At 71.8% G+C, this 43,290-nt stretch carries 37 protein-coding genes and 2 pseudogenes; 28 read left to right on the plus strand and 11 right to left on the minus strand.

From position 1 onward, the window contains the following. From B042_RS23380 to B042_RS27100, 3 genes and pseudogenes are all read right to left on the minus strand, one after another. Positions 1 to 228, minus strand: a 228-nt coding sequence (locus B042_RS23380) for a helix-turn-helix domain-containing protein (protein WP_155988858.1), incomplete at its 3' end; no start/stop codon positions are given. Between the two features lie 107 nt (positions 229 to 335). Continuing rightward, positions 336 to 611, minus strand: a pseudogene (locus B042_RS27095) (DUF5753 domain-containing protein); the annotation flags it as partial. After that, positions 577 to 1,050 carry a Scr1 family TA system antitoxin-like transcriptional regulator gene (locus B042_RS27100; protein WP_081748810.1) on the minus strand — a complete coding sequence of 158 codons (474 nt, stop codon included), beginning with the start codon at positions 1,048 to 1,050 and terminating at the stop codon, positions 577 to 579. The gene B042_RS27100 and the pseudogene B042_RS27095, both read right to left, overlap by 35 nt. 235 nt (positions 1,051 to 1,285) lie before the next feature. Here B042_RS27100 and B042_RS0115345 point away from each other — a divergent pair, with 235 nt between their 5' ends. The 3 genes from B042_RS0115345 to thiE all read left to right on the plus strand — a co-directional run bounded on the left by B042_RS0115345 (position 1,286) and on the right by thiE (position 3,158). Beyond that, the gene (locus tag B042_RS0115345; protein ID WP_028649056.1) at positions 1,286 to 1,732 is read left to right on the plus strand and encodes an ATP-binding protein; all 447 of its coding nucleotides are present in this window, start codon (positions 1,286 to 1,288) and stop codon (positions 1,730 to 1,732) included. 119 nt (positions 1,733 to 1,851) lie between these two features. After that, positions 1,852 to 2,499, plus strand: coding sequence for a helix-turn-helix transcriptional regulator (locus B042_RS24425; RefSeq protein WP_051415730.1), 648 nt, complete (start codon positions 1,852 to 1,854; stop codon positions 2,497 to 2,499). Further along, positions 2,496 to 3,158, plus strand: coding sequence for a thiamine phosphate synthase (gene thiE, locus B042_RS0115355; RefSeq protein ID WP_028649057.1), 663 nt, complete (start codon positions 2,496 to 2,498; stop codon positions 3,156 to 3,158). Before B042_RS24425 ends, thiE begins: the two co-directional genes overlap by 4 nt. A gap of 6 nt (positions 3,159 to 3,164) precedes the next feature. On the opposite strand, the gene B042_RS0115360 is transcribed toward thiE, so the two are convergent. From B042_RS0115360 to B042_RS0115370, 3 genes are all read right to left on the minus strand, one after another. Further along, positions 3,165 to 4,058, minus strand: a complete 894-nt coding sequence (locus B042_RS0115360) for an SDR family oxidoreductase (RefSeq protein WP_028649058.1) — start codon at positions 4,056 to 4,058, stop codon at positions 3,165 to 3,167. Positions 4,059 to 4,113: 55 nt separating this feature from the next. Further along, complete coding sequence (locus B042_RS23390; RefSeq protein ID WP_036555234.1) at positions 4,114 to 5,370, minus strand: DUF418 domain-containing protein; 1,257 nt, start codon at positions 5,368 to 5,370, stop codon at positions 4,114 to 4,116. A gap of 118 nt (positions 5,371 to 5,488) precedes the next feature. Continuing rightward, positions 5,489 to 6,565: a polyprenyl synthetase family protein gene (locus tag B042_RS0115370; protein WP_028649059.1), complete on the minus strand. Its 1,077-nt coding sequence runs from the start codon at positions 6,563 to 6,565 to the stop codon at positions 5,489 to 5,491. A gap of 247 nt (positions 6,566 to 6,812) precedes the next feature. Here B042_RS0115370 and metF point away from each other — a divergent pair, with 247 nt between their 5' ends. Beyond that, positions 6,813 to 7,676 (plus strand): methylenetetrahydrofolate reductase [NAD(P)H], encoded by an 864-nt coding sequence (gene metF, locus B042_RS0115375; RefSeq protein WP_028649060.1) that lies wholly within the window; start codon positions 6,813 to 6,815, stop codon positions 7,674 to 7,676. Here metF and B042_RS25145 read toward each other — a convergent pair. Both B042_RS25145 and B042_RS0115385 read right to left on the minus strand, forming a co-directional pair. After that, positions 7,594 to 8,202 (minus strand): GNAT family N-acetyltransferase, encoded by a 609-nt coding sequence (locus B042_RS25145; RefSeq protein WP_197024331.1) that lies wholly within the window; start codon positions 8,200 to 8,202, stop codon positions 7,594 to 7,596. The genes metF and B042_RS25145 overlap by 83 nt on opposite strands. Before the next feature lie 233 nt (positions 8,203 to 8,435). Further along, entirely contained in the window at positions 8,436 to 8,930 is a 495-nt protein-coding gene (locus tag B042_RS0115385; protein ID WP_028649061.1) for a transcriptional regulator, read from the minus strand. A 497-nt stretch (positions 8,931 to 9,427) separates the two neighbouring features. On the opposite strand from B042_RS0115385, the gene pyrR reads away from it, so the two are divergent. The 14 genes from pyrR (at position 9,428) to B042_RS0115455 (ending at position 25,533) form a co-directional block, all read left to right on the plus strand. Then, entirely contained in the window at positions 9,428 to 10,075 is a 648-nt protein-coding gene (gene pyrR / locus B042_RS23400) for a bifunctional pyr operon transcriptional regulator/uracil phosphoribosyltransferase PyrR (RefSeq protein WP_036555236.1), read from the plus strand. After that, on the plus strand, positions 10,075 to 10,983 hold the full coding sequence (locus B042_RS0115395) for an aspartate carbamoyltransferase catalytic subunit (RefSeq protein ID WP_028649062.1): 909 nt from the start codon (positions 10,075 to 10,077) through the stop codon (positions 10,981 to 10,983). Before pyrR ends, B042_RS0115395 begins: the two co-directional genes overlap by 1 nt. A gap of 56 nt (positions 10,984 to 11,039) precedes the next feature. Then, entirely contained in the window at positions 11,040 to 12,341 is a 1,302-nt protein-coding gene (locus B042_RS0115400; protein WP_028649063.1) for a dihydroorotase, read from the plus strand. A 50-nt stretch (positions 12,342 to 12,391) separates the two neighbouring features. Beyond that, on the plus strand, positions 12,392 to 13,540 hold the full coding sequence (gene carA / locus B042_RS0115405; protein WP_028649064.1) for a glutamine-hydrolyzing carbamoyl-phosphate synthase small subunit: 1,149 nt from the start codon (positions 12,392 to 12,394) through the stop codon (positions 13,538 to 13,540). Between the two features lie 9 nt (positions 13,541 to 13,549). After that, a complete protein-coding gene (gene carB / locus B042_RS0115410; RefSeq protein ID WP_028649065.1) occupies positions 13,550 to 16,852 on the plus strand; it encodes a carbamoyl-phosphate synthase large subunit in 3,303 nt (1,100 codons plus the stop codon). 154 nt (positions 16,853 to 17,006) lie between these two features. After that, positions 17,007 to 17,906 (plus strand): dihydroorotate dehydrogenase electron transfer subunit, encoded by a 900-nt coding sequence (locus B042_RS0115415; protein ID WP_028649066.1) that lies wholly within the window; start codon positions 17,007 to 17,009, stop codon positions 17,904 to 17,906. A 36-nt stretch (positions 17,907 to 17,942) separates the two neighbouring features. Next, positions 17,943 to 18,884: a dihydroorotate dehydrogenase gene (locus tag B042_RS0115420; protein WP_155989122.1), complete on the plus strand. Its 942-nt coding sequence runs from the start codon at positions 17,943 to 17,945 to the stop codon at positions 18,882 to 18,884. A 303-nt stretch (positions 18,885 to 19,187) separates the two neighbouring features. After that, the gene (gene pyrF, locus B042_RS0115425; RefSeq protein ID WP_028649068.1) at positions 19,188 to 19,922 is read left to right on the plus strand and encodes an orotidine-5'-phosphate decarboxylase; all 735 of its coding nucleotides are present in this window, start codon (positions 19,188 to 19,190) and stop codon (positions 19,920 to 19,922) included. A gap of 326 nt (positions 19,923 to 20,248) precedes the next feature. Beyond that, positions 20,249 to 20,572 carry an integration host factor, actinobacterial type gene (gene mihF / locus B042_RS0115430; protein WP_028649069.1) on the plus strand — a complete coding sequence of 108 codons (324 nt, stop codon included), beginning with the start codon at positions 20,249 to 20,251 and terminating at the stop codon, positions 20,570 to 20,572. Between the two features lie 287 nt (positions 20,573 to 20,859). Next, the gene (gene gmk, locus B042_RS0115435; RefSeq protein ID WP_028649070.1) at positions 20,860 to 21,450 is read left to right on the plus strand and encodes a guanylate kinase; all 591 of its coding nucleotides are present in this window, start codon (positions 20,860 to 20,862) and stop codon (positions 21,448 to 21,450) included. Positions 21,451 to 21,546: 96 nt separating this feature from the next. Beyond that, positions 21,547 to 21,813: a DNA-directed RNA polymerase subunit omega gene (rpoZ, locus tag B042_RS0115440; protein WP_028649071.1), complete on the plus strand. Its 267-nt coding sequence runs from the start codon at positions 21,547 to 21,549 to the stop codon at positions 21,811 to 21,813. 232 nt (positions 21,814 to 22,045) lie between these two features. Continuing rightward, positions 22,046 to 23,314 (plus strand): bifunctional phosphopantothenoylcysteine decarboxylase/phosphopantothenate--cysteine ligase CoaBC, encoded by a 1,269-nt coding sequence (coaBC, locus tag B042_RS23405; protein ID WP_051415733.1) that lies wholly within the window; start codon positions 22,046 to 22,048, stop codon positions 23,312 to 23,314. A gap of 216 nt (positions 23,315 to 23,530) precedes the next feature. After that, a complete protein-coding gene (metK, locus tag B042_RS0115450; protein ID WP_028649072.1) occupies positions 23,531 to 24,724 on the plus strand; it encodes a methionine adenosyltransferase in 1,194 nt (397 codons plus the stop codon). Positions 24,725 to 24,864: 140 nt separating this feature from the next. Continuing rightward, the gene (locus B042_RS0115455; RefSeq protein ID WP_028649073.1) at positions 24,865 to 25,533 is read left to right on the plus strand and encodes a DUF11 domain-containing protein; all 669 of its coding nucleotides are present in this window, start codon (positions 24,865 to 24,867) and stop codon (positions 25,531 to 25,533) included. Between the two features lie 51 nt (positions 25,534 to 25,584). Here B042_RS0115455 and B042_RS0115460 read toward each other — a convergent pair whose 3' ends face one another. Then, positions 25,585 to 26,817 (minus strand): DUF349 domain-containing protein, encoded by a 1,233-nt coding sequence (locus B042_RS0115460; protein WP_028649074.1) that lies wholly within the window; start codon positions 26,815 to 26,817, stop codon positions 25,585 to 25,587. A gap of 753 nt (positions 26,818 to 27,570) precedes the next feature. On the opposite strand from B042_RS0115460, the gene B042_RS0115465 reads away from it, so the two are divergent. Further along, positions 27,571 to 28,251 carry an MBL fold metallo-hydrolase gene (locus B042_RS0115465; RefSeq protein ID WP_028649075.1) on the plus strand — a complete coding sequence of 227 codons (681 nt, stop codon included), beginning with the start codon at positions 27,571 to 27,573 and terminating at the stop codon, positions 28,249 to 28,251. 168 nt (positions 28,252 to 28,419) lie between these two features. Beyond that, positions 28,420 to 30,189: an aspartate--tRNA ligase gene (gene aspS / locus B042_RS0115470; RefSeq protein WP_081748812.1), complete on the plus strand. Its 1,770-nt coding sequence runs from the start codon at positions 28,420 to 28,422 to the stop codon at positions 30,187 to 30,189. 118 nt (positions 30,190 to 30,307) lie between these two features. On the opposite strand, the gene B042_RS23410 is transcribed toward aspS, so the two are convergent. Further along, positions 30,308 to 31,291 carry an IS30 family transposase gene (locus tag B042_RS23410; protein WP_081748813.1) on the minus strand — a complete coding sequence of 328 codons (984 nt, stop codon included), beginning with the start codon at positions 31,289 to 31,291 and terminating at the stop codon, positions 30,308 to 30,310. 758 nt (positions 31,292 to 32,049) lie between these two features. Between B042_RS23410 and B042_RS0115480 the strand changes: the two genes are divergently transcribed. Next, on the plus strand, positions 32,050 to 34,029 hold the full coding sequence (locus tag B042_RS0115480) for a SpoIIE family protein phosphatase (protein ID WP_028649077.1): 1,980 nt from the start codon (positions 32,050 to 32,052) through the stop codon (positions 34,027 to 34,029). Positions 34,030 to 34,073: 44 nt separating this feature from the next. After that, on the plus strand, positions 34,074 to 35,411 hold the full coding sequence (locus B042_RS0115485; RefSeq protein WP_028649078.1) for a replication-associated recombination protein A: 1,338 nt from the start codon (positions 34,074 to 34,076) through the stop codon (positions 35,409 to 35,411). On the opposite strand, the gene B042_RS0115490 is transcribed toward B042_RS0115485, so the two are convergent. Further along, the gene (locus B042_RS0115490; protein ID WP_028649079.1) at positions 35,401 to 36,948 is read right to left on the minus strand and encodes a serine/threonine-protein kinase; all 1,548 of its coding nucleotides are present in this window, start codon (positions 36,946 to 36,948) and stop codon (positions 35,401 to 35,403) included. The two genes, B042_RS0115485 and B042_RS0115490, sit on opposite strands and share 11 nt — an antisense overlap. 284 nt (positions 36,949 to 37,232) lie before the next feature. Here B042_RS0115490 and B042_RS0115495 point away from each other — a divergent pair, with 284 nt between their 5' ends. The 6 genes and pseudogenes from B042_RS0115495 to B042_RS0115520 all read left to right on the plus strand — a co-directional run. Then, positions 37,233 to 37,625, plus strand: coding sequence for a DUF948 domain-containing protein (locus B042_RS0115495; RefSeq protein ID WP_028649080.1), 393 nt, complete (start codon positions 37,233 to 37,235; stop codon positions 37,623 to 37,625). Beyond that, entirely contained in the window at positions 37,622 to 37,894 is a 273-nt protein-coding gene (locus B042_RS0115500) for a hypothetical protein (RefSeq protein WP_028649081.1), read from the plus strand. The genes B042_RS0115495 and B042_RS0115500 overlap by 4 nt, the downstream gene beginning before the upstream one ends. 109 nt (positions 37,895 to 38,003) lie before the next feature. Next, entirely contained in the window at positions 38,004 to 38,597 is a 594-nt protein-coding gene (locus tag B042_RS0115505; RefSeq protein ID WP_028649082.1) for a hypothetical protein, read from the plus strand. 625 nt (positions 38,598 to 39,222) lie between these two features. Next, positions 39,223 to 41,895, plus strand: a complete 2,673-nt coding sequence (gene alaS, locus B042_RS0115510) for an alanine--tRNA ligase (RefSeq protein WP_028649083.1) — start codon at positions 39,223 to 39,225, stop codon at positions 41,893 to 41,895. A 434-nt stretch (positions 41,896 to 42,329) separates the two neighbouring features. Further along, complete coding sequence (gene ruvX / locus B042_RS0115515; protein ID WP_028649084.1) at positions 42,330 to 42,818, plus strand: Holliday junction resolvase RuvX; 489 nt, start codon at positions 42,330 to 42,332, stop codon at positions 42,816 to 42,818. After that, positions 42,815 to 43,290 (plus strand): annotated as a pseudogene (locus B042_RS0115520) (hypothetical protein); the annotation flags it as partial. The gene ruvX and the pseudogene B042_RS0115520, both read left to right, overlap by 4 nt.

The following is a 43,290-nucleotide window of genomic DNA, read 5'->3' on the forward strand; positions in this document are numbered from 1 at the left end:
GTCGGTGTCCATCAAGCGCTGTTGGGGGCGGGCCCGGCGGGCCTTGGCGCGTTGGTGGGCGGTGGTGGCCCGGTAGCCGCGCTTGCTGGTGTTGCGGGCCAGCTCGCGGCTGATCACCGACTGGTCCCGGCCGACCAGCCGGGCGATGGCTCGTACGCCTTCTCCTCGCGCGTTGGCGAGCGCGATCTCCTCGCGTTCAGCGAGGGTGAGCATCCGTCGTTCTGGCATGAGCAACCCCTGTGACCTGTGATGTTGCTACGACGGTATGACACCACCATCACCTGGCCTGACCCTGGCGTCTCCGCGTACACAAGAGACTCCGCATGAGTCATGGTCAGTAGCACCAGCGATCCTTCCATCGCCGCGTGAGCACCACGGTCGAACGGCAGTACCTGGATCTGCACGAACGGCCATTCAGCCGCCTCGATGAGGGCCTTGTACTGCTCCCTCATCACGGACTTTCCGCCTGCGGTCCTTCGCAGAGCTCCTTCGTCCACCACGAAGAGCGCGAGCGGTGGGCGGTCGCGCCTCAAGATCTTCTGTCGGTCCAGGCGAGCCTTCAGGAGATCTTCGATACTACGAGGTGATCGGGGAGGGAAGGCCGCCCCCATCACGGCTTTCGCGTAGCCCTTCAGTTTGAAGAAGCCCAGGGACTGCCTGGGACTGAAACTCGTTGATGACCTGGGCTTTCGCTTCGAGTTCAACGAACTTCTCCAGCCACCACGGTTGGGCTTGCTTCGCTCCGGGCCACAGGTTCAGTAGCGCGTTGTGGGCTTCCGGGGCCTTATCGGCCAACTCGGCGAACTGTTTGGAGTGCCTTCGATCGCCTCGCTCGATGGCGCCGACCTGCTGCTTGGATGTGCCTGTCGCTAGACCTAGGTCTTTTTGCGACATATCGGACAAATTTCTTAGTCGTCGGAGTTCATTTCCAAACTGGGCGATAGCTGCGCTCTCGGGTAGGGAAGTGCGGCTTGGCATGACTCCAGCAAGCCACAAAGGGCCACAATTGGATGCGCCTTGGCGAACCTGTAATTCAGAATCCGGCCACATGTAGAGAAGGTATTTGCTGTTCAGGCAGGGTGGACTCCAGGAACCAGGAGAACAAGAATCCCGGGTCTCTGAGTGGCGCAACCGCCCTTGTCTGTTGCCTTTGGTCGGGCAGCCGCTCGTCAGCACAAAGAAGTAGGGCTGGGACGGCCTCCGGCAAGAAAAACGCCCCGAACCCGAGGGCACCGGGTTTCAGGGCGTGTAAGTCCCACCCGTAACCAGGTTGAGGTGAGACCACATGCAGTGTACTTCCCCACCCTCCGCTCTGCCGCGCCGACTGCGTGGAACCCCCACCACATCGGGCCTCCTGCTCGGCCCCGACCTCAGCCACATCGCCATCGCGCGGCGCTGGGCGGCCCAGGCCACCCGCACCCGCCCCGGCCTGGCCGAACCCCTCGCCCTGGCCGTCTCCGAACTCACGACGAACGCGATGCGCCACACCGCCTCCGGCCTGCCCGGCGGCACCGTCCGCGTCGAGATCGACCGCACCGGCCACCTGGAACTGCGCGTCACCGACGACGGACCCCGCCCCGACACGGCCACCACACCCCCGGCGATCCCCGCTCTGGACCCCTTCCGGGTGGGCGGCAACGGGCTGCGCCTGGTCGAGGCCGTGTGCGCCTACTGGGACTGGACACGAAACCCCGATGGCGGGACCGCCGTCCGCGCCCTCTTCCCCCGATGACCACCTGACTCCCGCGCCGTGCCCCTGCCCCCGGTGCGGCGCGGGATCCCGGGGGCGGCGGACGCCCCTGCCGCCGCCCCCTTCAGCACCACACCGCCGAACGAGAAGGGACACCGAAAGTGACGGTCCTGTTGTGCGGACACTGCGGCAGCCCCCGCCACGGCGGAGCCCCGGCCTACCGCTGCGCCTGCATCCCCGCCCAGGTGTGGCAGGCCCCCGACCTGGCCCGCGCCGTCCGCGCCCTGGACCTGTCCAAGGTCATCCGGTACCTGCGCCGCCACCCCGCCACCCAGCACCACTCCCAGGCGGCCCTGGCCAGCATGTGTGGCCTGTCGCAGACGACTCTCTCCCGCCTGGAGGGCGGCAGGGGCGCCACCCGCATCGACCGCGCCGTCACCGCCCTGGCCGGACTCGGAGCGCCCCAGGTCCCCGGCGAGGTGAACAACCCGTACCCGGACGAGGACCCGCCGCCCCCGCCCGGCCCGAACGGCGGCCCTCCCGGCGAGGTCGCCCTCACCGTGGGAGCGGACGGCCCCCGTCGGCTCCTGGACCACGGCACCGCCTGGGGCGTCACCAACACCCCCCGAGGAGCGACCGACTGGTTCGCCCTGCCCACACCGGCCAACCACGCACTCCCCAGGTCGCCGCATCCGAAGGGGAACACCGGTCCGGCCGTTCCTGATGGGGCGGCCCCGCCTGGCACCGGACCGACGGGGCGCGGCGGTCCTTGGGCGGGCGGGGGACAGGGCCTAGGGTGGTCCGGGTGAGGACCAGCCACGGAGACAGCCTGCGCAAGCACCTGGACGCATCCCTCCTGTACCTGTGTACGGGGGCCCGGAGGGAGCAGGGCGACCTCGCCGAGTTCGCCGACGCCGCCCTCGCGGGGGGTGTGGACATCATCCAGCTGCGCGACAAGGGCCTGGAGGCGCGTGAGGAGCTCGTCGCACTGGAGGTGCTCAGGGACGCCTGCGAGCGGCACGGCGCCCTGCTCGCGGTCAACGACCGCGCCGACATCGCCCGTGCGGTGCGAGCCGACGTCCTGCACCTGGGCCAGCGCGACCTGCCCGTCCCCATGGCCCGCGACATCGTCGGCTCGGACCCGATCATCGGGCGCTCCAACAACGACATCGAGGCCGCCGCCGCCTCGGCGAGCGAACCCGGCAGCGACTACTTCTGTGTCGGCCCGGTGTGGGCGACCCCCACCAAGCCGGGACGCGCCGCGGCCGGACTGGAACTGGTGGAGCGCGCCGCGGCCCTGGACACCGGCCGGCCCTGGTTCGCCATCGGCGGGATCGACCTGTCCACCATCGACCGGGTCCTGGACGCCGGGGCACGCAGGGTCGTGGTCGTCAGGGCGATCACCGAGGCCGAGGACCCGCGGGCGGCCGCGGCCGCGCTGCGCGCACGCCTGACCGCCCGGGACTAGGACACCTCACACGGCCACGTGGGAGAGCGCGCTCGGGTGGCGGCGCAGGAAGCCCTCGATGGACTGGGCCGGGTGGCCGGTCAGCTTGGGCACGGTGGGCGCGACCACGTCCAACTCCCCGGTGGCGATCGCCGCGTACGACGACGCCCAGCCCTCGACCGCCCACTCGGGTGCCCCGGTCCACCGGCGCGACTCCAGCGCCTCCTCCCACGTCTCGGGCACGTAGCGGATGGTGCGCCCGGTGAGCGAGGACAGCTTGTCCACCGTCGCGCCCAGGGTCAGCGCCTCCGGCCCGGTGATGTCGTAGGCGGCGCCCCCGGACACCGCCGTCACCGCCGGATCGGTGAGCACCGCGGTCGCCACGTCCGCCACGTCGTCGCGCGAGACCCAGGCGACCCGCCCGTCGCCGGCCGGACCGCGCACCACGCCCCGGCCGTCCGTCCACGTGGGAAGCAGGTCCAGGTACAGGCCGGGTCTGAGGAACGTGAACTCCGCCCCGCTCATCCGGATGTGGGCCTCGGTGAAGAAGTGCGTGCGGGCGAAGGTGAAGGTGGACGCCGGCCCGGCGTTCAGGAAGGACAGGTAGACGATCCGCGACACCCCCGCGGCGACCGCCGCGTCCACCGCGCCCACGTGCGTCTCGACCCGCTTCTCGGACTCGGTGGCCGACACCAGGAACAGCGTGTCCACCCCCCGGCAGGCCCGCTCGAAGCTCCGGGTGTCCTCGTAGGCCGCCATCGACGCGCTGCTGCCGGGAAACTCGGGGGCCCGGTTGATGTCGCGGACGATGAGTCGCTGCGCCAGCCCCAGCCGGGCGATCCGGGCGGCGACCCGCCCGCCCACCGCGCCGGTCGCTCCGGTCACGCCTATGGTGTGGTTTGTCATGTGATCGTCGCCCATGACACCCCATCCTGAGGGATCGGACCGCAGCGACCGGCCAGCGGCACGCGCGTTTTTACCGGTTCCGGTCGACGGGTGGCGCGCTCTTGGCCTCACCCGCGCCGCGGTAGGCCAGGCGCCGCAGCAGGACCTCCGCGGGGCCGCGCCGCCCGGCGCGCTCCAGCAGCGCGGCGGCCACGACCGTCACCAGCCACACCCCGACGGCGAACAGCAGCATGCTCCACGACGTCAGGTGCGCTCCCAGTCCCAGCCCCCACGCGGCCAGGACCGGTGCGCACAGGACCGACTGCGCCAGGTAGGCCGACATCGAGCGCTTGCCGGTCGCCGCGAGGGCACCCGCCACCGGTCCCGTGCCCCGACCGCGCTCGATCCGGTGCGCGATCAGGGCGATCGCGGCGACGTAGCCCAGACCGCCGGCCAGGCCGGTGACCATGTGCGGCAGGGACAGGAGCAGCCCCTGGCCCTCCGACAGGTCCCAGAAGCCGGTCTGGGCCAGGGCGAGGGGCAGGCCGCCGATCCATCCCGTCGCGAGGCCGCCGACGGCCACGGCGCGCAGCAGGCCCACGTTCCGCCCCGGCTCCTCCAGGACCCGGCGCCGCGCGGCCCAGAAGCCGAGCAGGATCGCGGCGGGCACGGCCATGCCCAGCAGGCCCTGCCCCAGGGTGACGACGGGCCAGTAGGTGAGGCGCTCCACGACCGAGGCGAGGTAGGAGGGGTCGGAGATGCTGGCCGCCATGTCCTCCTGCCCGAACGACTGGCCCGCCATCTCCTCGGGGGGCACGAAGGCCAGACTCAGCAGCGACAGCGCGGCCAGGGCCGCCATCAGGGCGGTGAGGAGTCCGGCCCACACCAGCAGGGTCGCGTTCCGGCGCCGCAGGAACAGCCAGGCCAGCACCAGCCCGGCCAGTCCGTAGGCCCCCAGGATGTCGCCCACCCACAGCAGCAGGGCGTGCACCAGGCCGAACACCAGCAGCCACAGGTTGCGGCGGCGCAGCACCGCGTCCGCCTCGCGGGGCGAGACCCCCGCGGCCTCCTGTCTGCGGGTCAGTTGCACCATGCCGTACCCGAACAGGAACGCGAACATCGGATAGCTGCGCATGTCGATCGCGGCCGTGGTGACGAACTGCGCGATGCCGTCCGCGGGGCCCTCCGGCGCGGGGTGTGCGCTCGCCCCGCTCATCGGCAGGGCCCACAGGTACCAGGTGGCGTTGGCGATCGCGATGAAGGCCAGCATGGACCCGCGTGCCAGGTCTGGCGCCAGTGAGCGCTCCCCGGTTTCGGTCGGGCCGCGTGAGGCGGTGTGTGTGGACATGGGCATCCCTCCGGTGTCGCGATATGTCGTGTTTGCGATTCAACCGGAGCGTCGGGATGGTTACAAGACGCCCACGACGGTCGGGGACCCGGGGAAACCCCCTAAGGAGATCCCCGGGTCAGTGCGTGCGCGAGGTGGCGGCGTCCACCAACCACCGCAGGGGCTCGCGCGCCGACCCGTCCAGCTCGGGACTCTCCAGAGCCGACAGCGCCTGCTCGGAGTACTCCTCGATGAGCCGTTCACACGCCTTGAGCGCCCCTGAGTCCTCGATGAGCGCGCACATCCACTCCACCGAGGCCTCCGACAGGTCCGGTGTGCCCAGCAGGGAGCGGAAGCGGTCGGCCGCACCGGAGTCGGCGCGCTCCAGGGTCTCGGCCACGACCAGGGTCCGCTTCCCCTCGCGCAGGTCGTCGCCGGCGGGCTTGCCGGTGGTACCGGGGTCGCCGAAGACCCCGAGCACGTCGTCGCGCAGTTGGAAGGCCACGCCCAGCGGCATCCCGTAGCCGGTGTAGACACCGCCCAAGGCGTCCAGGCGCCCGGCCAGGGCCGCGCCCAGGTGCAGCGGCCGCTCGATCGTGTACTTGGCCGCCTTGTAGCGCATCACCCGCAGCGCCGCCTCGCGGCTCTCCGTGCCCCGGACCTGTTCGAGCGTGTCCAGGTACTGCCCTGCCATCACCTCGGTGCGCATGGCGTCGAAGGGCGCCCGCCCGCCCTGGAGCACCTCCGGTGCGAACCCGCTGGCCTGGTACATCTCGTCGGACCAGGCCAGGCAGAGGTCGCCGATGAGGATCGCCGCGCCCTCCCCGAAGGAGTCGGCGTCGCCGCTCCAGCCGTGCTCGGTGTGGAGCGCGGCCAGCCTCCGGTGCGTGGCGGGCAGGCCGCGCCGGGTGTCGCTGCGGTCGATCACGTCGTCGTGCATCAGCGCGCACGCCTGGAGGAACTCCAGGGAGGCCGCCGCCCGGACCACGCGTGCGTCGCCGTCGGCGCCGCCGCCCCCGCGCCAACCCCAGTAGCAGAACGTGGGGCGCAGCCGCTTGCCGCCCGAGAGCATCGCCTCCAGGGCGTCCATGGCCGGGGCCAGCTCCTCGCCGATCTCCAGCAGGCGGGTCCGGTGCGAGGCGCAGAACGAGACGAGTTCTCCGTCCACCGCCGAGCGGACCACGGAGACGGGCGATGGGGAAGCGAAAGGGGCCATAACCAGCACACTAGCGGCTTCCGGGCCACAGGATGCCGGGTTCGGCGCAACCCGGCCCCCCGTCCGCCTGCCGGTCCGTGCGGTGTGCGTCACCGTGTCTCACGGAAGCGGGAGGCTCCCCGCGCCGCGCTGTCCGGGCTCGCCTAAGGTGGTGTCCATGCTCGCTGCACCGACTCAGCCCGCAGGGCCGCACCCGCCCGCCGCGCGCCCGCGTCAGATCCGTGAACTCCTCGACACGGGCGAGCCCCTGTTCTCCTTCGAGTTCTTTCCGCCCCGCGGTCCGAAGTCCCAGGCCCGGCTGTGGCGGGCGATCCGCGAGATCGAAGCGCTCGGCCCCTCCTTCGTCTCGGTCACCTACGGCGCGGGCGGCGGCACGCGCGACCTCACGGTGGAGACCACCGAGCGCATCGCGGCCGACACCACGCTGCTGCCCGTCGCGCACATGACGCTGGTGGACCACTCGGTGGCCGAGCTGCGCCACCTCATCGGCCGCTTCTCCGCCGCGGGCGTGTCGAACATGCTGGCCGTGCGCGGCGACCCTCCCGGCGACCCCGGCGGTCCGTGGGTCCGCCACCCGCAGGGCCTGACCTACGCCGAGGAACTGGTCCGCCTGCTCAAGGACAGCGGTGACTTCAGTGTGGGCGTGGCGGCCTTCCCGCACAAGCACCCCCGCTCCGACGACGTCGAGACCGACACCGACCACTTCGTGCGCAAGTGCGAGGCCGGGGCGGACTACGCCATCACGCAGATGTTCTTCGACCCGGAGGAGTACCTGCGGCTGCGCGACAGGGTGGCCGCCCGGGGGTGCGGGGTGCCGATCATTCCCGAGGTGTTCCCGGTGGTCAGGAGGGCCACGATCGAGCGGTCCGAGCAGCTCTCGGGCGCGCCCTTCCCGCGTGATCTGGCCGAGCGGTTCGAGCGCTTCGGCGACGACGCCGAGGCCGTCCGCGCCTTCGGTATCGAGCACGCCCAGCGCATGTGCGAGCGGCTGCTGGCCGAGGGGGCTCCGGGCATCCACTTCATCACCTTCAACCAGTCCACCGCCACCAGGGAGATCTACCGCGAGGTCGCCGGCCACCGGGCGGGCCCAGCGGAAGCCGCGCGGCCATGACGGAGAAGGGCTGAGCCGGGCTCCCGGGGAAGGAGAAGTCCTCCAGGATCTCCGTGAAGCCGCAGGAGCTGTACAGGTGGCGTGCCGCGGTGGGGCCGGTACGAGTGGACAGCACCGCGGTGCGCTCGGGCCGGCCCGAGCACAGGGCGTGGAGCAGGGACCTGCCCACACCCCGGTTCTGCTCGTCGGGGTCCACGTGCACCTCGGCGATCTCCAGTGTGTCCGACAGGTAGCGGTGCGCCAGGCGCGCCCTGCCCCGGGCGCGCATCGCCTCGGTGACGACGTCGTGCCACCACTGGCCCCGCCCGCCGTGGAAGCCGTAGGCGAAGCCGACCGGCCGCTCGCCGCGCACGGCCACCACCGAGCGGAATCCCGGATAGCGCGCGTGACCGCTCATCACGGCGGCCCGGCCGGGCAGTTGGTCCTCCGGGGGGCGCATCGCGCGGTCGTAGACGCCCAGCAGGACGGGGACGGCATGGGCGAACGCAGGAGGGGCCAGTTCGCGCAGTTCGGTGTCGGCTGCCACCGTCCCACTCTAGGGCGTGGGCCCTTCGGCTCCGCGAGCACGGGTTGACGGGTGCGTCGGGGCTGGGGTTAACTGGTCTTGGTCGAACGTGAGTTCGATAAGGGTGCCGGTGCGGCCGGGGCGGGGAGGGGAAGCCCCGTGCACGGCCGCACCGTGCCCCGCGCACACGGGAGCCGGCGCCCTCAGGGCGCCGGCTCCCGTGTGCGCGGGAGGCCCCGAACCGGGGCCGGGGCTCAGAAGGCGTCGACCGCGCGGCGCGCCTCGGCGTCGAGGACGCCCCAGTTGATGAGCTCCTCGGTGAGGTCCGACGGCGACTTGTCGTAGATGACCGCCAGTGAGCGCAGGTCCTCCTGGCGGATGGACAGCACCCGCCCGTTGTAGTCGCCGCGCTGGCTCTGGATCGTGGCGACGTAGCGGGACAGCGGGCCGGCCTTCTCCTGGGGCACCTGTTGCATGCGCTCCAGGTCGATGACCAGCTTGGGCGTCGGGGCCAGGGGTGTGGGCGCGGCGCCGCCGGGCAGCAGTTCCGACATGGGAACGCCGTAGAAGTCGGCCAGTTCGGCGAGCTTCTGGACGGTGACGGCACGGTCGCCGCGCTCATAGGAGCCGACCACGACGGCCTTCCAGCGCCCGTGGGACTTCTCCTCCACGCCGTGCAGGGAGAGGCCCTGCTGGGTGCGGATGGCACGCAGCCGCGCGCCGAGGGACTTCGCGTATTCGGATGGCATCTTCTTGTCGCTCCCGGCCGTGACGGTGGCTGGTGTGGTGGGGGAGGCGTCCGGCCTTCCTCGGCGGCCGCCGAGGCGGTCGTTCGGAGGGTCGCGGGGTGCAACCCCACCCAGCAGTGGTTACAGACAGTGACGCTAGGGCGGTCCGGCCTCCAGGTCAAGCCGTTGGGGTGAAACGCGACTAATCAGTATCCAAACCGTGCGTAAGTGAGACTCCTCTCATGTCCGGACCGAACCGGATTAGTGGTGTGTACCGGTCACGCAGAGCCCCGACACCGCAGGGATTTCCTGGCACGCGGCGGGTGCCGGGGCCGCGCTCCCGGATCCGCGGGCACGGCCCCGGCGCTCCACCGCGCGTTTCCCGCGTGTCGGGCCTCACACGGCACGTGCCCGGTCCCGGGGCCGTCAGTCGAGGGACTCGGGGGGCCGCTGGTAGCGTTGGGCCGATCGACATCCTTTAACGACCTGTTCAGTGAGGCAGGGAAGGGGTCACTACTTTGCGTGCGCACGACAACGCGAAAGGTGGCGGAGGTGCTCCGCCGCCCCCGGCACCCGAGGGGTACAGAACCGTCCTCGACGGCCCGGAGATCGACCGGGCACTCACCCGCATCGCCCACGAGGTGCTCGAACGCACCAAGGGCGGGCGGGACGTCGCCCTCCTGGGCATCCCCTCCCGCGGAGTCCCCCTCGCCCGGAGGCTGGCCGAGCGGATCGAACGAGTCGAGGACCTGCGCGTCCCCGTCGGATCCCTCGACATCACCATGTACCGCGACGACCTCAGGCTCGCGCCCGCCCGGGCCCTGGGCCGCACCGAGATCCCCGACGGCGGCCTCGACGACCACGTCGTCGTCCTCGTCGACGACGTGCTCTTCTCCGGCCGCACCGTCCGCGCCGCCCTGGACGCGCTCGGCGACCTCGGCCGCCCACGCGCCGTCCAGCTCGCCGTCCTCGTCGACCGCGGCCACCGCGAACTGCCCATCCGCGCCGACTACGTGGGCAAGAACCTGCCCACCTCCCTGCGCGAGGGCGTCACCGTGTGCCTGGCCGAGAACGACGGCCGCGACGCGGTCCTGCTCGGCCCCGCCCGCGACCGGGCCAGACCCGGAGCTGAGCGGCGCCCCGAAACCGAGGGGGCGGGCTCCTGATGCGCCACCTGCTCTCCAGCGGCGACCTCACCCGCGACGAGGCCACCCTCATCCTGGACACCGCCGCCGAACTCGCCAGGGTCAGCGACCGTTCCGTCAAGAAGCTGCCGACCCTGCGCGGCCGGACCGTCGTCAACCTCTTCTACGAGGACTCCACCCGTACACGCACCTCCTTCGAGCTGGCGGCCAAGCGCCTGTCCGCCGACGTCATCAACTTCTCCGCCAAGGGGTCGAGCGTCTCCAAGGGAGAGAGCCTCAAGGACACCGCCCTCACCCTCCAGGCGATGGGCGCCGACGGCGTCGTCATCCGCCACAGCGCCTCCGGGGCGCCGCACCGGCTCTCCCACTGGGTCGACGGCTCGGTGCTCAACGCCGGGGACGGCACCCACGAGCACCCCACCCAGGCCCTCCTGGACGCCTTCACCATGCGCTCCCGCATGGGGAGGCTGGAGGGCCTGCGCGTGGCGGTCGTCGGCGACATCACGCACAGCCGCGTGGCCCGCTCCAACGTGCTCCTGCTGACCACGCTCGGAGCGCACGTCACCCTGGTCGCACCGCCCACCCTGCTGCCGGTCTCTGTGCACACCTGGCCCTGCGAGGTCTCCTACCACCTCGACGACGTGCTGCCCAAGTCCGACGTCGCCATGATGCTGCGCGTACAGAACGAGCGCATGCACGAGTCCTACTTCCCGTCCGTGCGCGAGTACAGCCGCAACTACGGACTGGACGCCGAACGCCTCGCGTGCATGCCCCCGGACGCCGTCGTCATGCACCCGGGCCCGATGGTCCGCGGCGTCGAGGTCTCCGCCGAGGTCGCCGACTCCCCGCGCTGCACCGTCACCGAGCAGGTCGCCAACGGCGTGAGCGTGCGCATGGCCGTGCTCTACCTGCTGCTCGGCGGCTCCTGACCGGACCCGCCCCTCTCGACTTCCCGCATCCACGAACACGAGGACTCCACACCGTCATGCCCGACACCGACCGCGTCTACCTGATCAGCGGGGCCCGACCGCTCGGCGGCGACCCCGTCGACCTGCTCGTCGCCGACGGACGGATCGCCGACACCGGAACCGGCCTGGCCGTTCCCGAGGGCGCCGAGACCGTCGACGCCGACGGGCTGATCGCCCTGCCCGGCCTGGTGGACCTGCACACCCACCTGCGCGAGCCCGGCCGCGAGGACGCCGAGACCGTCGCCACCGGCTCCCGCGCCGCCGCGATGGGCGGCTACACCGCCGTCCACGCCATGGCCAACACCGACCCGGTCGCCGACACCGCCGGGGTCGTCGAACAGGTCTGGCGCCTGGGACGCGAGGCCGGCTACTGCGACGTGTATCCCGTCGGCGCCGTCACCACCGGACTGGCCGGTGCCAACCTCGCCGAGATCGGCGCCATGGCCGACTCCGCCGCCGGGGTCCGCGTCTTCTCCGACGACGGCAAGTGCGTCTCCGACGCCCTGCTCATGCGCCGCGCCCTGGAGTACGTCAGGGCCTTCGACGGCGTGATCGCCCAGCACGCGCAGGAGCCCCGCCTCACCGAGGGCGCCCAGATGAACGAGGGCTGCGTCTCCGACCGCCTGGGCCTGCCCGGCTGGCCCGCGGTCGCCGAGGAGGCGATCATCGCCCGCGACTGCCTGCTCGCCCAGCACGTGGGCTCGCGCCTGCACGTGTGCCACGTCTCCACCCGGGGCTCGGTCGACATCATCCGCTGGGCCAAGGCCCGAGGGTGCGACGTCACCGCCGAGGTCACCCCCCACCACCTGCTGCTCACCGACGATCTGGTGGAGGGCTACGACCCGGTCTACAAGGTCAACCCGCCGCTGCGCACCGCCGACGACGTCCGCGCACTGCGCGAGGGCCTGGCGGACGGAACGATCGACATCGTGGCCACCGACCACGCACCCCACCCGGTGGAGGCCAAGGAGACCGAGTGGTCCACCGCCGCCATGGGCATGGTGGGGCTGGAGACCGCGCTGGCGGTCGTCCAGGAGACCATGGTCGACACCGGCTTGCTCACCTGGGCCCAGGTCGCCGACCGGATGTCGGCCGCCCCGGCGCGCATCGGACGGGTCACCGGCCACGGGCGCGCCCTGGCCCCCGGGGAGCCCGCCAACGTCGTCCTGTACGACCCCGCGGCTCCCGTCGAGGCCGACGGCGCGGCCATGGCCACCAAGAGCAGCAACACCCCCTTCCGGGGGATGACCCTGCCCGGCCGAGTCCGCGCGACCTTCCTGCGGGGGGTCCCGACCGTCCTGGAGGGGAAGATCAGTTGAACACAGCAGCACACAGCCGGCTCGGAGCCGGCACCGTGAAGGGGGAGAACGTGGCCGAGGAGACCGGCGGACCGGCGATTCTGGTACTTGAGGACGGCCGCGTGTTCCACGGCCGCTCCTTCGGCGCCCCCGGGGAGACCTTCGGCGAGGCCGTCTTCAACACCGGCATGACCGGTTACCAGGAGACCCTCACCGACCCCTCCTACCACCGCCAGATCGTGGCGATGACCGCTCCGCACATCGGCAACACCGGCGTCAACGACGACGACCCCGAGTCCGGCAGGATCTGGGTCGCCGGGTACGTCGTCCGCGAGCCCGCCCGCATCCCCTCCAACTGGCGTGCCCAGCGCACCCTCGACGAGGAGCTGCGCCGCCAGGGCGTGGTCGGCATCGCCCTCACCGGCACCCGTGCCCTCACCCGCCACCTACGTGACCGCGGTGCCATGCGCGCGGCCGTCAGCACCACCGAGACCGACCCGAAGGCGCTGCTCACCCGCATCCTGGAGCAGCCGCCCATGGCCGGGTCCGCTCTGGCCGACGAGGTCAGCACCGACACCCCCTACGAGGTCCTGCCGCCCGAGGGCACCGAGGCCCGCTTCCACGTCGCCGCCGTCGACCTGGGCATCAAGGCCATGACGCCCCAGCGCCTGGCCGAGCGCGGCTGCAAGGTCACCGTGCTGCCCGCCTCCGCCACCGCAGAGGAGATCCTCGCGCTGGCCCCCGACGGCGTGTTCTTCAGCAACGGCCCCGGCGACCCCGCCACCGCGGACGGCCCCGTCGCCGCCATGCGCGGTGTCCTGGACGCGGGCACACCGCTCTTCGGCATCTGCTTCGGCAACCAGATCCTGGGCCGTGCCCTGGAACTGGGCACCTACAAGCTCACCTTCGGGCACCGCGGGATCAACCAGCCCGTGCGCGACACCCGCACCAGCAGGGTCGCCGTCACCAGCCAGAACCACGGGTTCGCCGTCGACGCCCCGCTCGACGGCCCCTTCGACACCCCCTACGGACGGGCCGAGGTCAGCCACCTCGGTCTCAACGACCAGGTCGTCGAGGGCCTGCGGCTCCTGGAGCGCCCCGCGTTCAGCGTCCAGTTCCACCCCGAGGCCGCTGCGGGCCCCCACGACGCCGCCGGTCTCTTCGACGAGTTCTGCGACCTGATGACCGCCCAGTCCGTACCGGCCTCCGAGCAGGAGTAGAGGAAGAACATGCCGCGCCGTAGTGACCTTTCATCCGTCCTCGTGATCGGCTCCGGCCCGATCGTGATCGGGCAGGCGGCCGAGTTCGACTACTCGGGCACCCAGGCCTGCCGGGTCCTGCGGGCCGAGGGCCTGCGGGTCATCCTGGTCAACTCCAACCCGGCCACGATCATGACCGACCCGGAGATCGCCGACGCCACCTACGTCGAGCCGATCACCACCGAGATGATCGAGAAGATCATCGCCAAGGAGCACCCCGACGCACTGCTGCCCACCCTGGGCGGGCAGACGGCGCTCAACGCCGCCATCGCCCTCCACGAGGCGGGCATCCTCGACAAGTACGGCGTCGAACTCATCGGCGCCAACGTCGAGGCCATCCAGTCCGGCGAGGACCGCGAGTCCTTCAAACAGATCGTGGAGCGCATCGGCGGCGAGTCCGCGCGCTCCCGCATCTGCCACACCCTCCAGGAGTGCCTGGACGCCGCCGAGGAACTGGACTACCCCGTCGTGGTCCGCCCCTCCTTCACCATGGGCGGTGCCGGATCGGGCTTCGCCCACGACGCAGGCGAACTGCGCCGCATCGCGGGCCAGGGCCTGGCGCTCTCACCGACCACCGAGGTGCTCCTGGAGGAGTCCATCCTCGGTTGGAAGGAGTACGAACTGGAGCTGATGCGCGACGCCAACGACAACGTCGTGGTCGTCTGCTCCATCGAGAACCTCGACCCCATGGGCGTGCACACCGGCGACTCCATTACCGTCGCGCCCGCCATGACCCTCACCGACCGCGAGTACCAGAAGCTGCGCGACCTGGGCATCGCGGTCATCCGCGAGGTCGGCGTGGACACCGGCGGCTGCAACATCCAGTTCGCCGTCCACCCCGAGAGCGGCCGCGTCATCGTCATCGAGATGAACCCGCGCGTGTCCCGCTCCTCGGCGCTGGCCTCCAAGGCCACCGGCTTCCCGATCGCCAAGATCGCCGCCAAGCTCGCCGTCGGCTACACGCTCGACGAGATCCCCAACGACATCACCCGGGAGACGCCCGCCAGCTTCGAGCCCGCGCTCGACTACGTGGTCGTCAAGGTCCCGCGGTTCGCCTTCGAGAAGTTCCCGGGCGCCGACCCCACCCTCACCACCACCATGAAGTCGGTCGGCGAGGCCATGGCGATCGGCCGCTCCTTCCCCGAGGCCCTCCAGAAGGCCATGCGCTCGGTAGAGAAGGCCGGAGTCGGGTTCACCTGGGCCGGAGAGCCCGAGGACAAGGACGGCCTGCTGCGCCGGGCCGCCATCCCGACCGAGCACCGCCTGCGCCAGGTCCAGCAGGCCCTGCGCGCCGGGGCGACGGTCCAGGAGCTGTACGAGGCCACCCGGATCGACCCCTGGTTCCTCGACCAGATGCTCCGCGTCGAGGAGACCGCCCGGGCCCTGGCCCAGGCCCCCCAGCTCGACGCCGCCCTGCTGCGCGAGGCGAAGGGGCTGGGCTTCTCCGACGTCCAGATCGGCGAGATCACCGGCAAGAGCGAGACCGTCGTCCGCGAACTGCGCCACGCCCTGGGCGTCCACCCCGTCTACCTGACCGTGGACACCTGCGCCGCGGAGTTCGCCGCGCAGACGCCCTACCTCTACTCCAGCTACGACGAGGAGACCGAGGTCCCCACCGGGGACAAGCCCAAGATCATCATCCTGGGCTCGGGGCCCAACCGCATCGGCCAGGGCGTCGAGTTCGACTACTCCTGCGTCCACGCCTCCTTCGCGCTCTCCGAGGCCGGGTACGAGACCGTGATGGTCAACTGCAACCCCGAGACGGTCTCCACGGACTACGACACCAGCGACCGGCTCTACTTCGAGCCGCTCACCCTGGAGGACGTCCTGGAGGTCGTCCGCGCCGAGCAGGCCGCCGGACCGGTCGCCGGGGTCATCGTCCAGCTCGGCGGACAGACCCCGCTGGGCCTGGCCCAGCGCCTCAAGGACGCCGGGGTCCCCGTCATCGGGACCAGCCCCGAGGCCATCGACCTGGCCGAGGACCGCGGCGAGTTCGGCGCGGTCCTAGCCCAGGCCGGGCTGCCCGCGCCCAAGCACGGCACCGCCTACTCCTTCGCCGAGGCCAAGGCCGCCGCGGACGAGATCGGCTACCCGGTGATGGTCCGCCCGTCCTACGTGCTCGGCGGACGCGGGATGGAGATCGTCTACAGCGAGGAGATGCTCGCCGACTACATCCGGCGCAACGCCCAGGTCAGCCCGGAGCACCCGGTGCTCATCGACCGCTTCCTCGACGACGCCATCGAGATCGACGTCGACGCGCTCTACGACGGCACCGACCTGTACCTGGGCGGCGTCATGGAGCACATCGAGGAGGCCGGTATCCACTCCGGCGACTCGGCGTGCACCCTGCCCTCGATCACCCTGGGCAGCGAGGACGTCGAGCGCATCCGCTACTCCACCGAGGCCATCGCCCGGGGGACCGGTGTGCGGGGGCTGCTCAACGTCCAGTACGCGCTCGCCTCCGGCGTCCTGTACGTGCTGGAGGCCAACCCGCGTGCCTCCCGCACCGTGCCCTTCGTGTCCAAGGCCACCGCGGTTCCGCTGGCCAAGGCCGCTGCCCGGGTCATGGCAGGGAGCACCATCGCGCAACTGCGCGCCGAGGGCATGCTGCCCGAGCGGGGGGACGGCGGCGACCTGCCCGCCGACGCCCCGGTCTCGGTCAAGGAAGCGGTGCTGCCCTTCAACCGGTTCATCGACAAGGAGGGCGAGGGGGTCGACACCATCCTCGGCCCGGAGATGCGCTCCACCGGCGAGGTCATGGGCCTGGACGTGCAGTTCGGCGCCGCCTACGCCAAGTCGCAGTCGGCCGTCACCGGCAGCCTGCCCTCGCAGGGCCGGGTGTTCGTCTCGGTGGCCAACCGCGACAAGCGCTCGATGATCTTCCCGGTCAAGCGTCTGGCCGACTTGGGATTCGAGATCTTGGCCACGGAGGGCACCGCCCTGGTCCTGCGCCGCAACGGCGTGCACGCCACCGTCGTGCGCAAGCACAGCGAGGGCACCGGGCCCAACGGGGAGCCCACTGTCGTGCAGCTCATTCACGACGGCGGGGTCGACCTCATCGTCAACACCCCCTTCGGCAGCGCCGGACAGGCCGGTCCGCGCCTGGACGGGTACGAGATCCGCACCGCCGCCGTGGTGCGCGGCGTCCCCAGCGTGACCACGGTCCAGGGGCTCGCCGCCGCGGTGCAGGCGATCGAGGCACGCGTGCGCGGCGACATCGGCGTGCGCTCGCTCCAGGAGCACGCCCGCACCCTCCAGGAGGGGCGCGCGTAGGGCCCTCTCCCGAACGCGGTGCCGTCGGCCGGCGGCACCGCGGCGACGGCGGGGCGGGGCCGCGAGGCCCCGCCCCGGGCCGGATCGGGACCGCCACGCGCGAGACGGCCCTAACCTTGTACCACCGCAGCCGAGGGGGAAGAACGGAAGGCCGATGAGCGACAACGGACCGGTGCAGATCAGGTGCCCCGTGCTCAATGTGCGCAGGGTGGACGCCTACTACGCCATCACCGTGGTCGCTCCGGGCATCGCCGAGCGCTTCCGCTCCGGGCAGTTCGTCACCGTGGGCGTGGGCGGGGACCACTCCAGCACCCTGCTGCGGCGTCCCTTCGCCGTCCACGACGTCAAGCCCGACTACGGCGGTACCGTCGAGTTCCTCTTCTCCGTGCGCGGCACCGGAACCGCGTGGCTGTCCGAGCGCCGCTCGCGCGACCTGTTGGACGTGGTGGGCCCGCTGGGTCGTCCCTTCCCGCTGCCGCGCGACCCGGTCAACTGCGTCCTCGTGGGCGGCGGGTCGGGCGGAGCGCCGCTGTTCCCGCTCGCGCAGTCCCTGCGCAGGCGTGGATGCCGGGTGGACTTCGTCCTGGGCGGCGCCTCCGCCGACCGCGTGTTCAGCGCCCTGTCCGCCCGCCGCATCGCCGAGACCGCCGCCTTCACCACCGACGACGGCTCGTTCGGCACGCGTGGGCGGGTGACCGACGTGCTTGGGCGGGTCATCGAGGAGGCGCGCTCGGACGCGGTCTATGCCTGCGGGCCCATGGAGATGCTGCGCGCGGTCACCGCAGTGGCGGGCTCCCGCGGCGTCCCCGTCCAGGTGGCGGTGGAGGAGACCATGGCCTGCGGTACGGGGATCTGCATGACCTGTGTGGTCCCGGTCGTGGGCGGCGACGGCATCACCCGGATGGCCCGCGCCTGTGTGGACGGCCCGGTGTTCCGGGGCGAGCAGGTGCGTTTCGACGACGTCGGCACGATCCCCTTCGACGCCCTGGGCGCTCCCGGGTGGAAGGGCTCCAGCGCCGCCCGCGCGGCCGAGTCCGCGCGCGACATCGCCTGAGCGGTGGGCACGGCGAGCATGAGGACGGTGGGAAGAGTGGGCCCTGACCTGAGGATCCGCCTGGGCGGTGTCGAGTTGCCCAACCCGGTGGTGACCGCCGCCGGGTGCGCGGGGGCCGGGCGCGAGCTCGACCGGTTCTTCGACATCGCCTCCATCGGCGCTGTCACGACCAAGTCGATGATGCTGGAGCCCAACGCGGGCCGGCCCGCGCCGCGCATGGCCGAGACCCCCAGCGGGATGCTCAGCACCACCGGGATGCAGGGCCCCGGCGTCGACGTCTTCCTTCAGCGCGACCTGCCGTGGCTGCTCTCCAGAGGGGGGCGGGCCATCGTGTCCGTGGCCGGCACCGGTGTGGGCGAGTTCGGGGAACTGGCGCGGCGCGTCTCGGACGCGGAGGGCGTCAGCGCCGTGGAGGTCAACCTCTCCTGCCCCGACCCGGGTGCCCCGGCCGGACGCCACTTCGCCGACGACTCCGAGCGTGCGGCCGCCGTGGTGCGCACGGTCCGCTCCCACACGCGGTCGGGCCTGCCGGTGCTGGCCAAGCTGGCGGCCGACGTCCCCGACCTGGTCGCGCTGGCGCGGTCCTGTGTGGAGGCGGGGGCGGACGGGCTGTCGATGATCAACACCGTGCGCGGCATGGCCATCGACACGCGGTCGATGCGGCCCGCGGTGGCCGGGGGCCTGGGCGGACTGTCCGGTCCGGCGATCCGTCCGCTCGCGGTGGGGTGCGTCTACCGTGTGCACGAGGCCGTGCCCGAGGTCCCGATCATCGGCATGGGCGGGGTGCGCACGGGCGAGGACGTGATGGAGTTCATGGCTGCGGGGGCCACCGCTGTCGCGGTCGGCACGACCAGCTTCTCCGACCCCTCCGCCTGCGCGCGCGTGCTCAGGCAGTTCACTGAGGCCCTGGAGGCGCGCGGTGTCGGCCGCGCAGCCGACCTGGTGGGGGCGGCACACGGTTCCGGGGCCGGGGTGTGAGCGGGGCGCCGGGGGTCCGCGGGACTCTGGCCGCCTTGGACGGCCTTCAAGGGGCCTCTGGGCGGCGGGGGTCCAGTAGGGGTCTCCCTTGTTGGCGGGGTGGGGTGTTGGGCCGTCTGCGGCTGTCTCAGGGCCGTTACGGGGAAGTGATCCCAGCGGGGCATGAAGCCGTGCATCCTGGGAATCGCACATCGTGGACGCGTGCACATGACAGTGAACGTGCATTCGCCGGTGCCTTCCGTGAGCGATGGGCGCCGGCGTCCGGGCCGTGACCGGCTCCGGAACGAGGGGGGAGTACCGGTGATGACCGAGACCAGCGCTTCGCGTGCGCCGATCGCCGTCGCGATCGACGCCGACGACATCGAGACCGCCGCCACGTGGGCCTCCGCCGTCGCGCCGCATGTGAGCACGGTCAAGGTGGGGTTGGAGCTCTATCTGCGCTACGGGCCGGACGTGGTCGGCGCGGTGCGTGGCGCCCACCCGGTCGGGGTCTTCCTCGACCTCAAGCTGCACGACATCCCGGCGACGGTCGCCGGTGCGGCCCGCAGTGTGGCCGGGCTGCGGCCGTCGATCCTCACGGTGCACGCCGCCGGGGGAGCGGACATGGTCCGGGCCGCGGTGGACAGCGCCCCCGACACCAAGATCGCCGCGGTCACGGTGCTGACCTCGATGGACGACAAGGACCTGGACCAGGTGGGACTGGCCGGGCCGCCCTCCGACGCGGTGCGGCGCCTGGCGGCGCTGGCGGTGGGCGCCGGGGCGCGGGCGCTGGTGTGCTCGCCCCGGGAGGCGGCACTGGTGCGCTCGGAGGTGGGTCCGGACATCACCCTGATCACGCCGGGCGTGCGCCCGGCCGGGACGGACCGGGGCGACCAGTCGAGGGTGGCCACACCGGAGGAGGCGATCGCCGCGGGCGCGGACCTGCTCGTCGTGGGTCGGCCGATCACCCGGGCGGCCGACCCGGGGGCGGCAGCGGCAGCCGTCGCCGCGGCCGTCAGGCGGGCCTCGAAGGGCCGGGGGCGCCAAGGGGGGAAATGAGGTGGTATGTCGCAACGCTCCCATCACGCACAGTTGTATGTCACTGACTGTCGCGAATTAGGTGTGACCGAAATTAAGTCCCCGATGCTGAGAGTGACGCGCGTCACCCGCGAGTGACTTGTGCTGGTGACGCGGTTCGCCGCGCTCCAACCAGGACCAAAGTCCCGGGTTCGGTGTCTTAAGGCAATGAGGAAACTACTCTGCGTAGTTTCTTTGATGAAATAGCCGCTGAAAGGCCACTTTGCGTTGCCTAATGCAGGTCGGACCTACTAACTTGCGCAGGCGTCCGCCCTCTACAGACGAGTAGAAATCCGAGGTGACCCGGCGTGGCCCTTCCTCCCCTCACACCCGAGCAGCGCAGTGCGGCTCTCCAGAAGGCCGCCAAGGCCAGAAAAGAGCGCGCGGAGGTCAAGAACAAGCTCAAGAACGGCGGTATCTCGCTGTCCGAGGTCCTCGCGGAGGGCCTCAAGGACGACGTCATCGGCAAGATGAAGGTTTCGGCTCTGCTGGAATCCCTGCCCGGCGTCGGCAAGGTCCGTGCCAAGCAGATCATGGAGCGGCTCAACATCGCCGAGTCGCGCCGTGTCCGCGGCCTGGGCACCAACCAGCGCGCCGCCCTTGAGAGCGAGTTCGGCGACCTCACCAAGTAGGACCCTGAAGTGCACCGGCCCGTCCGCGCATCCCCGCGACCGCGGCGGAGACCGTTCCCCGCGGAGCGGCCACGTGCCATGGCACAACCCCCGGTGAGACTCGCCGCCGCGCCGCGGTCGGCGGATGCCCGTCCCCAGGTCGGGCGTCCCCCGCACCGCGGCGCGGTGGTATAACTGGAGCTTTCCGCGACTGATCGCGGCAGTACCCGCACACCCGCCCGCCGCGCTGAGCGAGCCGGTTCCCACACCGGGCGCGCCGGGCACACGAAGGAAAGCCAGAGACCTCCATGCCTGCCGAGTCCGGAGCCGTGCACAGTCCGTCCGCGAAGCGGCTGACCGTCCTGTCCGGCCCCTCCGGTGTCGGCAAGAGCACGGTCGTCGACGCCATCCGCCGCGACCACCCCGACGTCTGGCTCTCCGTCTCGGCCACCACCCGCCCGCCCCGCCCCGGTGAGCGCGAGGGCGTCCAGTACCACTTCGTCTCCGACGAGGAGTTCGACCGGCTCGTCGCCGAGGACGAACTGCTGGAGTGGGCCGAGTTCGCCGGCAACCGCTACGGCACCCCCCGCGCACCTGTCAGCGAGCGGATCACCGCCGGTGTCCCCGTCCTGCTGGAGATCGAACTCCAGGGCGCCCGCCAGGTCCGCGACTCCATGCCCGAGGCCCTGCACGTCTTCCTCGCCCCGCCCTCCTGGGAGGAGCTGGTCCGCCGCCTGACCGGACGTGGCACCGAGCCGGACGAGGTGATCCAGCGCAGGCTGGAGGCCGCCCGGACCGAACTCGCTGCGGAGAAGGAGTTCGACACCACGCTGGTCAACACGTCCGTGCAGGACGTGTGCGGTGAGCTGCTAGCGTTGATCAGAGCGCCCAAGGTGTGATAGCGGCCGTGCGCCGCGCCCTGGGCGCCGCCCACCCGTCCCGAACAACCACGTCACGGCTTTCGACGAGCCGGAGACCGTCCCTGGGGGTATGAAGTGGCTGGTACCGAGCCCGTCGCCGAAGGCATCACCAACCCGCCGATCGACGACCTGCTGGAGTGCGTCGACAGCAAGTACAGCCTGGTCACCATGGCCTCCAAGCGAGCCCGCCAGATCAACGCCTACTACGCCCAGCTCGGCGAGGGCCTGCTGGAGTACGTCGGCCCGCTGGTGGAGACCCACGTCCAGGAGAAGTCGCTGTCCATCGCCCTGCGCGAGGTCAGGTCCGGCCTGCTCACCGCGGAGCCCTACGAGGGCGCCTAGCAGCGCTTATGCTCCCTCACGGGCTCGGACGGCGCTCGGGTGCCAGAGAGGCCGGCGTCTTCGTCGCCGCTCCCCCTGCTCGTTCCTCGCTGTGGGGGAGGCTCCTCTCGCGGACACCGGCGGCGTCCTCGCGCTGCTTCCGCGGGGTGCCTGGGGCCAGAGGTGCGGGGCGGCTCCCGAACCGGGAGGCGGTACGCGTTCCCGGCCGGTGGGCCTGGTAGAACTCGGTGCTGTGAGTGATACACCAAGTGAGTCCGCGCCCCGGGTCGTTCTCGGCGTCGGCGGCGGCATCGCCGCGTACAAGGCGTGTGAGCTGCTGCGCCGCCTGACCGAGTCCGGGCACCGGGTCCGGGTCGTGCCCACCGGTGACGCGCTGCGCTTCGTTGGCGAACCCACCTGGGCCGCGCTGTCCGGGCAGCCGGTCGCGACCACCGTCTGGGACGGCGTGCACGAGGTCCCGCACGTGCGCATCGGCCAGAGCGCCGACCTCGTGTTCGTCGCCCCGGCCACCGCCAACGTCCTGGCGAAGGCGGCCGCGGGCCTGGCCGACGACCTCCTGACCAACACGCTCCTCACCGCCCGCTGCCCGGTCGTGTTCGCCCCCGCGATGCACACCGAGATGTGGGAGCACCCCGCCACACGGCAGAACGTGGCCACCCTCCGCTCTCGTGGCGCGATCGTGCTCGACCCGGCCGAGGGGCGTCTGACCGGCGTCGACACCGGCAGGGGCCGACTCCCCGAACCCGCGGAGTTGTTCGAGGCCGCCCGTCTCGCCCTGCGGCGGGGTACGGCCGCCGCCGACCTGTCCGGGCTGCGCGTGGTCGTCTCCGCGGGCGGCACCCGCGAGGCCATCGACCCGGTCCGCTTCATCGGTAACCACTCCTCGGGCAGGCAGGGGTACGCGCTCGCTCGGACCGCGGCGGCGCGCGGCGCCGCGGTCACCCTCGTCGCGGCCAACGTCTCCCTGCCGGACCCGGCCGGGGTCCGGGTCGTCCACGTGGAGTCGGCACGCGACATGGCCCAGGCCGTGGCCGCTGAACGGGCCGGGGCGGACGTCTTGGTCATGGCCGCCGCCGTCGCCGACTTCCGGCCCGTCACCGCGGTGGGGTCCAAGATCAAGAAGTCCGGCGACGTCCCCGCCGCGATCGAGCTTGCGGAGACCCCCGACATCCTCGCCCGACTGGTCGCCGACCGGGACCGGGAGGGCCTGGCCCAGACCATCGTCGGCTTCGCGGCCGAGACCGACGACGTCCTCGCCCACGGGAAGGCCAAACTGGCGCGCAAGGGGTGCGACCTGCTCGTGGTCAACCGGGTCGGCGGCGGGCTCGCCTTCGGCACCGAGGACAACCAGGCGGTGATCCTCGACTCCGGCGGAGGGGCCTTCGAGGTTCCTCGGGGACCCAAGGACGACCTCGCCGACCGCGTGTGGGACCTCGTCGCCGGCCGCGCGGGCCCGGCCCGGCACGAGGACCGGAACCCGCCCCGGCCGGAATCATCCTGATCGGGGTCTGGATTCCTAGGTCCGAGTACGTCACACTTCCAACTGGAGCCGTGACAGCTTTCGGGCCGGTCGCGGGACTCCCGCCCCCACCGGTCCCGTTACAGTGGATCAACAACCCATCAGGGTCGGCCGCGCGCCGTGTTCCCCACCAGGGGATCCAGAGCCCGGTGCCGCGCCGACATGTCAGCCAGCAGCCGCTGCAAGGAGTCAGGCAACGTGTCCCGCCGCCTTTTCACCTCCGAGTCGGTCACCGAGGGCCATCCCGACAAGATGGCCGACCAGATCAGTGACTCGATCCTCGACGCCATGCTCACGAGCGACCCCGCCAGCCGGGTCGCGGTCGAGACGCTGATCACCACCGGTCAAGTCCACATCGCGGGCGAGGTCACCACTCAGACCTACGTCGACATCCCCGCCATCGTGCGTGAGAAGATCCTCCAGATCGGATACGACTCGTCCGCGAAGGGTTTCGACGGCGACTCCTGCGGGGTCAACGTCTCCATCGACGCGCAGTCCCCCGACATCGCGCAGGGCGTCGACACCGCCTACGAGGCCCGCGTCGAGAACGAGGAGAACGAACTCGACCGGCAGGGCGCCGGCGACCAGGGCCTGATGTTCGGCTACGCCAACCGGGAGACGCCGGAGCTGATGCCGCTGCCCATCAAGCTGGCCCACTCGCTCTCCGAGCGCCTGTCCCAGGTGCGGCGAGGCGGCACCGTGCCCTACCTGCGCCCCGACGGCAAGACCCAGGTCACGGTTGAGTACGAGGGCCAGACCCCGGTCCGCCTCGACACGGTCGTGGTCTCCAGCCAGCACGCCGCCGACATCAACCTCGACGAGATGCTCGCCCCCGACGTACGCGAGCACGTCATCGAGCCGGTCGTGGCAGCCTTCGGTCTGGACGCTGAGGACTACCGGCTGCTGGTCAACCCCACCGGCCGCTTCGAGATCGGCGGTCCGATGGGTGACGCCGGCCTCACCGGCCGCAAGATCATCGTCGACACCTACGGCGGCTACGCCCGCCACGGCGGCGGCGCCTTCTCCGGGAAGGACCCGTCGAAGGTCGACCGCTCCGCCGCCTATGCCACCCGCTGGGTCGCCAAGAACATCGTCGCCGCAGAACTCGCCGAGCGCGCCGAGGTCCAGGTGGCCTACGCCATCGGCAAGGCCCACCCGGTCGGCGTGTTCATCGAGACCTTCGGCACCGAGCAGGTGGCCCCGGAGCTCATCGAGAAGGCTGTCAAGGAGGTCTTCGACCTGCGCCCCGGTGCGATCGTGCGCGACCTCGACCTGCTGCGCCCGATCTACTCGGCGACGGCCGCCTACGGCCACTTCGGCCGTGAGCTGCCCGACTTCACCTGGGAGAGGACCGACCGCGCCGCCGCGCTGCGCTCAGCCGTCGGCGTCTGAGCCGTACCCGGAACGGACCACGGGGGAGGGGCCTTGGGCCCCTCCCCTTCGTCGTGCGGGCCGCCCGACACTGGAAACATCACTCCATGATTCATATCATGTACGCAGAGTGATTAACCGGGTTGTCGGAGGGGGAGGCCATGGCCGTGCGCACGGCACTGTCCGCCGTGGGTCTGGCGTTCTTGTCCGCCGTGCTCGCGGCCCCTCCGGACGCGGCCGCGCAGGGGGAGGTCGTTCCCGGCGCCGGGACGCTGCACGTGGTCGTGGCGGCCGACACGGCACAGCCGCTGGAGGAGGGTGACCGGGTCGCGTACACGATCCGGATGCGCAACTCCGGCGGCCGGGACCTGCCCGAGGCGCGGGCGGTCCAGTTCCTGCCGCCGGAGATCGGCTTCGTCTCCGCCTCGTCCGACCCCGCCGTGGAGGGGGACCGTGCGGAGTGGGCCGTTCCGCTCGGCCCGGGGGAGCGGGCCGTCATCGAGGTCACGGGCGAGGTCGTCGCCGTCCCCGAGGACGGACGGTCCGCCGCCACGGTCTGTCTGAGGCCCGCACCCGAGGCGGCCCTGGCCGCCTGCTCCTCCGCCCGGCACACGGTCCGCACACCGTTTCCCCCGGTGTGGGTGGCTGGCGGCGCGGGGGGAGCCGTGCTCGGGGCGGCCGCCGCGGCCCTCCTCCTCCGGCAGCGCCGCAGCCGGAGGCCGACCCCTGAGGAGCCCGGGGAGAGCGGCCCCGGCGGCTCCGCCGAAGAGCCCCCGGAGCCCGACCCCGAAGCCGGGGCGGTCGTCTACCACCTGCACACGCGCCGCTAGCGGCTTCCACGGGACCGGGTCGGAGCCGTGGAAGCCATCGGCGGAGCGCCGTCAGCTCAGCTCGCTCAGCGCCTTCTCCGCCTCGGCCAGCCATGAGCGGCGAGCCGCCAGGGCGTCCTCGTGCTCCTTGATTCGGCGGGCGTCGCCGCGCTCACGGGCCTTCTCCAGCTTGGCCTCCAGCGAACCGATCGCCGACGAGAGCTGGTCCACTGTCGCTTGGGCGCGGGCCCGGGCCTCGGGGCTGGTCCGCTCCCACTCGGCGTCCTCGGCGCGGCGCACGTTCTCCTCGATGCGTCGGAAGGAGCCCTCCAACTGGTCACGCACGTCGCGCGGCAGCTCTCCGGCTTCCTCCCAGGCCTCTTGGAAGTCGCGGAGCCGCGAGCGGGCCCGGCGCGGGTCGGCGATTGCGGGGATCTCCGCCTCGGCCTCGGCCAGGATCCGCTCCTTGGCGTCGGCGTTGACCCGCAGTTCGGCGTCGCGCTCGGCGAAGACCGCGTTGCGGGCGTCGAAGAACCGGTCCTGGGCCGCCTTGAACCGCGCCCACAGCCGGTCCTCGCTGGCCCGGTCGGCCCGTCCGCTGCTCTTCCACCGCTGCATCAGGTCGCGGTAGGCACGGGCCGTGGGTCCCCACTCATCGGAGGAGGAGAGCGCCTCGGCCTCGGCGACGATGCGCTCCTTCTCAGCCCGCACCTCCTCACGCTGCTGGTCCAGGCCGGCGAAGTAGGCCTTGCGCCGCTTGGAGAAGGAGTTGCGCGCCGCCGACATCCTCTTCCACAGTGCCTGCTCGGTGGGCCGGTCGGCCCTGGGAGCCTTCTTCCACTCCTCGATGAGCTGGAGCATCCGCTCGCCGCCGGTCTTCCAGTGCGTCGTCTCGACCGCGACCCGTTCGGCCTCGGCGACGATGCGCTCCTTGGTCTCGCGGGCCTGCCCGCGGGCCTGCTCCTGGGCCTGCTTCTGTTCGACCTTGCGCTCCTCGGCGCGCCCGGCGAGTGCGTCCAAGCGCCGGGACAGCGCGTCCAGGTCGCCGACGGCGTTGGCCTCCTCGACCTGTGAGCGCAGCTTGGCGATGCTGGACATCGCGGTGCCGCCGGACAGGTCCGTGCTGCGGAGCCGCTTCTCCAGCAGCTCCACCTGGGTGACCAGCGCGTCGTACTTCTGGCGGAAGAAGGCCAGAGCCTCCTCCGGCTCCCCCGCCTGCCACGATCCGACGACCCGCTCGCCTTCGCTCGTGCGCACGTAGACCGTGCCGTCGTCGTCTACGCGGCCCCAAGGGTCCGTGGTCACCGTGTCCTCCTGCTGTCATGAACCCGGCCGTGGTCGGGTTCGGGGCGTCGCGGCGCTGTACGCCTGGTGATGGACTACACCGTATTCAGTGCGAACCGGTGCGCACGCGCCACGCCGTGGTTCGCGTTCTTCGCAGATCATCGCTTCCGCGGTGGCGTCCCCGTGTACGGGCCGGTCCGTGACCCGCTGCGGAAAGGCGCAGGTCGGCGGGCGCGGCGCACACGGAGCCGGTGACCAATATGGCATTACCGCGCGGTTTGGCAAAGAGGCCCGACCAGTGCGGTGATCGAATGGTGACCAAAGACCCTCTCCCGTAACGGATCCGGCCGCTTTCCGCCCGATCCCGCCTCGGCATCGTGGTCGACTTGACCCGGTCCTCAAGGGCCGGGCCTGGAGGCAGCGCCCGACCGGCTTCCGGGGGCCCTCGGTGCGGACAGCCCCACGGGGCGGCAGGGACGGGTGGCCCGCGCCCCGCGGTCCACGCGTTCTCGCCGCGACGGGCCAGGACGCGCGAAGCGCTCCGGTCGGGGTGGGCCACGGCCCCGCGCCCCCGGCACCGTCATCGAGGCGTACATCACCGACCGGTGCCGCCCCGGCTGAGTCCGACAGCGCGGCCCCGTACTCCAGTGCGGGCCGTTCCTGCGGGAGAGAAGCGATCCCTCCCGGCTCTGAAGATCCGGGAGGGGTCGCTAGATTATGTGGGAACGGCCCCCACGGGTCCGCTCCCCGACCCCGACCACAGGAGACGACCGCGTGCTCATCGTCGCCCTTCCCAGCGGCCCCCTGGCCGCGAACTGCTACGTGCTCGCGCCCGCCGCCGGGGGCGACTGCGTCATCGTCGACCCCGGTCAGGAGGCCGCCGGACAGGTCGACAAGGTGCTGTCCGAGTACGGTCTCGCCCCTGGGGCCGTCCTGCTCACCCACGGGCACTTCGACCACGTGTGGTCGGCGGCGGAGGTGGCCGACGGGCGGGGCGTGCCGGTACACCTGCACGCCGCGGACCGCGGCCTGCTCACCGAGCCCGCCGCGGGCGTCTCCCCGGAGTTCGCGGTGCAGCTCTCCGCACTGCTCGGTCCGGGCCCGTTCAGCGAGCCGGAGCACCTGGCCGAGGTGTCCGACGGCGATGTCCTCGCCCTCGCCGGTCTGGAGTTCACGGTGGAGCACACCCCCGGCCACACCCCGGGTTCGGTCGTCTACCACCTGCCCGCCCGCGGCGACCAGCCGCCGGTCCTGCTGGCCGGGGACCTCGTGTTCGCCGGTTCCATCGGCCGCACCGACTTCCCCGGTGGGGACCCCGACGCGATGGGCGCCAGCCTCGCCTCGGCTGTCCTCGGGCGCGGCGACGACACCCAGATCCTGCCCGGCCACGGCCCCGCGACCACCGTCGGACGCGAGCGGGCCACCAACCCCTACCTGCGGGACCTCTCCTCCTGAACAGGACGGGCCCGCTGCGGAGCGGACCGGGGGAACCGTGGGGTCCGGCCGCGGCGTTGGCGGTAGGATTCCAGATGTTCGAAGGGCGTGCCGTGCCCCCGGCCGGGCCCGCTTCCGGGGGTGCCCGGCACCCCCGCTCAGCCGTGTATTTAGTGGACTTGGTACTCAATGCATCGTTACAGGACTCATACGTGTGGTCAGCTCCGCGAGGAGCACGTCGGGCAGCAGGTGCGCCTCGCGGGCTGGGTGCACAACCGCCGTGATCTCGGTGGTCTGCTCTTCGTCGACCTGCGCGACCACTACGGCGTGACCCAGCTCATGGCGCGTCCCGAGTCCCCGGTGTTCGAGCAGCTCAGCCGACTGCCCAAGGAGACGGTGATCCGGGTCACCGGCGAGGTCGCAGCGCGCAGCGGCGACAACGTCAACCCCGGCCTGCCCACCGGTGGGATCGAGCTCCAGGCCTCGGAGCTGGAGGTCCTCGGGACCACCGAGGAGCTGCCGCTCACGGTCTTCCCCGAGGACAACACCTCGGAGGAGCGCCGTCTGGCCTACCGCTTCCTCGACCTGCGCCGCGAGCGCATGCACCGCAACGTCATGCTCCGCTCGCAGGTGGTGGCCTCCATCCGCCAGAGGATGACGGACCTGGGCTTCAACGAGTTCCAGACGCCCGTTCTCACCAGCTCCAGCCCGGAGGGCGCCCGCGACTTCCTGGTCCCCTCACGGCTGCACCCGGGGCGCTTCTTCGCCCTGCCCCAGGCGCCGCAGCAGTTCAAGCAGCTCCTGATGGTCTCGGGGTTCGACCGCTACTTCCAGATCGCCCCCTGCTTCCGCGACGAGGACAGCCGCGCCGACCGCTCGCCCGGTGAGTTCTACCAGCTCGACGTGGAGATGAGCTTCGTTGAGCAGGAGGACGTCTTCGAGGTCATCGAGAAGGTGATGACCGACGTCTTCCGGGAGTTCTCGCAGGGGTGGGAGATCACCTCCCCCTACCCGCGCATCGCCTACCGCGACGCACTCCAGTGGTACGGCACCGACAAGCCCGACCTGCGCGTGCCCATGAAGATGGTGGACGTCACCGCGGTCTTCGACAAGACCGACTTCCGTGCCTTCACGGGCAAGAGGGTGCGCGCGCTGGCGGTGCCCGGGGTCGGCGCCCGGCCCCGCAAGTTCTTCGACGGGATCGGCGACTACGCGGTCGAGCAGGGTGCCAAGGGCCTGGCCTGGCTCAAGGTCGGGGAGAGCGGTGAGCTCAGCGGCCCCATCGCCAAGTTCGTCACCGAGGTGTCCGACGAACTCCTGGAGGCTCTGGGCGCGGGCCCCGGCCACGGCCTGTTCTTCTGCGCGAGCGAGGACGAGGCGGAGATCAACCGCATCATGGCCCCCGTGCGGGTCGAGGCGGGGCGCAGGGCGGGCCATTTCGAGGAGAAGGCCTACCGCTTCTGCTGGATCGTCGACTTCCCGATGTTCGAGATCAACGAGCAGGGGGACGTCGCCTTCAGCCACAACCCGTTCTCCATGCCGCAGGGCGGAATGGAGGCGCTGGAGACGCAGGACCCGCTGGACATCCTCGCCTGGCAGTACGACATTGTCTGCAACGGCGTCGAACTGTCCTCGGGCGCGATCCGGAACCACTCGCCCGAGATCATGTACCGCGCCTTCGACCTGGCCGGATACGACAAGGCTGCGGTGGAGGCCGAATTCGGTGGCATGCTCAGGGCGCTGAAGTTCGGTGCGCCGCCGCACGGCGGTATCGCGCCCGGCATCGACCGGATCGTCATGCTCCTGGCCGACGAGCCCAACATCCGCGAGACCATCGCGTTCCCGCTCAACCAGAACGCGCAGGATTTGATGATGGGCGCGCCCTCGGAGGTCTCGGACCAGCAGTTGCGCGACGTGCACATCCGCACCGTCCTGCCGCCCGAGGCCCGGAAGAAGTAGTCGGAACGGCCCCCGAGCCCCGCGCAGGCGGGGATGGACCGTAGACGGGGGCGCGGGCTTCCCACCGGCGGGGCCGCACCCGGTGGGTGGATTCCAGGGGTCGTTGCGACACAGGAGGTCAGTTGCTCGCTTCGAGCGGCTGAGCCAGACGCTCGGCGGAGTGCGCCGACAGGTCGGTGCCCTTGGGGAAGTACTGGCGCAGCGACCCGTTGGTGTTCCCGTGGGAGCCGCGCTGCCAGGGAGAGGCCGGATCGCAGAGGTGGACCGGGATGTCGGTGGCGGTGGTGAACGCCCCGTGGGCGGCCATCTCCGATCCCTGGTCCCAGGTCACCGACCGTGCCAGATGCCGGGGCAGGGTCCGCACCGTGGCGGCCAACGCGTCACGGACCTGCTCGGCACCGCGCCCGCGGGGCAGGTGCGGCAGCATCGTGTACCGGGTCGAACGCTCCACCGGGGTGCCGATGGCCGAGGCGTTGCCCTGGCCCGGGACCAGGTCACCCTCCCCAGGGCCGGGCGCCGCCCGGTCGGCGACCTGCGGTGGGCGTTCGCTGATCGTCACCATCGGTGCGGTGAAGCGCCCTTGGCGCTGCCGGGCCCGGCAGCGGGGCTCGCGCCGAGCCCTTCCGGTGGGCAAGGGCCCCGGCCAGCTCCCTGCGCAGCGTTCCACGGCCCTGGACGTAGAGCGCCTGGTAGATCGTCTCGTGGCACACGTGCAGCTCCGGGCGGTCGGCGAAGTCCCGTTTGAGCCCACGGCTGGTCTGTTCGGGGCTCCACCGCTCGTCTGACAGGTCCTGGACCCGGACGCGTCGTTCGGGTCCAGGCAGATCTTGGCGGGCTTGGGGCGTGGTCTGCGGGCCTCGGCGCGGGCCTGGACGCCGTGGGGGCGGTAGTGCCGTTTGCCGGGTGGGTCCACGGTGCCGTTACGGCGGATCTCACGGCTGGTCGTGGAGTGGTTCCGGCCCAGCTCGTCGGCGATTGCTCGCGCGGGCGTGCCCTCGCGGTGCAGGTCGGCGATCCGGATGCGTTCGTCGCTGGTCGGGTAGTGGGACGGGCCGGTGGGCGGTACCACCGCGGTGATGGGTGGTACCCGCCCCGCGATCACGCTCGGCGCTGCGTCCGTTGCGCCGCTTCCTGCCCGTGCGGGCGTTCACGCCCACGACTTGGCAGGCTCCGGTGTTGCCGTAGCCCTGCTGCATGAGCTGCAAGTATGCCGCTCGTTCGGTGTAGAGTCTCGTGGTGCCCCGCCGTGTTCGGCTCTCGCGGGCCTGGACGTGCATCGCACCCCGGAACCCAAGGAGCGCCGTGGTCCCGCTGCTGTGTTCTGGTCCGATGTTTTCTGGCCGTGTTCCGGTCCTGAAAGCATCGAATTTTCGGGCTGTCCTCTTGTGATGACCGGACTTTCATGAGGTCCCTATTCGGTCATTGGGTGATTCTCCGGATATTGCACTGCAATACAGATCTCTCAAGGCCGAATGCGGTCACGGGGGTTTGTCGCGGATGCGGTGGAGGGCGTCATACCCTACGGTTGGGGTGAATCACCTCCGCCGAACCGCGGTTCGCGCCTCCCCGCAAAGGTCGCGCTGTATCGACGGTCCCCGCCTTCGTGTTCGGGAACGGCGATGGAGTGCCTTGCGCGCTGAAACGTCACGCCAATGTAACGATCCGTTGTTCGGGGTGGCTGAAATCGCATCCGGGGCGGTATTTCCCGCCCGGCCGACCAGGCGCACCGTGACCCTGTGGCCGATCCCCGGCCGGACACGCATATCCCAGGCCACACCCCGCAGCGCCAGGACACTGTCCGGAGACGTCCGTTCCCGGGCGCGGGTGTGACATCCGAGACGATACGAGGCTGAGTCATACGTGAACGGAAAACGCTCCGCAGGCGACGGCTCCGAGAACGCGCTCGTGACGGCGTTCTCCCATGCCCCCGAACCGATGGCTCTCACCCGGAGCGACGGCTCGGTCCTGCACGCCAATCTGGCCTTCACCGAACTGGTGGGCGCCGACCCCACCGGGCGGGCGTGGTTCGACCTCCTGGAGGCCGGCGACGCGTCGGAGGCCTCCCGTGCGCACGGCCGGGTCCTTGCCGGGCACCGCGGTGACCGTTTGCGCCTGCGCCTGGTGCCCGCCGCCTCCCGACCCCTCCCCGTGGAAGCGGAACTGCGACGGTCCCCCGTCCCCGACGGCGCCGTGGTCGTGCTCCTGCACGTCCTGTCGGTCGAGGAGGCGGAGCTGCGTGCGGTCGGTGAACTGCGCACGGACAGCTCCGACTCCGTGCTCTGGACCCTGGACGCGGACACAGGCCGGATGAGCGAACTGTTTGGCCCCACCCCCTTCGGAGCCCTCCTGTTCGGCGACGAGCGCCAGGTGGGGCACATCCTGGAACGGGTGCACCCCGACGACGCCGCCCGCGTCGCCGACGCCGTGGCGGCGGCACAGGAAGGCCGCGACTACGAACAGCGCTTCCGCGTCTTCGACCTGCTCGGCGACGAGCGCTCCGTACACGTGCGCGCCCGTTACGTCCCGGGCAGGCCCGACCGGTTCGTCGGGATCGTCGACGACGTCACGGAGCACGTCCAGCTGGTCCGCCGCCTGGCCCACCGCCGCCGCACCGAGGCAGAGCACGGCCGCCTCGTCACCGAACTGTCGGCCAAACTCGTCTCCGCTACGGCCGCGGACGACGTCATGGACCTGCTGAGCGAGGAGTTCCCGCCGATCTTCGGCGGTATCGGCGCCACCGCGCTCTACGTCCAGGACGGCCTCCTCCACACCTCGGCCCGAGCGCGTGACCGGGACGCCTCCTTCGACGGCAGCCGGGCGACCGGGCCCGACCTGCCCGCGGCCGCAGTCATCCAGGACCGCCTGCCCCGCTTCTTCGAGAGCCGGGCCGAACTCGTCAGCCGCTTCCCCGGCGCTGAGCGGTACATGGACGGTACACGCGGCCAGGCCTGGGCGGTCGTCCCGATCTTCGGCGACGGCAGGGAGGCCCTCGGAGCCTGGCAGATGACCTGGGACCGGCCCCACCACGCCACCCGCGACGAGCGCGCCCTCATGCTCACCTTCGCCGGGCTCGCGGGCCAAGCGCTGCAGCGCATCAAGGCCCAGCAGGCCGAACTCGAACTCGCCGACGCCGTTCAGCGCCGTATGCTGCCGCGCCAGGTCCCCACCTTCCCGGACCTGGTCATCGCCACCAAGTACCTGCCCTCCCGGGCCGACTGGCGCATCTGTGGAGACTTCTACGACGTCGTCGAACTCCCCGGCAACCGGGTCGGGCTCCTCGTCGGCGACGTCCAGGGCCACGGAGTGGAGGCCGCCGCCGCCATGGGCCAGATCCGGGTGGCCCTGCGTGCCTACGCCACCAACCAGGCCGACCCCGGAGCGGTCTTGGCCGAGACCAACCGCCTGCTCACCGAGACCGGCGAGATCGTCTTCGCCACCTGCGGATACCTGGTCCTGGACCGCTCGACCGGCCTCATGCGCGCCGCCTGGGCGGGCCAGCCCCCCGTCGTCATCGCCACCAAGGGTGACTACACACTGTGGGAGCCCGAGACCGGCCCGCCGCTGGGGGTCCTGCCCGACAGCCGCTACCCCGTCAGCACCCGTCAACTCGCCCCGGGCGCGACCCTGCTGATGTGCTCCGACGGCCTCGTGGAGAGCGCGCGCACGCCCATGCCGGACGGCCTGTCACGGGTTGGCGAAGCGCTGGCCGAACACGGGGAGGACCCCGAGGAGACGGCCGACATCCTGGCGGAGGCGGCCCCCGCGGGACGGGGCGACGACATCGCCCTGCTCATCGCCCACATGCTCGACGACGACACGGCCGTCGGCCCCGCGGCCTGAACCGGCGTGACCGAGGGGACACGGGGTGGCCCTACCCTGGACAGGTGTCCGACACACTCTTCGACGACGCTGGGGCCGAGGCCGCCAAGGGGCAGGAACCGCTGGCCGTGCGCATGCGCCCCCGCACACTGGACGAGGTCGTGGGTCAGCGCCACCTCCTGGGCGAGGGCAGCCCGCTGCGCCGCCTGGTCGAGGACGACGCCCCCATGTCCGTGTTCCTGTGGGGCCCTCCGGGCACCGGCAAGACCACCCTGGCCACCGTGGTCAGCCGTGTCACCCGCCGACGCTTCGTTGAACTGTCCGCCGTCAGCGCGGGAGTGAAGGACGTGCGCGCCGTCATCGACGAGGCACGGCGCCGCATGGGCATGCACGGCACCCGGACACTGCTGTTCGTCGACGAGGTGCACCGGTTCAGCAAGACCCAGCAGGACGCCCTGCTCCCGGCCGTGGAGAACCGTTGGGTCAGCTTCATCGGGGCCACCACCGAGAACCCCTTCTTCTCCGTCGTCAGCCCGCTGCTGTCGCGCTCGCTGCTGCTGTCCCTGGAGTCGCTGGAGGAGCCGGACGTGCGTGCCCTGCTGGAGCGGGCGCTGACCGACGAACGAGGTCTGGCCGACCGGTACACCCTCGACGACGGGGCCACCGACCACCTGGTCCGCCTGGCCGGGGGCGACGGCCGCCGCTCACTGACCTATCTGGAGGCCGCCGCCCTCGTGGCGGGGCCGCCCGGCCCCGAACCCGTGGCCGTCACCGCCGCCCACGTCGAACGCGCTGTCGACCGGCACGCGGTCCGCTACGACCGTTCGGGCGACCAGCACTACGACGTCGTCAGCGCGTTCGTCAAGAGCATGCGCGGGAGCGACCCCGACGCCGCCCTGCACTACCTGGCCAGGATGATCGAGGCGGGGGAGGACCCCCGGTTCATCGCCCGCCGCATCGTGGTGCATGCCAGCGAGGACGTGGGCATGGCCGACCCCACCGCCCTGCAGACGGCCGTCGCCGCCGCCCAGGCGGTGCAGCTCATCGGCATGCCCGAGGCGCGCATCAACCTCGCCCAGGCGGTCGTCCACATCAGTCTGGCCCCCAAGTCCAACGCCGTGATCAGCGCCATCGACGCGGCCGTGGCCGATGTGCGCGCGGGCGGGGCGGGACCGGTCCCCGCCCACCTGCGCGACGCCCACTACAAGGGCGCCGCCGACCTGGGCCACGGCGAGGGCTACCTGTACGCGCACGACTTCCCCGGCGGGGTCGCCCCCCAGAGGTACGCCCCCGCCGGGCTGGAGGGGCGGGAGTACTACCGCCCCACCGGCCACGGAGCCGAACGCCGGTTCGGCGAGGTCCTGAGGCGGATCAAGGAGGTCCTGCGCGGGATCAGTCCGTGAACAGCTCCGTGATCTCCACGATCTCTCGGGGGCCGCCGTCCTCCTGTCGTTCGCTGAAGGTGACCTCCACGATCATCACGGGGCCCCACGAGAGGTAGTCGATGAAGTCGGCGCCGGTCAGCTCCCAGGTGCCCCGGCCCTCCACGTCCAGGAAGACGTGGTCGGGGGCGGCGCAGAACTTCGCGCACAGCACCTCGGCGTCCTCCGCGATGACGGCCTCCTGCGGGCTGCCCGACACCTCCCACTGCTCGGCCCACTCGGCGTGGGTGGGGATGCCCTGGCCACGGACGGGCTCGTCGTCGCGGCCCACGGGGGTGTACACCCACGGGCCCTCCGCGGGGGACTCCTGCTCGGCCGGGTCGAACCGGGCGATCACGGTCAGCGGGGCCTCCTCCTCCGGGGACTCCTCGACCGGGGGCTCGGACACCTCGTCGGCGACGTCCCCGGAAGGAGCCTCCTCCTCACCGCCGAGCAGCTGTGACAGTGCCCACGCGCCGCCCCCGACCAGGGTGAGGGCGAGCAGCAGCGCTCCGGACATGAACAGGACCCGGGTGGGACGGCTCCTCGACAGGTGGCCCTCCAGACGGACCACCTCGGGTACGCGTGCGGGGGGCTCGGCGGCGTCCCACTCGCGCTTGAGCAGGCCGATCAGCTCGGCACGGTCGGGGGACTCCTCCAAGCCGCCGTCGCCGCCCGCTTGCCAGGCGGCGATGACCGCGCCGATCACCTCCGGCAGGCTCGGCCGGCGGTTCGGGTCCGGGTCCAGCGCGCGGGAGACCACCGGGCGCAGTTCCGGGTCCAGCCCGTCGAGGTCAAAGAGCCCCCGGGAGACACGTGTGGCGATCTCGTCGGGCTCCCCGGTACCGAAGGGCAGCCGTCCCGTTCCGGCGAAGGCCACGATGGCCCCCCAGGCGAACACGTCCGAGGCCGGGCTGGCCGGACCGCCGCGGTGGCGCTCGGGGCTCAGCCAGGTGGCCCCCGAGCCGCGCATGCGCTCGGGCGAGGCGGTGATCGCGCACTCCATGATGTGCGGTCCGTGCGACTCGACCACCACGTCGCTGGGGCGCAGGGACCCGTGGGAGACCCCGCGCGCGTGCAGCGCGGACAGCCCCTCGGCCAGACCGGTGGCCAGGGCGATGAGCTTGCCCCTGCCCAGACCGTTGCGCTTGGTGATGTAGTGCGACAGGCGTTGCCCGCCGACATAGGCCATGGCCAGCCACGGCGGGTTGGCGTCGCTGTCGAAGGACACCGGTACGACCACGTGCTCGGGGTCCACGCCCGACAGGGCGCGCAGTCGCCGCTCCAGTTCGGGGAAGACCTCGGGTGACTCCAGTTCGGGAGCGATGAGCAGCTTGACGGCGACCAGCCGGTCGCCGGTCGCGGACGGGTCCACGGCGGCGTAGACGGTGCCTGTGGCTCCCTGGCCCAGGCGGCCGAGGAGCAGATAGGGTCCGACCCTTTCCGGGTCGTCCGGGTACAGAGGAGCCAAGTCCGGTGGTACCAGTACGGAGATCTCTTTGGGAGGCCGAGGGCTCATGCGGGTCCTGTCGGTGCTTCTGGGGGCGGGAACTGCGGAGTGTCCAGACATCGTAGTGAAGATCCCGCTTGATAGTGATTCTCGCGAACGGGAGAAACGGCGTCGATCCCTTCGGGCCGAGAATCGACTCCATAGTGACCAACCCGTGATCCGCTCATGGGGCCGTGGCGACACGCCGACCCCGCTCGGAGGGCCGCCGAACGCGATAGGGTCAGCCGAAACCCGGAAGTCTCCCGACCGGTGCACACCCTCGAAGCCACCCCCGATCTGCCCACGGAGCCCGCATGCTTACCGCAGGAGAGGTCGCCGCGCTCGTCGCCGCGGTGGTCTGGGCGGTGCTGGCCACGTTCATGTGCGTGGCGCTCGTCAAACTCATCTCGCTCATCAACGCGGCCACCAAGGTGGTCTCGGAAGTGGGTGAACGGACCCCGCCGCTGCTGGAGGACGTCGCCTCCACCGTCGAGCGCACCAACACCTCGCTGGAGCGCGTCGAGGAGATCACCGCCAACGTGCGGTCCACCTCCGAGGACGTCTCCACAGTGACGGCTCTCACACGTTCGGTGGTCACCGGGCCGCTGGTGAAGGCGGCCTCGCTCACCTACGGGGTCCGGCGGGTCATGGGGCAGCGCCGGACCCTGGCGCTGGTGCGCGGCCGCAGGCGGAGGGAGCGCCGGTGATCGGCAAGCTGTTCTACCTCGCCGCCGGCGCCGCCCTGGGCGGGTACGCCGTCCACCGGGTCAACCGCGCCCGCCGCGCTCTCGCCCCCGGAGGGCTGGCCGCGCGGGTGGAGGGCCGTGTCGGCGAGTACCGGGGCGCCCTGCGCGAGTTCAACGAGGACCTGGCCGACGAGGTCCGTGTCCGGGAGGCCGAGCTGACGGAGCGCTACGCGCCCAAGAGGGGGCGTGCCCTTCCCGGCGGGCGCCGCGAACCCGATGAGTCCGCGTGATGCGCCCGTCGACACGGTCGCCGTCTCGGCTTTGCCCGGGTGCTCCATTGTCACCGGGGGGAGGTCCTCGTAGGTTGGGGGAATCAGCCCCGCACCGTCGAGGAGCCGCATGAACCCGCAGCAGCCCTCGGGCGACCCGTACCCGTACGGCCCCCCGCCCTCGGGCCCGTACCCGCCGCAGGGCCACGGCCCACCGCCTGCCGGCGCCTTCCACCAGGGATACGCCCCCTACCAGCCGGTCCCGGACCGGATGCCGGGAACGGTCGTCACCGTCCGCGTCCTGATGTTCGTCGGCGGCGCGTGCGGGGTGCTCGCGGCCCTCCTGTTCTGGGTCCTGGCCGCGTCTCTCACGGGCGAGTTCAGCCGGGGCGCCACGGACGCTTTCCGGCAGCAGGGCCTGGTGCTCACCGCCGCAGAGGGCGCGCTGGTCTTCGGCGTCCTCGGCGCGATCCCGTTCGTCTACGGCGTGCTCTCCCTCGTGCTCGCCTCGTTCATGGGCCGCCGCCGCCCTGCGGTCCTGTGGTCGGTGGTGGTCTTCCAGGCCCTGTCCGCGCTCACCCTGCTGGTGTCCCTGGTGGCCGGGGACGTGCTGCTGATCGTTCCGCTGCTGTTCACGATCGCCATGATCGTGTTCGTGCTCCTGGAGCCGGCCCGGGCGTACTACACCAGGCCGATCGCTCCTCCCTCCCCTGCGGGCTACTAGCGGCCGGGGCGGTGTCCGACCCCTGTGCGCCCTCGAACGGGACTTTTCATGTCTTTTCGGGACACCGTGGAGTGTTTTGGGTGTTCGATTCCCTTGCCGTGGAAAGACCCCGGTGGGCCCGCCCCCGAACCAGTGGCTCCCCGGCCGCCCGGACCCTCCGTGGCGCTGCCCCGACGTCCCCCGCCGTTCGGACACCCGCCGCCCGGCCGGTCCCGGACACCCGCCGCCCGCCTCCGGAGGGAGGCCCGGTACCGTTCCGCGCCCTGCGCATCCTCACGCTCCTCGGAACCACGGCCGCCCCGCCGGCCACCGGCCGGTACTGCGCCAGGCCCCCGACACCTGCCGGGGGGACACCTGCCCCCGGCAGGCTGAGGGCCGGGCCACCCGCCGCAGCGGTAGGGCGCGGAGCGGACCCGCGCGGTGCCCGGCGGCGATAGCCTGGGAACAACGAGACGGCCGCCGCTGTCGTCCCCAGAGCGGGCCCGGCGGCCACCGCACGACCACGCGCGCCGCGCGGGCGCGGCCACCTTCATCGCGTGCCGACCCGTGAGCGCGCCCACGACACGGTCCCGGCCGGGGACCCCGTGCCGCCGCGGGCGGTGCGGCCAAGCACGGGAGGGCATCAATGGAGACGGCAGAGATCGCGCGCCGCTTCCTCGGTTTCTTCGAGAAGAACGGACACACCGTCGTCCCCTCGGCAAGCCTGATCGCCGAGGACCCCACCCTGCTCCTGGTGCCCGCAGGCATGGTCCCGTTCAAGCCCTACTTCCTCGGCCAGCGCACACCCGAGTACTCCACCGCCACCAGCGTCCAGAAGTGCATCCGCACCATCGACATCGAGGAGGTCGGCAAGACCTCCCGGCACGCCACCTTCTTCCAGATGCTCGGCAACTTCTCCTTCGGCGACTACTTCAAGGAGCGGGCGATCCCGCTGGCCTGGGAGCTGCTCACCACACCGGTCGCCGACGGCGGGTTCGGCATCGATCCGGAGAAGCTGTGGGTGACCGTCTACCTCGACGACGACGAGGCCGCCGCGATCTGGCGCGACAAGGTGGGCGTGCGCCCCGAGCGCATCCAGCGCATGGGCATGGCCGACAACTACTGGTCCATGGGCGTGCCCGGCCCCTGCGGCCCCTGCTCGGAGATCTTCTACGACCGCGGCCCCGCATACGGTGCCGAGGGCGGACCCGAGGCGGACGACAACCGCTACATCGAGATCTGGAACCTCGTCTTCATGCAGTACGAGCGGGGTGAGGGCAGCGGCAAGGGCGACTTCCCGATCCTTGGCGAACTGCCCAAGAAGAACATCGACACCGGCATGGGCCTGGAGCGCCTGGCCACCGTCCTCCAGGGTGTCGACAACATCTACGAGACCGACATCATGGGCCGGATCCTGCACCGGGCCGCCGAACTCACCGGCACGCGCTACGGCGTCGACCACGGACACGACGTCATGCTCCGCGTGGTCGCCGACCACGTGCGCAGCGCCGTCATGCTCGTCTCCGACGGTGTCAAGCCCGGAAACGAGAAGGCCGGGTACGTCCTGCGCCGCATCCTGCGCCGGTCCGTGCGCAACCTGCGCCTGCTCTCGGGTGACAGCGACACCCTCTTCCTGCACGAGCTGACCGACGTCAGCATCGACGCGATGAAGGACATCTACCCCGACCTGGTGGACAAGGCCGGGGTCGTCCACGGCGTCATCGACGCCGAGGAGCGCAACTTCGCCGACACCCTGCGCGCGGGCACCGCCCTGTTCGGCAAGGCGGCCGAGCGCACCCGAGCCGCAGGCGGCACCGTCTTCTCCGGCTCCGACGCCTTCCAGCTCCACGACACCTACGGCTTCCCCATCGACCTCACCCTGGAGATGGCCGCAGAACAGGGGCTTGCCGTGGACGAGGGCGCCTTCCGTGAACTCATGCAGCGCCAGCGTGAGACCGCCAAGGCCGACGCCAAGGCCAAGAAGCTCGGCAACGCCGACGTCTCCCTGTACGCGCGAATGCTGGAGGGCACCGGGGCGACCAGCTTCCTCGGCTACACCGACACCGAGGGCGAGGCGCGCGTGCGCGGCATCGTCGTCGACGGCGCCTCCGCCCCGGTGGCGCGCGCCGGGGACACGGTCGAGGTCGTCCTGGACCGCACCCCCTTCTATGCCGAGAGCGGCGGCCAGCTCGCCGACACCGGGACGCTCACCGCTGACGGGCGCGGCGTCGTCGACGTCGAGGACGTGCAGAAGCCCCTGCCCGGCCTGTTCGTGCACCGCGGCACCGTCCGCTCCGGCGAGGTCGTCCTGGACGACACCGTGCACGCCTCCATCGACACCGGCCGCCGCCAGGCGATCGAGCGCTCCCACTCGGCCACCCACCTCATCCACTCGGCCCTGCGCAACGCGCTCGGCCCGTCGGCGGGCCAGGCCGGCTCGGAGAACCGCCCCGGCCACCTGCGCTTCGACTTCACCGCCGACGAACAGCTGGGCGCGGGCCGCCTCGCCGAGGTGGAGGAGGAGGTCAACCACGTCCTGGCCGGCGACATCCAGGTGCGGACCGAGGAGAAGAGCCTGGACGAGGCGCTGAGCATGGGCGCCCTGGCCATGTTCGGCGAGAAGTACGGCGACCGCGTCCGAGTGGTCGAGATGAGCGACTACTCCGTCGAACTGTGCGGCGGCACCCACGTGGGCTCCACCGGCAGGCTCGGCATCGTCAAACTCCTGGGCGAGTCCTCCGTCGGGTCGGGCGTGCGCCGGGTCGAGGCCGCCGTCGGCGTCGACGCCTTCCGCCGCCTGTCCAAGGAGTCGGCCCTGGTCGGCCAGCTCTCCGAGCAGTTGAAGACGCCGCGCGAGGAACTGCCCGAGCGGGTCGAGACGATGGTCGCCCGGCTCAAGGCCGCGGAGAAGGAGATCGAGCGGCTGCGCGCGGAGCAGGTGCTCCAGGCCGCGGGCCCCCTCGCCGACGGCGCGCGCCGCCACGGCTCCGCCCTCGTGGTCGCCGCCCCGGCACCCGACAGTGCCGCCCCGGACGACCTGCGCAGGCTCGTGACGGACGTGCGCGGCCGCCTGGGCGAGGGCGGGCCGGTCGTCGTCGCCCTGACCTCGGTACCCAAGGGCCGCCCGGTCGTGGTGATCGCGGTGAACAAGGCCGCGCAGAAGGCCGGGATCAAGGCCGGTGAGCTGGTCGGCATCGCGGCCCGTGCACTCGGCGGCGGGGGTGGCGGCAAGCCCGACATTGCCCAGGGCGGCGGCAGCGACCCGGGCAAGGTGGACGAGGCCCTGCGCGCCGTCGAGGCGCGTGTGGCGGCCTCCTGAGGACGACGGCTCCGGAGCGGGCGCGGGACGGACGGTCCCGCACCCGCTCCGGAGCCTGGTTCGGGCGGCGCTACCCCGGTGCGCGGACGTAGCGGTACACTCCCGCAGGAAACAGAACGCCCGGACATCCCACGTCGGTGGCTTACACTCGGACAGACAACGTGAGTTTCCCGGACCGCCGCCCGACCAGGGCGATACCGCCGGTCCGGCGGCCCGTGGCGGGACCGGCGATCACCTGCCAAGCTGCACACAGTCACCGAATCGGGCATACTGTGGCGCGTCACAGCCGATCAGGTGGCTGACCAAGCGGAGATTCCCGCGATCCAGCCGACGAACAGGACCACCGTGCTGAGGATTTTCCCACCGCGGTGCCGCGCCGTCACCGGTGCGGCACCCCGCCGAAGCGCCGTCCCCCGCCCAGGGGAGAGACGGCCTTGAGACACGGTGTGCGCTTGGCGATCGATCCCGGCGACGCGCGCATCGGGGTCGCCGTCAGTGATCCGAGCGGTGTGCTCGCCAGCCCCGTGGAGACCGTCCGGCGGGGCAGGGGCGACACGCGCCGCATCGCCCAACTGGTCGTCGAACGCCAGGCGCGGGAGGTCATCGTGGGCTACCCTGCCTCACTCACCGGCGAGGAGGGGCCGGCCGCGCGCTCGGCGCGCGCGTTCGCCGTGGCCCTGGCCCGGATCCTCGCGCCCGTCCCCGTCCGCTTGGTCGACGAACGGCTCACCACCGTCGCGGCCCAGGCGCAGTTGCTCTCGGGGGCCTCCTTCGGCAAGAAGGGCGCCCGGGGCGGGCGGGCCCGCCGGTCCGTGATCGACCAGGCGGCCGCCACCGTGCTCCTGCAGAGCACCTTGGACCAGGAACGGTCAACAAGCCACCCCCCGGGCGAGATCGTCCGCTCCAGCCAGGGAGAATCATGAACGACAGGGATGACTACTCCGGCGATCCCTACCGCGGACGTGGGAGCGGATACGACTACGACCCGCTCAGCGACCCCGCGCCTTCGCGCAGGCGTCGCGCCCGCCCCGAACCGGAACCCTGGGACGAGCCCGGTGGGGGCTACCCCGGTGCCGGTGCCCAGAGCGGACGCCGCCGCAGGCCCGAGCCCGCGGACGAGCCGCCGCGCCGCGGCGGCGCCGCCGACGCACTCAGGGGCGGCAGGGCCGCGCGCTCGGGCGGTGGACGCCCCCGGCACCCGGAGGGCGCGGCCCACGACCCCACCCAGGACGCGCTGAACGCCCTGGCGAACATGGGTGGGCAGGTCCCGCCCGCCGCCCCGCGCACGCAGCCCCCTCCGCCGGAGGAGCCGCCGCGTCGCGCCCGCCGTGCCCGTCCCGAGGAGGAGGCCGGGCCCGTGGACGCTCCGGAGGAGCCGCCGCGTCGCGCCCGCCG

The organism is Nocardiopsis sp. CNT312 (assembly GCF_000515115.1).
In the GTDB taxonomy this organism is placed as follows: Bacteria; Actinomycetota; Actinomycetes; order Streptosporangiales; family Streptosporangiaceae; genus Nocardiopsis.

Coding starts and splice junctions, on each gene's coding strand:
- pyrF (WP_028649068.1), top strand. CDS start 19,188: ATGACCGAGACCAGCGCTTCGCGTGCGCCGATCGCCGTCGCGATCGAC.
- B042_RS27100 (WP_081748810.1), bottom strand. CDS start 1,050: ATGTGGCCGGATTCTGAATTACAGGTTCGCCAAGGCGCATCCAATTGT.
- B042_RS0115370 (WP_028649059.1), bottom strand. CDS start 6,565: ATGGCCCCTTTCGCTTCCCCATCGCCCGTCTCCGTGGTCCGCTCGGCG.
- B042_RS0115345 (WP_028649056.1), top strand. CDS start 1,286: ATGCAGTGTACTTCCCCACCCTCCGCTCTGCCGCGCCGACTGCGTGGA.
- B042_RS0115455 (WP_028649073.1), top strand. CDS start 24,865: ATGGCCGTGCGCACGGCACTGTCCGCCGTGGGTCTGGCGTTCTTGTCC.
- B042_RS0115490 (WP_028649079.1), bottom strand. CDS start 36,948: ATGAGCCCTCGGCCTCCCAAAGAGATCTCCGTACTGGTACCACCGGAC.
- B042_RS0115505 (WP_028649082.1), top strand. CDS start 38,004: ATGAACCCGCAGCAGCCCTCGGGCGACCCGTACCCGTACGGCCCCCCG.
- aspS (WP_081748812.1), top strand. CDS start 28,420: ATGCATCGTTACAGGACTCATACGTGTGGTCAGCTCCGCGAGGAGCAC.
- B042_RS0115400 (WP_028649063.1), top strand. CDS start 11,040: ATGCCCGACACCGACCGCGTCTACCTGATCAGCGGGGCCCGACCGCTC.
- gmk (WP_028649070.1), top strand. CDS start 20,860: ATGCCTGCCGAGTCCGGAGCCGTGCACAGTCCGTCCGCGAAGCGGCTG.
- B042_RS0115385 (WP_028649061.1), bottom strand. CDS start 8,930: ATGCCATCCGAATACGCGAAGTCCCTCGGCGCGCGGCTGCGTGCCATC.
- B042_RS0115360 (WP_028649058.1), bottom strand. CDS start 4,058: ATGGGCGACGATCACATGACAAACCACACCATAGGCGTGACCGGAGCG.
- B042_RS0115395 (WP_028649062.1), top strand. CDS start 10,075: ATGCGCCACCTGCTCTCCAGCGGCGACCTCACCCGCGACGAGGCCACC.
- carB (WP_028649065.1), top strand. CDS start 13,550: ATGCCGCGCCGTAGTGACCTTTCATCCGTCCTCGTGATCGGCTCCGGC.
- B042_RS23390 (WP_036555234.1), bottom strand. CDS start 5,370: ATGTCCACACACACCGCCTCACGCGGCCCGACCGAAACCGGGGAGCGC.
- B042_RS0115415 (WP_028649066.1), top strand. CDS start 17,007: ATGAGCGACAACGGACCGGTGCAGATCAGGTGCCCCGTGCTCAATGTG.
- alaS (WP_028649083.1), top strand. CDS start 39,223: ATGGAGACGGCAGAGATCGCGCGCCGCTTCCTCGGTTTCTTCGAGAAG.
- B042_RS0115495 (WP_028649080.1), top strand. CDS start 37,233: ATGCTTACCGCAGGAGAGGTCGCCGCGCTCGTCGCCGCGGTGGTCTGG.